This window comes from Winogradskyella sp., from assembly GCF_965656915.1.
Taxonomy (GTDB): Bacteria; Bacteroidota; Bacteroidia; order Flavobacteriales; family Flavobacteriaceae; genus Winogradskyella.
Genome location: NZ_CBFHMI010000015.1, coordinates 1 through 53,684, shown reverse-complemented (window position 1 = coordinate 53,684; position 53,684 = coordinate 1). Strand labels below are relative to the sequence as shown.

Genomic DNA, 53,684 nt, shown 5'->3' with positions numbered 1-53,684 from the left:
ATGCTGCGCGTTGAAATGGGATTTTCTTTTCTTCGGCAGTATCTATAATTAAATCTCTTAATTTTTGCTGAACAGCAGGCGCGTAAGCTACAACAGGTCCTTTACCGATCTCAGCATAGCCTTGCTTTTTCTGGTCAATCATTGGTGTTGTCGTATCGTGTGTTACATCAGTGACAATCGCCACATTAGGCTGTATAGTTTCCGTTATCATTTGCGCACCTCTAAGACCAATTTCTTCCTGTACAGAGTTGGTGACATATAATCCAAAAGGTAGTTTCTTTTTATTCTCATGTAGTAAACGTGCAACTTCTACAATCATAAAACCTCCTATTCTATTGTCTAAGGCACGACAAACAAACTTATCGCCATTTAAAATATGAAACTCATCAGGATATGTAATCACACAACCGACATGCACTCCCATTTTTTCGACTTCTTTTTTGTCTTTTGCGCCGATGTCGATACAAATATTATCAGGTTTTGGAGCTTCTTCTTTGGACTTGTTTCTGGTATGTATTGCAGGCCATCCAAACACACCTTTTATAATACCCTTTTTGGTATGAATATTAACCACTTTACTAGGTGCTATCTGATGGTCGCTTCCACCATTTCTTACCACATAGAGTAAACCATTATCCGAAATATAGTTGACATACCATGAGATTTCATCAGCATGCCCTTCAATGACCACTTTATATTTTGCTTTAGGATTTATAACAGCTACTGCAGTACCGTAGGTATCTGTTATAAACTCATCGACGTATGGCTTAAGGTAATCCATCCATAATTTTTGCCCATCCCACTCATAACCTGTAGGAGATGCATTATTTAAATATTTTTCTAAAAAGTCCATTGACTTTTTCGTTAATAACTGCTTTTTTGCCATGTGTAAAATTTTTTCTTTAAAAATAATAATATTAATACGATTTTGAGGTTAGAGGTTGTATTAATTCTTAATTTTGAATTCAATCAGAATTGCAACACTTTGGAACGATTTTGGTGACACTCATAATCATGAAATACTTTGTACTTTTATTGTTTTTCTTTTCGGTGTCTTTAGCGGCACAGGTAGATCCTGTAAAGCAAGATTCTACACAAGTGGAGTATATCATTATTGAAGGTGACTCTATACCTAGAACAGCCATAGATCTAGATGAGGTTTATGTCCTTCCAAATTTAGAGTTTGAGGATAAAGCTGCAAGAATTCGATATATCATATTGAGGCGAAAAACACTAAAAGTATACCCTTATGCTAAACTAGCTGCAGAGCGATTAGAGACGCTTCAAAAACGGCTTAATGAATTAGAGCGTAAACGTGATAAAAAACGTTATGCTAAAATCATACAGAAATATATTGAAAATGAGTTTTCTGCCGAATTAAAGAAGTTAACTAAAACCGAAGGACAAATATTAGTTAAGCTAATACATCGTCAGACCGGAAAAACAACGTTTCAACTTATTAAAGAATTACGCAGTGGTTGGCGTGCATTTTGGTTTAATAATACAGCCAGCTTATTTGATATTTCTTTAAAGAAAGAATTTAATCCTTTAGTGGAAGAAGAAGATTATCTTATTGAAGACATTTTACAACGTGCATTTCACAACGAACAATTAGAGCGACAAAACCCAGCGTTTGATATTGACTTTTACACCTGTGTTAATAAGTGGGCCAAACCGAGTAAAAAATCTAAAGCCAAGTCTAAACAATAAATGCGTACCGAAACAAAACTAGAAGAACAACTCAATGCATGGTCTCATGGTATTGGCGCAGCATTAGGTATTGCTGCACTCTTATTGTTGATTAGTTATGTAGATGACACAAAACCATTTAGTTTGTTTGGTGTTATTGTTTATGGCATTTCTATAATTGTTTTGTTTTTGGCCTCAACATTCTATCATGCTGTAAAAGGGGAGAGGCGTAAGCATTATTTTAGAATCGTAGACCATGTGAGTATTTATTTACTCATAGCTGGTACCTATACACCAGTACTCTTAATTTCATTAACTGATAGTTTAGGTTGGACATTGTTTTGGGTGGTATGGGGAATCGCTGGTTTTGGTGTTATTCTTAAACTCTTTTTTACAGGACGCTTTGAAGTGTTTTCAACCTTATTATACTTAGTGATGGGTTGGCTAATAATCTTTGATTTTTCGAATCTGTCTGATTCTATTGGACCAAAAGGTGTGCTTTGGTTATTTGCTGGTGGATTGTCTTATACTGTTGGTATTATTTTTTATGCTATTCAACGGATTCCTTATAATCATGTGATTTGGCACTTATTTGTTTTAGGTGGCGCTATTTGTCATTTCTTTATGATCTTTTTACATGTGATATAATCTAGTTGTTAAGGTTTTATTTTCTAGAATTCTTATTTCCTTTTTACAAACACCATACAATGTTGCCAAGGTAAATTGCTAATATTCTCATCTAACTCAAAACCAACGGCTTTCATTTCTTTTATAGCTTGTGCTTCGGTCATTTTATGTACTTTTTTAATTGGTACTGTTTTATCTTCACCTCGATATTCAATTAAATATATTTTTCCATTTTTTCTTAATGACTTTTTAATAGATAGCATCATCTCATAAGGAAAACCAAACTCGTGGTACACATCTACCATAAGAACTTTATCTACAGAATTGTTAGGAAGATTAATACTTTTTTCGCTACCAAGTACAGTTTCAATATTATTATTTACCTCAAATGAAGGATGAGTGATTATCGCGGCTAACATTTCTTTTTGAATATCTACAGCATATACTTTACCTTCTTTAGCTAATGGAGCTATTTTGTAAACATGGTAACCAGATCCTGCACCAATATCTGCAATAACATCCGTAGAATTTATAGACATATTCGAAATAAGTTTTGATGTGTTTTCCTCTTTTTCTCTCTCAGGACGCTCTAACCATTCAATACCTTGAAATCCCATAACATAAGCTATCTCTCTACCCAAATACCATTTTCCAGTTCCATTCGGATCGCCTTTTTTATATGTATAATGATCTTGTTTTTTATGCTCTTTTACCGCACACCTTGATAAAGGAGATATAAGCAGTGTCAGTAGTACTATTTTTAGATATAATCTCATAATTAAAATTCTAATTCTTCATAAATAACTTCGTTAGAGATATCTTCAACATTGCCTTTATAAGATTTACCTCTTAGCTTGCTAACGGTATGAAAATCTAATTTATCTTCAGGAAATGATGTAATTAATTGTTGAATACGCATTTTATCCTTGTCATTTTCTATTGGATTTAACCATGATTCTTTTGAACTTTCGGAAAGGATTAAAGGCATTCTTGGTCCTTGAAGCTTAGGATTATTATGGACTTTTTTTAATAAAGCATTACCTTCTGTAGTCACTATAGAAAAGGTGTTGAGTTTTCCACCTGTTTCAGGGTTTGTCCATTCACTGTAAAGGCCTGCTAAAGCCAATGGTTCATTGTCTTTTCTATAGATATAAAATGGATACGAGTTATTGTTAAAATGATGATGTTCATAAAACCCATCGACGTAGATAATACATCTATGATGTTCAGCAGCATCTCTAAACGATGGTTTTTCAAAAATGGATTCTCCACGGGCGTTAAGAGTGTTGTTCCAAAACTTTTTTATTTGTATTTCATCTTTAACCCAATGTGGTACAAGTCCCCAAGTCGCCACTTCTGGATATTCTGGTTGTCGGTCGGTGTAAATTAATAATTCCGGATGGCTAAAACCAGATGCGTGGTGTAATGGTAAATCTGTAAAGGGAATCAATTTTTCTCTAATTTCATCGATAGCTCCTAAGTCACCTTTGTGTTTAGCACGTTTTAATTGTGCTTCTAAACTGGCTTTAATATCGTAACACATAATTATTTAGTACATGGTATTATTGTGAGCAGAAATATCTGGTATTTGTTGCATGGCATCCCAATGCTCAACAATTTTACCGTGAGTATCAAATCTAAAAAAATCCATGGTAATATACTCATCATTACCTGGCCAGATTTGATGTGTGTAATGCCACTAAATCTCCTTCTGCAATACATCGTACAAATTCAATAGTTTTATCCTCATACTCAGAGTGCATACGTTCAAAATAATCAATAAATGCTTGCTTACCATCACCTACTAATGGATTATGCTGAATGTAATCTTCGCCAACAAAGCGTTTAACAGCATCTTTGGGATTACCTTCATAAGCCATTTTATATAATTCTACCGCATGATTTTTATTAGCTTCTAAGTCCATTACTAAAGGTTTTCTTATTTTAAAGATACTAATAACTTCATTTATTTAAGCAAAAATAATTTATACTTAATATGATAAACTATCTTTGCGCCAAAATTAAAATACTTAATGCCTAAGTCTTATACAGAAGCCCACGAACTCACACTTTATAAAACAGAAATGCAAAATTATGGCTACAAAATTGTAGATGCTATAGTTGAACATTTTGAAACACAAGATTCTAAAAAACCTGTGGTAACAGCAACTCGTAAAGAGATGGATAACTTGTTTTTAGAAAATGTGCCAGAAAAGGGTACAGATGCTCATAAAGTTTTAGATTTTGTTATTGACAAAGTACTTTCCGAAAGTAATATTGTTTCACATCCAAAATCGTATTCTTTTGTACCTGGTCCAAGCAATTTTATCAGTGTTATGGCAGACACTTTAGCTACTGGGTTTAATATATTTTCTGGTGGTTGGGCAGCGTCACCAGCAGCTACAGAGTTAGAGATTGTAACCATTAATTGGCTACTTAAATTGTTTAAGTTTCCAAATAAAAAAGGTGGTGGTATTTTTACTAGTGGTGGTTCAATGGCTAATCTTACGGCTTTGGTGACCGCAAGGCGCCAAAAATGTGGTGATGACTTTTCTAAAGCAATTGTGTATATGTCTAATCAGACTCATTCGTCTAATATTAAAGCTCTAAAAACGATTGGGTTTAAAAAAGAACAAGTGCGATTAATTCCAGTAGATTCTGACTATAAGATATCTATTAATAAATTAAAAAACGCCATTGCAAAAGATCGTATAGAAGATCTTAAACCTTTCTGTATAATAGCTAATGCAGGAACAACCAATACAGGTAGTGTAGATCAATTAGATGATATTGCAAAGTTGTGTAAAGCAGAAGATATCTGGTTTCATGTCGATGGTGCTTATGGTGGAGCAGCAATATTATCAGAAAGTGGTGCAAAACTTCTAAAAGGCATTCAGAAAGCAGACTCTTTAACTATAGATCCTCATAAATGGTTTTTTCAACCTTATGAAATGGGATGTTTGTTAGTGAGAAATCATAAATGGTTAAGTTCTACATTTAGTGAGAAGCCAGAGTATTTAAGAGATATTGAAGGTAATACTTCTGAAATTAATTTCTATGACCATGGTATTCAGCTTACACGTCGTTTTAGAGCTTTAAAATTTTATATGTCTATTAAGTCATTTGGACTAAAGGCGTTTAGAGATGCTATTACTTACAATATAGAATTAGCAGAACGTGTGGAAGATGTATTAAGAAAAAGTAAAGATTGGGAAATTGTATCACATGCCACATTAGCAGTCATTAACTTTAGGTACAACCCGATTCATCAAGACTATTCTGAAAAACAATTAGATCAACTTAATCAAGAGATTTCTAAGCGTGTTATGGCGACTAAAGAAGCGTTGTTAGTTACAACAGTATTGCAAGGTCAGGTTGTTTTAAGAATGTGTTTAATTAACCCTAGAACCAGTTTGGCAGATGTTAAAGAAACTTTAGATATGTGCTTACAATTTGCTGAAGATATTACAAAAACAAAGGATTTAACTTTATAGCGACACAGATAAGTGTTTTAAAACACTGAAGCTTTTATATTGTAATTTTAATGACATCTTTATACTCTTCAAAGAAAGCTTCAAATAACATCATATTGGTATTGAAGAATTCCATAACATCTCGCCAGGTGTTTTTGTTATGGATTGACACCTTTTTTTCTAAAGGCAAGTATATACGAGAGATTTCCTTGCCATTCTCTAAGTAGTATTCTTCCTCGTAAATTGCGTCAGGTAAGTAATCATTTTGTAAAATACTTTTTAAAGCGACTAACTTTTCCCAGCAATTGATACGATTTTCGAGATCGTCCTCTATATCTAAAGCTATTAATGCCAACTTGGTGTCAAAATGGAATTTAAAGGCTAAACCTTTTATTTTTGTATTATACAAGAGCCATTTTCTGGGAAATGATTTCCCGAAACTAGTCCAGAATTCTTGTCTTAATAAGCGGCTTTCTTCTTTAGAGAACATTGGTTAGTTAGGTAATTCAGTAACTAATGTAGTAATTACAGACTAAATATAAAATCTAACAGAATTTTGTTTAGTAAACTAGGACCAAAAATTAACTAAATAAGCTGATAGCAAAAGTTCTATTACAAATAAAAGTTCCAGCTTATAATAAGGTTTAAAGAGATGGTTTTGGTAGAATCAAAAATGGTATTGCTATTTTTATTTAGTTTTCTTAATCCAAAATTATTCCTTAATTCAAATGATAGATAATTGATTTCATCGAGATCAAGATTGTAGCCAATACCCATTACCAAGCCAAAGTCCAACTTGTTAAATTCATCGTTGAAATTTAAATCGCTTTCTTCTCCGTCGTCAATATTTTTAATATTTAAAAGGTAACTTAGATATGGTCCACCATTAATATAAAAGTTATGACGATTATCTATATAATAATTGAGTGTAATCGGTACTGTTATAAACTCGAATCTTGTTTGAAATTTTAATTCATCCTTTTGAGCTGGATTTTCACCTATTGGTGTTACAATTATAGTTCCACCTGGACCGACAGTAGTATTATCTTCATAAAAATAATTTGTAGATTTTCGGTCGTAGTTCAAATCTGCAGCGATAAATAGATTACTTTTTATTTGATAATCTACAGAAAAACCAATTAAAAAGTCAAATCCATAATCGTAATTATCAAAAAAATCATTTCCTCTAAAATTTGAATAGGTTAAACCCGAATTTATACCGACTGATATTTTTTCTTGACTAAATAACGAGGCACTAATTAAGATAATTACTAAAGTTAGTTTTTTTGTAATCACTATATATTAATTTCTACTGACTATATGATATACGCTATGAGAATTCCCAAACAAATAGCAATAAGCTTAGATAAATTGAATTTATGACCTTCGCCAGATTCAAAAAGAATTGTCGTAGATATATGCAAAAATATACCAATGGCTATGGCACTTACCACATCTACATAATCGGCAGCAATTGCCACCTTATTAGAAATTAAAGTACCTAAAGGTGTCATAGCAGCAAAAACCACTAAAAACCCAATGATTTGAAACTTACTGTATTTAGATTGTAATAAAAACACCGTAATTAGAGCAGCAATAGGTATTTTGTGAATAAACACTCCATACACCATATCGTTATGCTGGTGAATAGGAAATCCTTCAATTAAACTATGAATACATAAACTTAAAAAGAGTAACCATGGAAATTGAGCATTATGTTTATGAATGTGTACATGGCCATGCTCAGCACCCTTAGAAAAGAATTCTAAAATGATCTGAAGTAAGATGCCACACATAATGTAAAGTCCGGTTTGCTTGGCTTCCAGATGTTCGTAGACTTCTGGTAAGAGATCAAAAAGTGTTAGTGCTAATAAAAAAGCACCACTAAATGAAAGTAATAATTTGGTGCCCAGAGATTTTTGCTACTTGGTTAAAAAGGCAATAGCAATACCAATTATGATAGCATATACAGGAAAAAGGTACTTGTTCATCCTTATACTTATTTAAATATCATTATCATACGTTCTGACGTTTGTGTATGATATTTTCGTAATTTATAATCGCCAAAAACATCTAGTAAATGTACTCCTGCTTTTTCAAATAAGTCTAAAAAGTCTTCTAAGGTGAATGCTTTTACACGCTCCTGATATTTATAAAGCTCTCCATCGGCATCAAAACTTATGTCTTTTACAATGTAACCATCTTTAACACGTCGCTTTTGATGAAAGTCTAAGCCTTCAATGGATTTTACATTTTCAGTAACTAAATTATCAATAACGTAATTGGTGTTCATAAAATCAATGACACCAAAACCAAATTCATTTAATTCTGCCTTTATTGATTTTATAGTATTAAGATTACAGGATTCATCTTCAAAATACCCAAAACTCGTAAATAGATTAAACACCGCGTCAAATTGTTCAGGATAGGGTTTACTCATATCATGAACTCTAAATTTTAAAGTGTCATTTTCAAATTGTTTGGCATGACCTATACTTTGTTCCGATAAATCGACTCCAGTAACATTATAACCCAATGTATTGAGGTATAAAGAGTGTCTGCCTTTGCCACAAGCTAAGTCTAATATTTTACCACCTTGAGGGATGTTGAGGTAATTGGTTAAATTATCCATAAACACTTGAGCTTCTGAATAATCCCTATCTTTATATAATATGTGGTAATATGGTGTATCAAACCACGATGTGTACCACTGCTTCGTTGATTTAGTCATAATGATTAATGTCGTACAAAAATAGTGTAAATTTGCAACCTATTCGACGTAGCACATGGACAATAATTTCACAATGGTAGCCAAAACCTTATTTGGCTTTGAAGATATTTTAGCAAAAGAACTCACACAACTTGGTGCCATGAATGTGGAGAAAGGTGTGCGAAATGTAAGCTTCGTTGGTGATAAAGGTTTTATGTACAAAGCCAATCTAGGTTTACGAACAGCTATAAAAATCCTAAAACCTATACATTCTTTTAGAGTAACTAGAGAGGATGATTTGTACAGGAATGTTAAGAAAATGAAGTGGGAAGAGTATTTAAAACCAACAGGTTCTCTTGCTATTGATGCCACTGTGCATAATAGTATATTTACGCATTCTCAATATACTGCTCTTAAGACCAAAGATGCTATTGTAGACCGATTTAGAGATCAAGATGGTACACGACCTGATGTAGATTTACGTTTTCCGGATTTAAAAATTAATGTGCATATAGATCGTCAGCGATGTACAATTTCATTAGATGCTTCTGGTGAATCCTTACATAGAAGAGGTTACAAAACTGCTACTAATATTGCGCCAATTAACGAAGTGCTTGCTGCTGGTTTAATTTTAATGAGTGGTTGGGATGGACAAACGGATTTTATGGACCCAATGTGTGGTAGTGGAACGATGTTGGCAGAAGCGGCGATGATTGCCTGTAATATTCCACCAAATTTAATGCGAAAGGAATTTGCTTTTGAGCGCTGGGAAGATTGGGATGTAGATTTGTTTGAAAAAATTGAAGAGTCCCTATTAAAAAAGACACGGGATTTTCATTACAAAATTATAGGCTATGATAAATCGCCTTCAGCTGTTAGAAAAGCTATTGAAAACATTAAAAATGCGCATCTGGAAGAGTTTATTAATATTCAGCACGAAGATTTTTTTAAAACTCAAAAAGCAGGAACAGAAAAATTACATATGGTATTTAATCCACCGTATGGTGAGCGTCTAGAAAACCTTAATGTTGAAGAATTTTATGGAAATATAGGTACCACATTAAAGCATGGTTACCCGAACACTGATGCATGGCTTATTACTTCAAATCTTGAAGCGTTAAAATTCATAGGACTACGGCCATCTCGAAAAATTAAAGTTTTTAATGCAAAGCTTGAAGCACGTTTAGTCAAATACGAAATGTATGAAGGTAGCCGAAAGGCCAAGAAAAATTAGAATCTAAACTTGAATAAAAGCCCTATTGTATTTAGGGTTGTAATAGCTTGTTCATCTTCAAAAGAAGCGTCATTTTTAGTATCTAATTTATTAAAGTCTGATTGTGTTGCTATATTAATACCCATAGACCAATCCTCTGATATTTCGTACTCAAAAGTAAAACTACTTTGAAGGCCAAAACTCCAACCTCCAAAAACATCTTTCTCTAGACTATTCAGATATCTAAATTCTTCATTGACTATGGTCTGACCGTAAAAGCCGATTAAGGCATAAATATTAAACTTATCACCAAAATTTTTGTTAGCTCTTAATAATAACGGAATTTTAATAAGATCGCGTTCATGATAAAAGTTACCATTGGTATTAAACCCGTTACCGCTAAGTTGAAGATAACCAACTCCTGTTGCTATACCTAGATTTTCCTTAAGATTATAAGTGAACAGTAACTCACCTATATTAGCATTAAGGTCGTAGTTAGGTTGATTTTCATTTTCTACTTTTCCGTATCCAATACCTGTGGTGATACTTATATTGTACTTTTCGAAGGCTTTATCCTCTTCCTCTTGAGCGCTACTATTTGTTATTATAAAAATTGAGAATAAGACACTGAATAAAACTGAGGATTTCATAGAAGTTTTGTTCCAAAAATAATTGAGAATTGAAAAATTTAAAAAACTATTAATGAAAAATTAACATATTAAGTGTAGGATGTATCGCGCTCTAATTTTACAAACTATTAAATAGTGCACATTAATAGCATTAAGAAAAATTGAAAGTTTAATATACTTCATAAGGCCTACCTGGTTCCGTGCAAAATTTGCACAGTCAGTAAAAAACTAGTGTAAAAATTCCCTAGAGCTGTTCTTTAGCTTCATCTGGATTTTTAGCAACATATGTTTTAGGATATGTCTCAAATAAGTCGTTAACTAATCCCTGAATATAAGGCTGTAATTTCTTGTTAGGCTTATTGAGATCACAGATAATTGAAGCGTGCCATAAGACCTTATTTGTATTAAAATCTGCAACATAAACCACTAAAGTCTCCTCCTCATAGGTTTCGGTATGAATGGTGCAACTTTCCCAATATTCTAATTCTTCTGAGTGTTCGCAGTGTTCAAATTCAGCTGTTTCTTCACTAATAAGAAGTCTGAACCCTGCTTGTAATTGTGGATCAAAGACATTTGTTCTATGGTTGGTATTTTCCATCTCTACTGCGACGGCATCACCTAGTAATCTTCGAATTTCTTCATTATCTAAATTAGGATGTTTAGAATGTTCCACGAAAAAATCATCGACACACAGCACATAAGTATCGTAGTCGTTGAAGTTAACATCTAAATTATAGTCGTACACCACTTCGCTAGAAGATGCACAACTAAAAACTACTAGTAAAACAAAGGCAGATAATACTTTATAAACTTTCATAACTCTAGGATTTTCTTAGATACTAAAGTTCTGAAATACTACTTAGAAATTCTATGACAAATGTCAAGTTTGAGAAAATGAGGTAAATTTTATCTGTTCAATTCAAGGTCTTCTAGCTGAAGATTGTAGTCATACTGCAAATCTTCATGCAATACACTAATTTTTTTCTTAATAGATATAATTTGGCGCTGATATAAATTACTTAAGGTCGTATTTCTATGAATTGAAGGTTTTAGCTCGTTCAATCGTTCACAAAAATAGAGTAGGAGTTCAACTTCAGTAGTTTTTTTTAAAGAATAGCGACTGTAAATTCTAATTTGTCTAAGGATTTTACGAATCGTTTTTTTTATGTAAAAGTAGCTATCGGAATTTATGCCTTCAAATAACTCGTCTAGAGTAGTTTTTACACTGGCTATGTAACCATCTTCATCATGAGCTTCAAAAAGAAGATAGGTGAGGAGTGCTTTATTTTCTTTTTTGAATTTGCCTAGTCTTAAGGTTAAGGCCAATAATTCTTCTTTAGATAGGTGCTGTAGCTCCTTTTTAATAGTGACTATAGATTCGATCTTCATGTCACAAATTTAAGGCTTTTAAAACAGTTTTTTTATAAGTCTGACCAATAGGAATTGTATGACAATCTACTGTTATTTGATTACCAGAAAGCTGATTCATTCTATTAAGATTAATGCTAAAAGACTTGTGTGTTCTTAAAAAGTAATCGGGTAAACTTTCTATAAACTTTGAAAAAGTACTATGCGTTGTAATGATTTTCTCTTCTGTATGAACTCTAACATAGTCACCAAATGCTTCAACATATTGAATGTCATTAAAAATCACTTTATGTAGAGCTTTGTTTTCCTTTAAGATTATAAAAGCATCATTGTCTACCGATTGATCTAAGTTAGTCAGTACTTTATTGATCGCTGTGAGAAAACGTTCGTACGCAATAGGCTTTAACAAATAATCGATAGCACTAACTTCAAAACCTTCTACTGCAAATTGTGGATATGCCGTTGTAAAAATAACCTGTGGAGGATTTTTGAGGGATTTGTAGAAGTCTAAACCCGATTGTTTGGGCATATTAATATCTAAAAACAAAAGGTCTACATTGCCTTTCAATTGAAGGTATTTAAATGCTTCTGCAGTATTATTACAGGTAGCTTTTAAATTTAAGATATCTGTCTCTGCTATAAAATGTTGTAGCACGCGTTGTGACGATAATTCATCGTCTACAATTACACATGTTATAGTCGTTTTAGGATTCATTATTGATTAATAGCTTCACGGTAAATGTGTCGTTTTTAATTTCTGTCGCAAACTCATGCTGTTTTGGGTAAACCAAATTTAAATTATTTCTTAGATTTTCTAAACCTACACCAGAGTACTTTTCGTCTAAGGTGTTTTTAGTGTCTAAATTTGCGTTTTTGATAGTGAATTGAAACTGATGTTCTTTTTGATTTAATCTAATCTTTATCGGCTGATTAGCCTCACCAGAAATAACACCATGCTTATAACTATTTTCTAATAAAGGCAGTAAAAGCATTGGGTAGATTTCATAATTTTCGTTTTCAATATCAATTTTTATTTCTGTAGCTATATATGTTTCTATTCTATGATTTTGAAACGCAATATAATTTTTAAGAAGTGTGATTTCGTCTTTTAGTAATACACGTTGCGTGTCTGAATCGTAAATAATATATCGTAAAATATCTGAAAGTTGAACAATGGCTTTGGTTGTATCTTTCTTTTTTTCTAGAGCTAAGGCATAAATCACATTAAGTGAATTAAAAAGAAAATGAGGATTTATTTGTGAACGTAATGCAGATAATTGTGTCTCAATCTGTTGGTTTTTAAGGAGCAATAGTTTGTTTTGATTAGTGTTAAAATGAAACCAGTCTTCTGTTAATTTTAGAAGCGTACTGACAATCAAGAAAATTATAAAGACAAGAAGAATGTTAGTCTGAGATACATACGAAATAAAAAAGTAATTAGGGAATGCAACATCTAAAACAGGTTGCAAAAACCAGGAACTTAAGAATGCAAATACAATGAGGTTGGTTAAAAATGTAAAGACATAAATAAGATATTTTTCTTGTTTTAAAAACTTAGGAATTAATACATAGAAATTAATTAAAACAGGTACAGCTAATGCGGTTAGAAATATTACAGTGTAGGCATAATCTACAAGGATTGGTGATTGTCCTTTTGAGAAAATGAACAGTAAAATTATAAATGCTAAAGACCACAGCCCACTATTAAAAAGTAGTGGTCTGTGGTAATTAGAATTTTTTATAACTGAATTTAGACTAAGTTTTTGCATCTGTTTTAGCTAATTTTAATTGGTCTGATGATTTCCATTTGTCTTCAATATTAGTTTTTAAATATTTCTTTAAAAATGCATAAAGTTCTTCGGATGAAGCCGTTAATAATAAGGTTTCTTCCGGCCCTATACTTTCGTGCTTAATTCGCATTTTTTTCTCATTTAGAATATCTTGTATACGCTCTTCACTTAACCATGAAAATACAACATCTGCTTTTGAATTTACATCTATTTTTGCGACGGAATGTGTTTTTAAAAGGTGTTCTGCTGCTAAGCTGTTAATTTCCTCATCCTCAATCTCTATGGGTATAAAGTCTAAGAAATATTGATTATCTACCTTAAACGGCATTGCAATAAAACCAGCTTCTTTTTCTTTTTTAATATATTGAATATAATACCCTTCTTTATAGGTTTCGTAGGCGAGCATATCTTCTTCAGAGGGTTTCATACCTTCCTTACGATCTTGATCAAATTTTGCTTTTAAAGATTCTATTGTCCATTCCCCTTTTTTATTATCTGTCCAGCTACCAATTAAGTTTTCATTAAAACTAAGACTGCTTTTAATATAGAAGGGTTGAAGTGATTTTACTATGCAAGAGCTAAACAGTAAAGCACTTAATACTATAATAATTCCGCTTTTCTTCATAATGCGTTGTTTTTAAAAGTTGAAGCTAATCTCTACAAACTTATGAGCTATTACAACAAATTTCGACAAACAAAATGCAACTCATGTCAAACAATTAAGCGCACAAAAAAAGAAGGCATTCTAGCCTTCTTTTTTAAGTTTTATTGAATAAGGAATTAACTTTTACAGTATTCGTCGACGATGAGTTTTAAATTGTCTAAATTAGATAAATCGAATTCACCATTACTAATATCTTCAGATAGGCTTTTACAAGACGAAATATATTTTGCAAGTTTAGGCGAGATTTTATCATTACTCCTACTATCTATCATAAACCCTTCTTTTTTATCTGAGAACTTTAAAACAAAAGTACCTTCTTCACCTGGTTTAGATAAAACCATATGGCCATTGTTTTCATAAATAATTTCATAGAAATAGGAATTGTCAAAACCAAAGTTAGAGGCATTTGAGAGCTTTTTGAGAGCATTTCCTTTTGTTTTCATTCCCATAAAACACTTCTCAACTCCATCATCCATAGCACAGAACTTAACCTTATTTTTAGCAGCGAACTTTTTTGTGCGAGGTCTGTTTTTTTCATTCATGTAATTTACACTAACGAACTTTCCAAATTTATCAATAGAATTCATTTCTGCATAATCACTCTGTTGTTTTGCAGGATTTATATCTAGTTTTTCAAAAATCGCAAAAACAGTGCCTTCATACGTTTTACCATCTTCATCTGTTACTGCGCCATCAACACCATAAAGATTTATACTATTTTCCTTGGCTACTTTAACTCGTTCTTTGTGCAAACGCGCTTTGTAGGCTTTAGCTTCGTGTTGTAATTGGTAGCCTCTACCTAATAATTCTTCTACAAAAATTTGCGCTAAGGCTCTATCAAAACGACCAGACATCATAGTGCGAGATCCATAGTCGAATTTAAATGCTTCATCTGTATAGGTTTTGGCATCAACATCAGTACATGTTGAACATCCTTTTGCAGTACCAACAGTAATACCGTCTAAATCTATAACTGTATAGGTATTTTCTCCATAAGTAACTCTACCGGCAATTTTAGTACCTCTAGAACCACCAAATAAAATCGTACCATCGTCCTTCACAAATGGGTTATAGCGACCCACTGTTTTTTGACGCTCGGCTTCATCAGCTTTTGCAGATACTACTGCCTTGGTGTATTTATCGCTTAATTTTTCTCGTTCAACACTAAAAAAAGCATCAACTTTAGACATATCAATTCCATCTGAGGTTATAAGCTCGTACTTGGCACTTAATAGTTTAATGATGAGTTTAGAAACACTGAATGAGGTCATTAATACTTCATAAGGAACTTCAGTAACTCTGCTATCTGCAGATGTTAATTCTAACCATTGAAAGCCTTCTAAATTATTTGCTGACATACCTTTAAAAACAACATCAAATGCTTTTTCGTCACTAAGTGTAGAGAATTTATAATTATCTCTAAGGGCGTCGTTTAGTTTTGCAACTTCTTTACCATCAAAGGTTACAATTCCTTTTTTTACTTTGATTTTTTGTCCAAAACTTAGCAGAGGAAGAGTTATTAAAAAGGCAAGGATTAATTTTTTCATTTTGTTTAATTATTGATTTTAGAAAGATTTATTCATTAATTATTTTAATTCATAAATCGGCTGACGAAAATACAATAATTAGGTCAAATAATTAATTCACAATTTAATTTCCTTTAAGTAGATTAATACTTACAGTTGCTAGTTCGCTATCAGGGAATTTCGCAAAGTGATTGTCATCTGGTAGTAATCCGATTTTTTCAGCGGCAGCTCTAAAAACATCAACTTCTAATATATATTGATCGCTGTAGCCATGTGTAGCATCGTAAGCTGTAGCCGCAGTTTTACCTAAGTTCTTCGCGGTTAACGCCGGATTTATGGTGTGTAATTCTATAATCAATAATCCAAATTTTTCGACAAAAGGTTTCCATTTTTCAAGATGCGCCATAAGTGACGCTTCAACATTGTTATTAGACAATCGTTCACCTTTATAAGCATAGGCACCAGATGAATTGCTAATTATAGAGTGCTCTTTTTCTGGAGCCACCCAAATACGGTTGTGGTCTAAAAATGTTCTTACATTGAGTAGTTCATATAGCTCAATATTATAATCCTCTTTTAGGTCTTGAGCAAGTAGATCTGGTCTTCCAATATCGCCCCAAATCACTTTAGCCCAAATATCTGCTTTTATAAGATTGGCTCTGGTCACTTTGAGTGCCGCTTTATTAAAGTCAGCACCTACTAAAAACAAGGGATAATCGTCTAACAATGTACCTCTAAGCGTTTGTTGCTCAATGACATTGAATATATATTCTATAAAGGCACCATTACCACAACCCATGTCTAAAATACCTTTAGGTTGCTCTTCTATAGGTTTGTTGAATAAGTCAATAATCACCTTGTCTATCACCTTAAAATACGTGGCATGTGCGCCACCGCTTCCCCAAACATTCATTTCTCTATGAACATGTTTTTCAGTTTCATCTGGTGATTCTGTTTTTAAAATTAATGGGTTACCAAACAGCAATTCATCTAATTGTAAAAACGTCGGAATGTAAGATACTGTTACTCCATAAGCACTGGCGCGTTTTGCAAAAAATAAACCTCTATCTGTAAACTGATAGGTATTTTTCTTTTTATTAAACCAGCCTAAGTGTGATAGAAAATCTAAAATCTTTTTGAAGCTTTCAGGATCTCTATGATATTCTTCTGCAGTAAATGATGCTTCCATAAAGTACTTATGAAATAGGCCATTAACTCCCAGCAATACAATAATTGGACCCGCTATAACACCTTCAATATGCTTTAAAACTTGATAATTTATAGAGGTTTCATTAGAAACATCGATGCCATAGTTAGATTCAAAATTTTTAAAAATACGTTCTAATACTATAAAAGCATCTGCACTTATTATCTTATCTGAAGCAAAATGATCTGAGTATTTTAATAGATTAAACGCATCTTCATACAAATGCACCAAGCTGAATGCTTCTTTACTTTTGCTGTTTATAGAAAATTCTACGGTGTTTTTTTGAGTATTTAAAGTTTGGTCTAACCAGCCTTGAGAAGAGAGTACTCTTAATGCAATATTTAAGTAGCCTTCGTTGGCATTAAATTCCTTTGTTACAGTTTTTAATTGTACTTTCTTTGATCTTAACAGATAATCTAAAACACCTTTTTTGTGCAACGCATAAGCGGTTGTTGCTGTCGCAATTCCGTCTAAATGTCTAAATATAGAACTCCTTAGTTTAGACTTGTCTGATTTTGAAAGCATAACGTATTGATTGGTTAGTAAATAAATATAAAAAAACCATTATCTAAATAATGGTTTTAGAGTTAAAAAGTCAATTATACTAGTTAAAGAGGTTTATCACTTTTAAAAGATTTATTTAAACGATTTCATCTAATCTTCCATAATATATTTTAGAGGTTTATGACGAATACGTTCTATGTCTTTGACTTCGTAAGGAATTTGTTTTAGTATGTACTCAATCGCTCTAATTCTCGCACTGGTTTTTCTGTTGGCTTTTATCACTTTCCATGGTGCTGCCTTTTGCGTATTTGCGAACATGACTTCCTTATACTTAGTGTATTCGTCCCATAAGGATAAAGCACGTCTATCGACGTCACTATATTTCCATTTTTTTATAGGAGAACTAACAATGTCTTTAAATCGTCGTTCTTGTTCTTTTTTAGTGATTGAGAAATAGAGCTTCAGTAAGTGTATTCCCGAATCTTGAATCATTTTTTCAAACTCATTAACCTGACCCATAAATACCTCATATTCTTTTTTAGTACAAAAGTCATTAACCGGCTCTACAACGGCGCGATTATACCAGCTTCTATCAAAGAAAACTATTTCTCCATTATTGGGTAATCTATTAATATAGCGTTGAAAATACCATTGACCCATTTCAGTTTCGTTGGGCTTTGGTAAAGCTACAACACGAATGGCACGAGGTGGTAAATGCTGTATAATACGTCTTATGGCTCCGCCTTTACCTGCAGCATCTCGACCTTCAAAAAGTATGACGACTTTTTTATTGTTCTTTGCAACCCACTGCTGTAAAATGAGCATTTCTTCCTGTAATTTTTCTAAACGCTTTTCGTATTTCACATTTTTAAGCGCTTTTGGTATATCTAATCGCTCTTGTCTTAATAATGCAGCAAGTCCCTTCTTTGAATTTATAATTTTCATATCTTTTTCTGTCATAGTATACTTGTTACATTATTGGTCTAATTGAATGGTGTTTCTAAAATAGCGCTGCACAATATTCGGGTCTGGTAGGAGAGCCTTGCAACTTCTACCTTTATTTTCGTAATCAAACAGACTAAGAACATATTTGATACTCTCTAATCGTGCACGTTTTTTATCATTAGATTTAATAACCACCCAAGGCGAGAATGAATTATGGGTTCTGGAAAACATCTGATTTTTATAAACTGTAAATTTATCCCACAGTTCTTGTCCCTTTTCGTCTACAGGACTAAACTTCCATTTTTTAAGAGGATTATTTAAGCGTTTTTCAAAACGGCGTTGTTGTTCTTCTTTAGATACTGAAAACCAAAATTTAATGAGTGTGGTACCAGATTCATAGAGCATATTTTCAAATTCAGGAACCTGAATCATAAACCGATTATATTGTTGTTTATTACAGAAACCCATTACTGGTTCTACAACAGCTCTGTTGTACCAACTTCTATCAAAAAATACAATCTCCCCTGCATTTGGTAGTTCTTTGATATAACGATTAAAGTACCATTGGTTTTTCTCCATTTCGGTAGGTTTATTTAAGGCTACAATGCGCATAGCTCTCGGATTGAGATGTTCTTTAAAACGCTTAATAGTACCACCTTTTCCTGAAGCATCGCGTCCTTCAAAAATGATAGCGATTTTTTTGTTTTCTTTCTGAACCCAGCGCTGTAAATCCACAAGTTCCGCCTGCAAGGGCAATAGTTCTTGTTCATAGTCATATTTTTCTAAAGCAGATTGAAAAATTGGGTTTGTAGTTTTGTGTTGTTGTAAATAGTTAATTAAATCCGATTTTCGATTGAAGGATTTTAAGATGTCTTCTGTAATCATAAAATAATTCTAAGTTTAACTACCAAATTAATTATATCTCAAGAAACTTTTCATGATATAAGTCATAATACAAAATAAAAAAGCCCTCTCTTAATAAAGAAGGCTTTAAAGAAGGCTTTAATCAAATGCTATTAATCGACTACTAGCGTAATTTTGGAAAATCTGTTGGGTTGAATTCGTGCATTACACTATATACGGCTTCAAAAACGTCTTCTACAGATGGTTTTGAGAAATAATCTCCATCCGATCCATAGGCTGGTCTATGTGGTTGAGCAGCCAAGGTTTTCGGCTGACTGTCTAAATGCCCATAGGCATTTTGAATATTTATTAACTGGTCTAATATATAGGCAGAGGCACCACCTTTTACATCTTCATCAATAACCATCACTCTGTTGGTTTTGGCTATACTTTTTACGATATCATGATTTAAATCAAATGGTAATAACGATTGTACGTCAATAATTTCTGCATCAATACCTACTTCTAATAATTCTTTCGCCGCCTGCTCAACAAGTCGTAGAGTAGAACCATAGGATACCAAAGTAATATCATCACCTTCTTTTAAGGTTTCAACAACACCGATTGGAGTTTTAAATTCACCAATGTTGTTAGGCATCTTTTCTTTTAGTCGATACCCATTTAAACATTCTACGATAAGGGCTGGTTCGTCACTTTCAAGTAGGGTATTGTAGAATCCAGCAGCCTTGGTCATATCTCTTGGAACTAAGACATGAATACCTCTTAATAAGTTTAATATTCCACCCATTTGAGAACCAGAGTGCCAAATACCTTCTAAACGATGACCACGTGTTCTTACAATTAAAGGAGCTTTTTGACGACCTTTTGTTCTGTACTGTACAGTAGCTAGGTCATCACTCATTATTTGTAAGGCGTATAATAGATAATCTAAATACTGAATTTCAGCAATAGGGCGTAACCCTCGCATGGCCATTCCGATACCTTGGCCTAAAATGGTCGCTTCTCGTATACCAGTATCTGATACACGTAACTCTCCGAATTTTTCCTGAAGTCCTTCTAGGCCTTGGTTGACATCACCAATATGACCTGCATCTTCTCCAAATATCAAAGCTTCTGGATAGTTGCTAAAGATAGCGTCAAAATTATCTCTTAAAATGATTCTTCCATCTACATCTATTGCATCGTCACTATAGGTTGGTAAGACTTTGGTTTGATTTATTGCTTTTGAGTTAGATTCACTATATAAGTGTGAACTGTACTTTGGCTGTACGTCTTCAATATAACTATTGATCCACTGTTGTAATTGTGTTTTTTCAGCTGAATCCTCTGAAATAAGATAACGCAAAGCTTTACGTGCAGCGGCTAAAACATCTTTACGTAAAGGCTCATCAATAGCTATTAAATCATTCTTTAGTTTAGTAATAAACACACCATTAGAACTTGTGTTTGCAGCATTTTGTAATAATGCTACAACCTCTTTTTGTTCTGCTTTTATTGGATTAATGTAAGCTGCCCATGCCGCTTTTTTACCGTCTCTAACTTCTTTTTTAATCGATTTTTCAAGTTGTGTTAATTCTTCATCAGTGGCAATATTGTTAATGACCATCCATTGACGCATTTGGGCATTACAATCATATTCTACTTCCCATGCCAAACGCTCAGCATCCTTATATCGCTCGTGTGATCCTGAAGTAGAATGTCCTTGTGGTTGTGTTAATTGTTGCACATGAATCATTACTGGAACATGTTCCTTTCGTGATAATTGTGCAGCACGTTGATAAGTGTCAATTAGTTCAGGGTAATTCCAGCCATTAACTCTAAATATTTCATAGCCGTCAGCATTCTCATCGCGTTGAAACCCTTTAAGAATTTCTGATATATTTTCTTTTGTTGTTTGGTGTTTTGCATGAACAGAAATACCATACTCATCGTCCCAAATACTTACCACCATTGGTACCTGTAAGACACCTGCGGCATTTATAGTTTCAAAAAATAAACCTTCACTTGTACTTGCATTTCCAATCGTACCCCAAGCTATCTCATTACCTTTTTTAGAAAACTTAGTGGTATCAATACCATCAACTTGTCTATAAATTTTTGAAGCCTGGGCTAAACCTAAAAGTCTAGGCATTTGTCCTGCAGTAGGTGAGATGTCTGCACTCGAGTTTTTTTGCTCAGTCAAATTTTTCCATTGACCTTGGTCATCTAAACTATGGGTCGCAAAATGACCGCCCATTTGTCTACCAGCAGACATTGGTTCTTCTTTTAAATCGGTGTTGGCGTAAAGTCCTGCGAAGAATTGTTCTATAGTGAGTTCGCCGATAGCCATCATAAATGTTTGATCGCGGTAATATCCAGATCTAAAATCTCCATCTTCAAACGATTTTGCCCAGGCAATCTGAGGCACTTCCTTACCACCACCAAAAATACCAAATTTAGCCTTTCCTGTTAGCACCTCTCTACGACCAAGAACACTACACTCGCGACTCGTAACAGCAATCTTATAGTCGTTTAAAACCTCTGTTTTGAAATCTTCAAATGTTATCTCTGTTTTGGTCTTGGAGTTTGTCTTCATGAATAGCTAAATTTACCAAGCAAAAGTAGTAAATTCCATCAAGATTTGCAATAGCCAGACTTGTTATAAATTTGAATTATTCTTAAAAAAATTAGCTTAAAACGAAGAAATTATTAAAAATTGCTAAAAAATTAACACCTAAGTAAGAATGTGTTAATACCATTTACGTCTAAATAGGCCTAAAAGAACCTGTGGGTCTACTGTAAACATAAAGCGAATTCTTTGGTCATAATTTGGTTGTCCAATTTCCCATCCTAAGTTTGAATAAATCGGGAAATATATCTCAAAATAATCTTCGACTAGATTTAATCGAATACCAGAATCATAAACCAGTTTTGCTGTATCAAATTTATTCTTAACCACGCCTAAATCACCATAAGCTTGAATGTATCTCCAAATTGATGTACTGAAGTTTGCAGTTGTCATCCATTGATTAGCAAATGGTGTTTCTAATTTAGATTTAAAACCACCTTCTGCCATAATGATTTGTTGACTAAATAAACCTGCTGCTTCAGAACGTCCTAAGTAATTAAGGTCAAATAAATAATCGGTTGGTCGATCTAGTGCAAAACTAAAATAATCTGACGATGGATTAGTGTTGTTGTCTAAGAAGAATCCTGCAAAAAATCTAAAATTGATGTTTCTATTACTTTTTGTCAATTTTCTGGTTTCGTAATTAAATGAAAGCTTACTAAACTTATCGGCTAGCTGAAAATCGACATTAAAATTGGAGTAACTTATTATGCCTGGATTAGAATGTGTATATATTAAGTTGAGTACTCCATAATCAGGCTCATCTATTTCAATGATGGCATTTTCACCAATATCTCTACTAATGCTGACATAGCGAGCTGAAATAACATCAATAGCATCTGCTCTAAAATCTTTATCGTTTCTAAATGAAAATGAAATCGAAGGATTTATGTTAGTAGAGAAGGCGTCTTCCGCAAACGATCGGTAACCAGCAGAAATACCATAAGTGATATTAAATAAGTTCTGGTTTTCAAGATTATGTGTATAAAAAATTGATGTAGATCCGGTTAATGATCTCGATTTCGTTGCATATTGTGGTGAAAAGCGATAATTGAGACGTTTTCTAAGAATAGTTTTGTTATACATTTTGACACCTAAGGTAAGACCATCGTAAATATTCCTGAATTCAGCCAATGGCATAAAGAATATTTGATTATAATTTGGATCTTCTACATCTTTAAATAAGCGGAATTGTAATGGTTTGTTATTTAAAAATGTACCATCTACCGCTTTATAGTTATCACGCTGATTGAATTCTGGAATAACATTATAATAATCTAAAGCAAACTTATCAGTGCTGTCTTTTGGGATAGTCACTGTTTTTTCACCTTTCACATGTTCAACCCAAAGTTGACCAGCTACAGTATCATTTTGTAATTTAAAAAGTGATACAGGCATGCTATTATCACGTTTATTTTTAATCGTAATACGTAAGGAATCTTCCATAGATTCTACACTTGATATTTTAAAATCTATTTTTTTACGCGTGCCAACATAATCAGTAAAAAACCAGTTGATGTCTTTATTAGTGCTAGATTTAATAAAGCGTTCAAAATCTGAAACTGATACTTCTTTCAGCGTATTGGTTTTTAAGAATTCTGTAATGACATTGCGTAATTCAATGTCATCTGCAAAAGCATCTAAATATTTTAATCCGACACCAGCCTTATATTTTCCAGCGATATTAGCATTGAATTTAATTAGAGAGTCTTTAGATGTATTTATAGGTTGATCTCTGTTTTTACGAGCTACTTCCATGGAATAGAGAAAGTATTGGAAATTAAAATCTAGATCTGCCGCATGAAATGCACGTATGCCCCAAATATTAGCTAAGGTACCTAGTAGCTTCATATCTGGATAATATTCATCAACGTATTTTATTAAAAAATAAATCTGAAGCCCTTCGCTTAACCAGTGTTCTTTTCTGGGATTTAATAGAAGTACATTGTCAATATATTTTTTTAAAGCTGTTTTTAATAGCTTTAATTCGTATTGAAATTCGTTTGGAAACGGTCTAAGAAAACGAGGTAATTGATTTAATCCATACAATGGATCTTTATTGTAATCTAACTTGCTAACTAAAAGCTGGTTATGCGGATAGTCACCTAAATTAGTGGTTAAAAAGCGTGTGATTTTATCAGTTAGTATAGCTTTATTTGTAGGTTCTAAGCCTTTTTCATCGATATTAGAGATAACAATAAAGTCATCAGTCTTTACAAAACTATATCTGGGAAATCTATTGAGGGATAAAAAAGTATCAACACGATTCTTTCCTTCTAATACAGTTGTTTGCGTTGTGTTATTATTACTGGGCTCTAAGACAACCAAGTCTAGTTCAGAGGTCACTCTATAATTAATAGGGTGCGAAATACTTAGGTTGATATCTGCTTTGGGTATATAGAGATCGTCTAAATTTTTGTTACTGTAATAATGCCATTTACCATCATATACTGTAGGAGTGAGGTACCAATATTTAAGATTAAAGTTCTCATTTTTTGTAAATCCGTAATCGGTAAATGTAGCATCTGATAAAACCAAGATATACTCTAGTGTAATGTTATAGCTGTCTTGTGGAAGTAAAGCTTGATTTAGTTTAACCTCTACAACATCCGGGTGAAGCTCTAAATTAGAGTAGGCTAAAGAAGTCGCATTCTCATCTTTCATGGATGTGATAGTAGTATAACCACGCTGTTCACTTTTAGCTAAATGAAACTTAGTGCTAAATTCCTCTTCAAAGCGTTTTGCTAATGGAGTAGATTTGGTAGAGTAGGCATTATTCCAATCGTTTAAATAAATTGTGGTTAAAGTATCTTCAGTTGTATTCTTATAAATAATAGTTTGAGAAATACTAATAGACTTGGTGTCAACATCTACAACAGCATTGATATCTATTTTGTTTTGTGCAGAAATTTGCACACTAAAACAAATAAGCAAAATAAATATGTAACTGTCTTTGATCAATGCGAAATGATAAATTTAATGGGATTTAAATTTGAATTTGGAGCCGCTAAAATGTATAAACCATTTTGAAGATCAGACAGGTCATATTCTTGTCTTGTATTTGTGTTTGTTCGTAAGGTTTTAACGCGTTTACCTGTCATATCAAACACATATAATTGTTCATTTAATAATTCAAATGAGTTGATATAAATAAATATATTATAATCTATTATGTTTTTTTCTAAACTTAAAGCATCAACAAGAGAAACGTCTTTGGTGCTTAATAATGTAGCATCAGTTTCTAAAGATAAGGTTACAGGTAAATGATCACTAAAATTATGTAATGCATCTCTAATTTCGAATGAAAACTGCGAGTTAATAGTACCGCAATCTGAAGAATTGATACGTCGGTTATAACAGGAGGCTAAACCGTTATTACCATACACTTGATAAGAATCGGGCACATAAGTCACATCTGATGTGTCTAGCATATTCTCAGAAGTGAGGATAAAGTCAAAACGATCGTCAAAACCTCCGGTAGATCCTCCTAATCCATTTTGAGTTCGGGTAGATTGTGTAAATACATCGACAAAATTCACATTGTTATTCCAGCTACCAACACGATTTGGTGGATCAGCAAAAACGATATTATTTGTACCATCTAATAATTCCTGAAATGCGGATTCCGAAGCCGTGTACAAATTAAGATCTCCTCCTAACAATATATTGGTCTCCTCAGGTAAGGTGTTTAAATAGGCATCCAATTCTTGTACCATCTCAAAACGACGCTGTGCATTCTCAACACCACTAGAGGCTTTTAAATGACAAATTACAACATAGATATCGATGGGATTGGTATCTTGGTCTATGGTATTCAATCGTATTCTGTAAATATTAAAATCCCTTAAGTCTGTTGGGACAATAAGTTCTTCTTCTATAGTAAACTTAGTGCTGTCGTAATACAATAAATTTTGAAGATCGTTTTGGTCACTACCAGAATCATCTGAGGTATTAGACACATAGGTCGCCATTTCAAAATTGATATTTATAGCGCTACGTGTTATATTTAAAACATTATCTGCACCTGTGCTGTTATTAAGTTCGCATACCAAGAATAAATCAGGTTGATAATTAGAAAGAATAAGTTCTAAATCATCTTCGCGATTAGGGACGGCGTCTTCTAGCGGGTAGTTGAGTAGATTATAAAACATGACTTTAAAGGTCTCTTGTCCAGAAACATTTAAAATACTTAGTAAACTAACCGCAAAAAAACCGATTAATGTCTTTTTCATAGCAATGTAAAAAGGTTTTTTAGAAATTCGGGCTTAAATCATATTCCTTGTAGAAATCATTTAATATATGTATAACTTCATCAGATGTGTCTACTAGATGCATCAGGTCTAAATCCTTAGGACTTATATTTCCAGCCTCTAGTAGTGTCGTTTTAACCCAATCAAATAAGCCTCCCCAAAATTCTTTTCCTACTAATATAATTGGAAATGTCTCGATTTTATGTGTTTGGATCAGCGTCATGGCTTCAAATAATTCATCTAAGGTACCAAAGCCACCTGGCATAACTACAAAGCCTTGTGAGTACTTTACAAACATCACCTTACGTACAAAGAAATAATCAAAGTCTAAACTCTTATCACTATCAATGTAAGGATTATCGTGTTGTTCAAAAGGTAATTCTATATTGAGACCAACAGAAGTTCCACCAGCTATATGTGCTCCTTTATTACCAGCTTCCATAATACCTGGACCACCTCCTGTAATAACACCATAACCGTGTTCTACAATTTTCTCAGCAACATCAACAGCGAGTTGGTAGTATTTATGATCTGGTTTTGTTCTGGCTGAACCAAATATAGAGACGCAAGGGCCTATTTTGCTCAGCTTTTCATAACCACCAACAAATTCACCCATGATTTTAAAAATCGCCCAGGAGTCGTTAGTTTTTATTTCATTCCAGCCTTTATGTTTATTCTCTTTCCTCATGTATTTTAATATCTATATCTGTGTTTTAGAATTGCAAACCTGCTAATTTAACAGTTTCGCAAAACATCACCAATTGAAAATTGACAATATATTGTTAATTCAATTCTTTTCTCAAAAATTGGGCTGTATAACTTTTCTGGTCTTTAATGATTTGTTCTGGTGTACCTTTGGCGACCACGTCACCGCCACCTTTGCCACCTTCGTAGCCAATGTCTATGATATAATCAACGGTTTTTATTACATCTAAATTGTGTTCAATAATTAAAACCGTATTCCCTTTGTCAACCAATTTATTGAGGACTTTCATTAAAACACGAATATCTTCAAAATGTAAGCCAGTCGTAGGTTCATCTAAGATGTAAAACGTATTACCTGTGTCACGCTTACTTAATTCCGTGGCCAGTTTAATACGTTGGGCTTCACCACCAGAAAGTGTGGTACTTTGTTGTCCTAGAGTAATATAGCCTAAGCCGACATCTTTTATAGTTTTTAATTTTCGATAAATTTTAGGGATATGTTCAAAGAAGTCTACAGCTTCTTCTATCGTCATATTTAAAACATCACTAATCGATTTTCCTTTATAACGAATCTCCAAGGTTTCACGGTTAAAACGTTTGCCCTGACAGGTTTCACATTCAACATAAACATCTGGTAGAAAGTTCATTTCTATAACACGTAAACCACCACCTTGGCAAGTTTCACAGCGACCACCTGCTACGTTAAAGCTGAAACGACCGGGTTTGTAGCCACGAATCATAGCTTCAGGTATCTTAGCAAACAACTTTCGGATTTCATCAAAGGTTTTGGTGTAAGTTGCCGGATTACTTCGTGGTGTTCTACCAATTGGTGATTGATTAATGTCAATGACCTTATCGATATGTTCTAAGCCTTTAATACTTTTATAAGGCATGGGTTTTTTAACTCCATTGAAGTAATGCGCATTGAGAATAGGGTAGAGTGTTTCATTGATTAAGGTCGATTTACCACTGCCTGATACGCCAGTAACACCAATCATTTTCCCTAGTGGGAATTCAACATTAATGTTTTTTAGGTTATTTCCGGTACAGCCTTTAAGCACCATCTTCTTGCCATTGCCTTTACGGCGTTGTTTTGGGACTTCAATTTCTTTTTCGCCATTTAAATAAGCAGCTGTTAAGGTATGATACTTTAATAATTCATCGGGAGTACCTTCACTAATGATTTCACCACCATGCTTCCCTGCGAAAGGGCCAATATCAATTACATGATCGGCACGTTCTATCATATCCTTATCGTGCTCAACTACAATGACTGAATTACCAACATCTCGAAGTGATTCCAGAGAATTTATAAGCTTTTCATTATCACGTTGATGCAGTCCAATACTAGGTTCATCCAAGATGTAAAGTACACCTACCAATTGTGAACCAATCTGAGTGGCTAATCGAATACGCTGTGCTTCACCACCAGAGAGGGATTTAGAACTTCGGTTTAAGGATAAATAGGTGAGACCTACATCGAGCAAAAACTGTACCCGATTCCTGATTTCTTTTATGACTTCTGCAGATATTTGCTGTTGCTTGTCACTTAAGCGGTCCGTTAAGTCTTCCAGCCAAAAACCAAGTTCAACAATATCCATCTTTACGAGATCTGATATGCTTTTGCCATCGACTTTAAAATAAAGTGATTCTTTGCGCAAACGAGAGCCTTCGCATACCGAACATTCAACTTTGTCCATATACGACTTCGCCCAACGTACCAAAGATGTAGAATTAGACTTATACTGATTCTCAATAAAATTAGCGACACCTTCAAAGTCAATTTTATAATCGCGTTTTACGCCAAGTAGTTTGCTCTCCACAGAAAAGCTGTCTTTTCCTCCGTAGAGAATCACCTGCTTGGCTTCTTCAGGAATGTCTTTCCAGGCATCGTTCAATGAGAACTCAAAGCGCTGGGCTATAGTGTTAAACTGTTTAAAGATCCAGCTTTTCTTTTCTGGTCCATGTGGTGCTAATGCACCATTTTTAATTGATAAACTATCGTCTGGCACTAATTTTTCTTCATTAACTACATACAGTTCTCCAATACCATTACAGTTTTGGCAGGCACCTTTTGGTGAATTGAATGAAAAGTTATTCGGTTCAGGGTTAGGATAGGATACTCCTGAGGAAGGACACATGAGGTTTCGGCTAAAATAACGTGGTTCGTTAGTCTCCTGGTCAATGACCATCAACACATCATCACCATGATACATGGCGGTGTTAATCGACTCCATAAGGCGCTTCTCATTATCTTGACTCTCATCGATCTTTAAGCGATCGATTACTATTTCTATGTCGTGGGTTTTGTAACGGTCTAGCTTCATACCTTTTTCAAGATCCACAATTTCGCCGTCCGTGCGTACTTTTACAAAGCCTTGTTTCGCAATTTGATCAAATAATTCACGGTAATGACCTTTACGCGAGCGAATGACTGGAGACAGAATATTGATGCGTTTACCCTTATACGATTCTAAAATTAAATCTTTGATCTGCTCGTCACTATAGCTCACCATTTTATCACCAGTTTCGTAACTGTAGGCATCTGCAGCTCTGGCGAATAGTAATCGTAAAAAGTCATAGATTTCAGTAATGGTACCAACGGTAGAACGTGGCGACTTGCTCGTTGTTTTTTGCTCAATAGCAATCACTGGTGAGAGACCGTCAATTTTATCGACATCAGGTCGTTCTAGACTTCCTAAAAATTGACGTGCGTATGCCGAAAAAGTTTCGATGTAGCGACGCTGACCTTCGGCATAAATGGTATCGAAAGCTAGGGATGATTTTCCACTACCAGACAAGCCTGTAATGACGACCAGTTTCTCTCTGGGAATGCTTACATCAATGTTTTTAAGGTTGTGAACACGTGCTCCTTGTACTTCAATAGAATCGTCGAATTGGCTCATAAATGGGTTTAGTCCTTCTGTGTTTTTTAGCAAAAGTGCAAAGTTACAATTTTAGATGTTAAATTGGAGTGAAGGTTTGGTCTGTTAGTTTTGTTTATTCATTTTTTTTGACCAAAAAACGAATCAAAGAAGTCAAGACTGCCAATTATTTAGCTAAACATTTTGTTTGCTTCGGCGCAAAAATGGTGGGTATTGCTGTTGTGATTATTTGAGCTTCCCAATTAACGGCGACAATGATAAGATTGTTTTTGTATTTCATCGATTTTTGCTAATTCCTGCACTTCACTGCAGGTTTTACTCTAAATAATCGAATGTTGGGTTTCCGTCGTTGTCGGAATTTCAAGTTTAGATAGGGGTTTTAACTATTTTTGAATACCGTTTATAGTCATAAGGCTTAACCTGTCGAAAAATAGGGGCTTAGTTTTTTAAAACGCGCAGATTTTCCCTAAATTCAAAATTTTTAAGTCATTAGCTATTATAACTTATGGGAAACGTAACATCAAGGTGTTGTTCTATGCCGTTGGTCTGGTTACTGGAATTACCAGTGCATTATTTGCTTCAGATCTCTTTCGGAAGTCAACAGCAGACCTTTCAGCATTTAGTGCTTTTGCAGAAGTTCTGCCACCGTCAGCCACAATCTCTGGCTCCACAACAGTCTGTCTCAATGAAAGTCCACAACCACAAATCACTTTTACCGGCTCAGGAGGAGATACACTCTACGAGTTTACTTATACTTTAAATGGAGGCGCTAATCAAACCATAAGTACCACAGGCAACAATAGCTAAAGGCTAAAGGCTAAAACGACAATCCCTTAACATCTCCCATATCGATATCTAACACGAGTAACTTATGGGTTTTTGGTAGAAGCACTCCGCTCTCAGTAATCACCCATTGGTTCCAGGTAGCTTCTAAACCACCTATTGGTAATATATCTACCCACATTTGGAAGCTTTTTGGTTTACCTGTATCGTCTAAATGCCAGAGATATGAATCGCCAGGTGTTGTTCCGCCAGACGTATAAGTTACTAACAAGGCGTCTTTACCATCTTCGGTTTTTACTAAACGACGTTCTGTACCAGGATCAAATACCTTGTATGGCGCTACCAGCCAAAAGGAATCATTATTAAAGTAAGCTTCTGCTTTATTAATGTAATCTTGCTTCTCTTTTCCGTTGTACGCTTCTTGTCCTGCAAACACTTTAGACTGGTCGTTATTATTTAAATCTAATAAAACGGTCATATTATCCCATGAGACTTCGCAGGTTTGGTCTGTTTTGTACCATTTGTAGTGATGTCCACCTTTGAAGGTCCATTCTAAATAGTCAGTATTCAAATAAGCTTCTTCGTTTAAAGTACGAAGCATTTGTATGGCTAATTGATCGGCTTTTGGTCCTTGTTGGCCTTCGGGAAGGTCTTCATCGTATTTAAGATATAAAAACCCAAAGAAAAGAAGAGTAGGAAGGGTGAGGAAGATAATGACTCCACCTATGATTTTTAGGATGCGTTTGGTTTTGTTCTTTTTTGCCAAAATAAAATGTGTTTAAAGTAAAGATAATTTTTCTTTAGTGGCTTTTGCCAAAATTTCTGCTGCTTCAGGAAAATTTCTAAACCACAGCTCAGGTTCTATAATCTCTAATTCTGCCAAAGCGATGCGTCCTTGATTATCATTAAAAATATCGACTCTGGCGTATAAAGGCATTTCATCACAGGCATTGACGCATTGTACAGCAAATGAAATTTCTTCCTCTGTTGGTGTGTAGTCATGCACCGATCCACCAAAATCGTCTTGTACTCTAAAATCTCCTGCTTTAGCTTTTTTAAGAATAGCGTGTGTAAACTGTCCATTGCATACCATCATAGAAACTTCCCCTTTAGAGACTATATTATGCTGAAAAGGTTGCAGCATCATGGCTTCTTGTGCAATTAATTCTTTGAATAGAACTTCGTGCTGTGCTATATTATCTGCATTGAGTTTATAGGTATGTCTTGCTGCACCAGAGATACAGGGTTTCAGAACAGTGTCTTTCCATTCTGTTTCCGCATGTAATGCTTCTAAAGTTCTGGTATCTCCAGTTTCAACAAACTTTGTTTCAGCAATATGAATGCCTTTGTTTTGTAGGTCTAGTAGATAATGCTTGTCTAAATTCCAACGAATTAAAGTTTCAGAATTTATCAATGTCGTAAGCTTAGACACTTTATTTAACCATTCGGAGAACTTTTTAAAATCATCGAAATAATCCCACGTGGTTCTAAACATCACTGCTTTTGTGGTAGACCAATCAAAATTTGGATCGCTCCATGCTAATCGAATCACATTTAAACCTAATTTCCCCAATGCGTTTGCGACTAAGGCATCTTCTGTAATTACGTTTTTTACATAGTTATCAATTGTACTAGGGTAGGCTTGTTTTTTATCTGTTAGAATGACGACGTCATATTTTGTCATAACTCAATTATTAGAAATGTTTAAGTGCTTCATATATGCAAGCATAGGCAAAGCATTTGTTTTATTTCTATGTGCTTCAAATTGTGCAGTCAAATGCTTTATAAATCCCATGAATACTCTTAAAATAGTAACGCTTTATTAAAAGTAAGACACTCTAATATTAATGAGATTGCCGCGCTTTGCTCGCAATGACTTTTACATTATTGTTTTTGAATGATTAATTATCACTTTTATAGCCTTGTGGACGTTTCCAACGAACAGGAGCTTTTGGTTCTGGTTGTAGTTGAAACTCATTACCTTTCAACAGTTTTAAAGCTTCTTGTACCGCACGTTCCAATTGTGGGTCATTGCCTTGTGATGTTTCTTTAGGATGTTGAATCACTTCAATATCTGGTGCAACACCATCTCCTTCAACAGCCCACTCACCATTCACATCATAAAAGCCACCTCGTGGTGCGACCATACGTCCACCATCGATGAATCTAGGAGTATCCCAAGTCCCTACTAATCCTCCCCAAGTTCTGGTGCCGATTAGAGGTCCTAAGTTTTTCATCTTAAACATATATGGTAACAAATCTCCACCAGAACCTGCACGCTCGTTAATTAGCATCACTTTTGGGCCCCAAATTCCAGCCATAGGCGTCGTCCACGGTCTATTGTCACCAGCTTTACTGTTGAAGTACCCAAAGAGTTCACGAGACATAATGTCTATCATATAATCTGCAGCAGAACCACCACCATTATTACGTTCGTCTATAATTACCCCTTTTTTGTCTTGTTGTGAAAAGTAATAGCGATTAAATGACGTGAAGCCACCACCACCAGTATTTGGCACATAGACATACGCTAATTTACCATTAGATAATTCGTCAACCTTTCTTCGGTTGCCCTCAACCCAATCGATACTTCTTAGACCACGTTCACTTCCGACTGGCTTTACCAATACCGATCTGGCATCTGTCATTGAAGGTTTTGAGTTCACTGTAATATTAATTTCTCTTCCTGCCGTTTGCTCTAACAACCTATATGGATTTGAGTTTGCATTTAATGTCTGTCCATTGATAGCAAGAATATAATCACCTTCATTGATATCTATACCAGGTTGTGCTAATGGCGCTGTAATATTTGGATTCCAACGTTCGCCATTATAGATTTTAGAAATTTTAAAATTGCCATTCTCTAATTTAAAATCACAGCCTAACAGGCCAACTGGTACACGATCTACATCTGGAAAATCGCCACCAGATACATAAGAATGCCCTACGGCAACCTCACCACTCATAATATCTACTACGTAATTAAGATCTGTTCTATGTCTCACGTGGTCTATCCATGGTGCATACCATTTATAGACATCGTCCCAAGGCGCTCCATGAACGTTATCTACATATAAAAAATCACGCATATATCTCCAACCTTCTTTAAAGATTTGATGCGCTTCCGCTTTTGGATCTAGCTTTGTTTTGATATTAATCTTTAGATTGTCCTTGCCTGGTTTAGGTGGAGTCGCAGCACTGGTTAGGACCCAACTTCCTTTTTGAAATAATAAAATTGAATTTCTATCCTCAGATGCTACCATTTGCGATACACCATCCGCATAATCGGTGGCTTTTTCTTTTTCTACATCATAGCTATGTACTTTTAAGCCTTGTGCATTTGGAATGGCTTCTGCGATAAACACCTTGTGCTTAGGACCTTTTAAAAGTGCTACGTAGTTTCTGGCAGGTAAGTCTAAAGCAATGGCTCTATCGTAAATACCATCCTTATCGATAGTGACTGTTACACCATTGGCTTTCTTTTCACCATTATTCTTATCGTCTTTTTTATTTCCATTGTCTTCGTCAGTGTCTTTTTTCACCTCTGCCATGTCGTTCTTTGGTAAATTAGGTGCTTTGTCTTTTGCACTTAAAACCACAGCGTATAAGTTACGCGTTAAGTTAGCACCGGGATCATAATTACTCATATCTAACCAACCAGAAGTCAATCCATAGTTTGTACTTGCCAGAGTATATAAGTATTTACCGTTTGCATCCCAAACAGGAGTTATAGCGTCTGCAATAGGATCTGTTAATTGTATGGTTTCTTTAGAATCTATATTGTAAGCAAATATGGCTTTAAAATGACTGTCTTGTTGTTTTGCAAATGCAATCCATTTGCTATCTGGTGACCATACCGGATTCATTGAGCGATTAGGATGTGCATAGCGATCTGTAGCTACAATTTTGGTCTTTTTAGTTTCTAAGTTGATGATCCAGATATTGTAATGCGTGTCGGTATATGCTATGTATTTACCATCTGGTGACCAATCTGGTTGAAAATAAAAGGTTGGATCTGGAAGTTTAATGGCTTCTGCATTTTGGCCATCCTGATCAGCTAACATCAATTGGTATTCTCCACTTTGATCTGAGAACCATGCAATTTTGTCTCCTTTTGGAGACCATATAGGGTTGCGGTCAGCCACACCAGGTGAATTTGTAATGTTCATCCAAGTCCCATTTTCCTTAGGCACTGTAAAAATCTCACCGCGATGTTCAAACACGGCTCGTTTACCTTTTGGTGAAACGTTTGGATTTGATAAATTAAATGCTGAAACATTATCCCATTTGGTGCGGTAAAAATTAAGATCTGCTTTAACGTCTATATTTAATTGTTTGGATGTACCAGAATTTGGATTGTACACATGTAGATATCCTCCTTGTTCATAAACCAGTTTGTCATCACTCGCATCTAAACTTTTAACGTCGAATTTTTTATGAAAGGTCACTTGTTTTTCCTCTTTAGTTGAAGGGTTGAAAGACCAGATATTCATGGTATAATCACGTTCAGACATAAAATATACAAGTCCATTCAACCAAACCGGATCTAAATGGCGTTCTTGCGTTGGTTGAGATGTTCTTATTAATTCTTTAGTAGCCATATCAACCACCCATATTGGCATCGCCTGACCACCTCGATAGTTTCTCCATTCTGCGTCCCATCCTGTAATTGGAGTGTAAGCCAAATGCTTTCCATCTGGTGATAGTTCACCGTAGGCAGCTCTCGGAATATCTAAAGCTTCTGGTAAGCCACCATCTGTACCTACTGTAAAGAATTTATTAGTCACGGTAGGTTGTGCTTCTCTACCAGAACGAAATAATACTTTTCCATCTGGTGTCCAACCTTGAACAAAATCACCACCAGGATGGTAGGTGAGCCGTTTAGGTTCTCCACCTTCAGCAGGTATCACAAAGACGTCTATATTTCCGTCATATTGTGCTGTAAATGCAATCATTTTACCGTCATTAGAAAAATGTGGACTGGATTCGTAACCTTCATCACTGGTGAGTCTAATGGCTGTACCACCATTCGTCGTAGACCTCCATAAATCGTTTGCATATACAAAAACGATATTATCTCCATGTAATGTAGGTTGTCGTAATAATTGTGTGCCTTGGGAAAAGCTGTTTAATGTAAATAGAAGAGTTAGAGAAGCAATAAAATTCTTCATTTTTTGATTGGTTTTAAGTTGTAAGTTTTATTCTGACTTTTGGTGATTATAAATATACAATTTAGAGTTTGTCAATGTTGTAAAACAATGTTAAAACGTGATTGCCTGGTTATAAGTTTTCTATGTTGATTTCTTTAATTAAGAAACGAACAAAAAAATCAAGACTTGAATGCAGCTAATTCTTAGATTAAAATCCAACGGCAGTGTCATCACCACGTTTATCGGCACCACCTTCAAGCGTGCCGTCTTCTAGTACTAAAATGCCGTCAACTTTAACTATGACAGGTGTTTTGGTGAGATTAATAGTGCAACCTAAATCTTGAAGTTGTTTTAGAAGTTTATTATCAAAACTATTCGGCTCCATACGAATTTCGTCAGGTAGCCATTGATTATGAAAACGTGGAGCATTTACAGCTTCTTGCATGGTTAATCCAAATTCGTGTACGTTTACTATGGTTTGTAATACAGACGTAATAATTGTTGAACCACCTGGCGTTCCAACAGACATATAAAATTCCCCATCTTTCTCTACAATACTTGGTGTCATAGAGCTTAACATACGTTTTTCTGGTGCTATGCTATTGGCTTCAGCACCAATAAGTCCATAATAATTGGGTACACCAGGTTTACTGCTAAAATCGTCCATTTCATTATTTAAGAAAAACCCTAATTCATCAACATATAATTTAGAACCATAACCACCATTGACGGTTGTTGTTACCGCAATGGCATTACCAAACTGATCTACGATGGAGTAGTGGGTTGTTTCGTCACTTTCATAGCCGACAATTTCTCCATGTGAAATTGAATCTACTGGAGTCGGTTGTTTAAATGAAAAATCTTTCATTCGGTTTTGGAGATACACATCACTTGTAAGTGTTTCGACAGGAATATCAACAAAGTTTGGATCACCGAGATAATGACTTCTATCAGCATAAGCACGTTTTTCTGCTTCAACGATTACTTGAATAGCTTTGAGTGAATTATGCCCATAATCCTGAAGATCAAAAGGTTCTATCATTGTCATAATTTGATTTAGACAAATTCCACCAGACGATGGTGGTGACATCGATGTGATACTTAGATTGTCATAATGAAACGTAATAGGGTCTCGCCATTTAGATTGATATTTGGCCAGATCTTCAAGCGTAATAAAGCTACCTTTAGATTGTAAATAGTTCACCAATATTTTAGCGGTTTCACCTTTGTAGAATTCGTCCACATCATTATCTGCGAAACGTTGAAGTGTATGTGCTAATTTATCATTACTGATATTATCACCTGCATTTAGCTTACTGTTGTAAATTATTTTCTTCCCATTTACAGCCGTTAAGATACTATCAAACTCTACAAATCGTTTAGCTTGCATTTCTGTGATCACATAACCTCTGTCAGCAAGATTTATGACAGGTTTTAAAATGGTTTTGACGTCTAGTTTTCCAAAGCGTTCCTGTGCTTTAAAAATTACTGCAATAGTGCCAGGAATTCCAACTGCCATAGCACTAACGGTACTGTTATTTCTTATGATTTGACCGTCTTCATCTAAATACATGTCTTTACTTGCAGCCAATGGTGCCTTTTCCCTTTAGTCTAAAGCACCTTTTGTGCCACCTGGTAAACGGTAGATTAAAAAGCCGCCACCACCTAGATTTCCGGCATAAGGGTAGCACACGGCAAGTGCCATTTCGGTAGCCATCATGGCATCAAATGCATTGCCTCCTTGTTTTAAAATTTCTGCACCAATTTTGGAAGCCTCTTTTCTTGCACTAACCACCATAGCGTTTTCAGTAACTAAGCCTCTGTTTTCTACTTTATGTGTAGTTGTATTAATTTTCTTTTTACAACTTGTTAAAACAATAAAAAACAAACTAATTGCTATAATGATGTTTCTCATAAATGTAATTGATTTTCTAATTCTAATCTTTTGGTAGCGCTAAACGCGATTAATTCAGCAAAGAAATTGGTAAATTCTTGTTCAAATTCTTGGTAATGTTCTTTTAACTCTTTTGTAGCTTTGTTCATTATTGAAATTCCTTTGGTACGTCTGTTCATTCCATTTAATACCAATTGAATACCATATACGGTAGCATAGCTTAAAAGCCAGTTACCTTGAATCATAATGGGTGTCATGGTTTTATATCGTGGTGGTAAAATATCAATATGATTATTTAAATTGTTATAAAAATTATCTACATAAATCGCTAAAGGTACATCTGAATAGCTATTCCAATTCTTTGCCAAAAAATGATCGTAAAAAATATCTACAATGACACCACTGTAATGGCCATAGGGCTTGTGCAGTCGTTTTGTACTTTGTCTAAATACTGGATGCGCATCAGTAAACGTATCAATTTCTCTGTGTAAGCGAATACCAATCTGTACATCTCTAGAATAGTTCTTGTATTTATTACCTCTAACACCATCAGCCATAAAGTTTCCGATGGTTACCCATGGGTTATCTCCAGACAAGTAAATGTGGGCAAGAAAATTCATATGCCGAATTTACAAATTCATAATAACAAAATCGTGGTTTAGTTTTTAAACAGTTTCTAAGATATTATATTTGTTCAAAATCAAAATTTCATGACTTTAATAAAATCGATTTCTGGAATACGAGGTACCATTGGAGGACCTGTTGAAGAGAATTTAACACCTATTGATGCTGTAAAATTTGCAGCTGCCTATGGTACTTGGCTTAAGCAACAGCGTAATAAGGACAATTACAGTGTTGTTGTTGGAAGAGATGCGCGTATTTCTGGTGAAATGATTCAGAATTTAGTTATGCATACTTTAGTCGGTCTTGGTATCCATGTCATTGATGTTGGATTATCTACGACTCCAACCGTTGAGGTTGCTGTACCCATGGAACATGCCGATGGAGGCATCATTTTAACAGCAAGTCATAATCCTAAACAGTGGAACGCTTTAAAACTGTTAAATGCTAAGGGTGAATTTTTAAATGGTGCAGAAGGACAAAAGATTTTAGAGTTTGCAGCATCTAATACCATGGTATTTGCTGAAGTCGATGATTTAGGTAAAATCACAAAGAATGAAGCTTATATCGATTTACACATCGATGAAGTATTAGACTTACCCTTAGTTAACAAAAAGGCCGTTGAGGATGCTAACTTTAAAGTGGTTGTAGATGGTGTTAATTCTACAGGAGGTATCGCCATTCCGTTATTATTAGAACGCTTAGGAGTTCACGCGGTGAAATTATATTGTGATCCGACAGGTCATTTTCCTCATAATCCTGAGCCTTTAAAAGAGCATTTAGGTGATTTAGCGGCAGCAGTAGTTAAAGAACGTGCTGACTTTGGAATTGTGGTAGATCCTGATGTAGATCGCTTGGCTTTTATGGATGAAAAAGGGGATATGTTTGGGGAAGAATATACACTTGTAGCATGTGCAGATTATGTATTGGGTAAAACTCCTGGAAATACCGTAAGTAATATGAGTTCTACACGTGCCTTACGAGATGTTACTGAAAAGCATGGTGGCATGTATGAGGCCAGTGCAGTAGGTGAGGTCAATGTGGTGGAGTTAATGAAGAAAAATAATGTGGTTATTGGTGGAGAAGGCAATGGTGGAATTATATATCCAGAATTGCATTATGGTCGTGATGCTTTAGTAGGTGTGGCCTTATTTTTAAGTCTTTTAGCCGAAAAGAAAATGACAGTTAGTGAGTTAAGAGCCACCTATCCTAATTATTATATGAGCAAGAAGAAAATTCAATTAACTCCTGGATTAGATGTTGACAGTATCCTAAAGACTATGGAAGCAAATTATAGTGATGAAAAATTAACCACTATTGATGGTGTTAAGATAGATTTTAAAGATAGTTGGGTGCATTTGCGCAAAAGCAATACCGAGCCCATTATTAGAATATATACAGAAGCGCCTACACAAGATACGGCTGATGCACTTACAGACCGCTTTATAGCAGAGATAAAAGCTGTGGCTAATATTTAGTATATTTGATAACAAGAAAACGTATAGATTAAGCAATGATTCCTGATACTATAAAAACCCCTATTTCTGATTTAGAAACCTATTTTAATCAATTTAGGAAACACATTATTGGTCAGGATCAGACATTTGTATCTCCGTATGGAGAACAAAAAATAATTTATACAGATTGGACAGCATCAGGACGCTTATACCGACCTATTGAAGAAAAACTTTGTAATGAGTTTGGTCCTTTTGTGGCAAATACTCACACTGAGACTACGGTTTCTGGTACTGCAATGACCAAAGCGTACCACAAAGCGAAGCATATTATTAAGTCGCATGTTAATGCCAGCGAAGATGATGTTTTAATTGTTTCAGGAAATGGTATGACAGGCGTTGTGAATAAGTTTCAACGTATTCTTGGATTGAAAATTCCTGAAAATTTAAAGAAGTTTACAGAGATTCCAGATGAAATTAAACCTGTTGTTTTTATATCTCATATGGAACACCATTCTAATCAAACTTCATGGTTGGAAACTATGGCTAAGGTTGAAATTGTTCCACCAGATGACAATGGTTTATTCAGTTTAAAAAATCTTGAGAAACTCTTACATCAGTATAAAAATCACACTATAAAAATTGCCTCAGTTATTGGTGGCTCAAATGTTACAGGAATACAAACACCATATCATGATATTGCCAAATTAATGCATCAACATGGTGGTGTTTGTTTTGTGGATTTTGCCTGCTCTGCTCCATATGTTGAGGTCAATATGCATCCTGAAGAAAAAGACGCTTATTTAGATGCTATTTTTTTTTCACCTCATAAGTTCTTAGGTGGACCTGGTTCATCAGGTGTATTAGTATTTAATAAAAAACTATACAAAAATATGGTGCCGGATTGTCCTGGTGGAGGTACGGTGAGTTGGACAAATCCTTGGGGAGAACATAAGTATATCGATAATATTGAAGATAGAGAAGATGGTGGTACACCAGGATTTCTTCAAACAATCAAGACAGCACTTTCCATAAACCTTAAAGAACAAATGGGCATTGATAATATGTTAAAACGTGAGCATGAAATCATTGACATTATTTTTAAACGACTAGAACCAATATCTAATATTACTATTCTTGCTGGTCAACATAAAGACAGACTAGGTGTCATTTCATTTTACATTGATAATTTGCACTATAATTTGGGCGTAAAATTACTTAATGATAAATTTGGTATACAGACCAGAGGCGGTTGCAGTTGTGCAGGAACTTACGGTCATTTCTTGTTGCACGTCGATCAGAAAACATCGCACGAATTAACCAGTGAAATTTCTATTGGGGATCTTGTAAGAAAACCCGGTTGGATTCGTATGTCTATTCATCCTACAACTACAGATGCTGAAATAGAATATGTTTGTGATAGTATTATTGCTTTAGCTAAACAGCACCGAGAATGGTCAAAGGATTATGAGTATGCCAAATGCAATAATGAATTTATTCATAAATCACTGGTAGAAAAAGAGAGTGATTCAAGTCATATCGAGGATTGGTTTAGCTTAGATTAAGCTATTTTTTATTGAAATTCTTCTGGAATTTCATTCATATGTTTCCAACGCTTGTGTGTCCATAAATAATATTCAGGTTTTTCGTAGATCTGCTTTTCTATATACTCAATAAATTTATCTGTTATTTCATTTTCCTTGCAGTCTAGAGGATTCATGATAACTCGATCAATCGTAGCTTCATAGTAGCCGCGTTTTATCTTATCAATTCTAAAAAACATTACTGGTACATCAAGGCGTTTAGCTATCATTTCTGGTCCTGTGATTACTGGTGCTTTTATACCCATAAATTCTCTCCAGTAGTGAGCCTTATGTTTCTTTGGAGACTGATCTGCTGCAAAGCCAGCAACGAATAATTCACCTTCAGACTTTAATTTTGTTAAGGTAGAAATGGTTTGCTTGGTTGTTATGAGATAAGCATTATATCTCGCTCGCATACGTTTTACAAGGTTGTCAAAGTACTTATTTCTTAGGCGCTTATAAATTGCGTAACCTTTATGCTTAATATGGCATTGTATGACAACGGACCATTCCCAATTGGCATAATGTGAACACATTAATAGTACACTTTTGTTTTGCGCTTCAAGTGCTTTAATTTCCTCTATATTTTTATAAACAAAGCGTTTTTTAATCTCGCTTTCTTTTATGGTTAAAGATTTAATAGCTTCTAATACTAAATCGCATAAATGATGATAAAATTTTCTTGTAATAGTAGCAATTTCTTTATCGGATTTTTCTGGAAATACTAATTTCAGATTTTCTTTAACTGTAGCAGTTCTGTAACCAAATATTTTATACAAAAAGAGATATAAGACATCAGACAAAGCATATAGTAATCTAAATGGTAAAATAGACACTAACCAAAGTATAGGGTAAACAATTATATAGGCAATAAGATGCATTAAAATATGTTATCTGTAAAGCGCAAATATATGTTATATTTGATTCATAAGTTTAGAGTTTATGTACAATTTAGGATTAGTAACCATAGTAATAATAGCTGCCAATGTCATTACTTCTTTAAAAGGATTTGATGATCGCTTATTTTTTGAAAAATATAAGTTTAACGTTGGGAGTATAAGACGTGGTGAGCAAATACGAATGTTTAGCTCTGGATTTTTACATGTTGACACCACGCATCTCTTATTTAATATGTTAACGCTTTACTTCTTTGCAGATACGGTTATTTTAGAATTAGGGCAATTCAATTTTATTATTATTTATATTGCCAGTTTAATCTTTGGTAATTTACTATCGCTTTATTTTCACAAAGAAGAATTTTGGTATAGTGCCGTTGGCGCGAGTGGCGCAGTAACAGGAGTGCTGTATGCTGCTATATTATTACGACCAGAAATGAATTTGTATATGTTTTTTGTACCTGTACCAATTCCTGGTTATGTATTTGGTATAGGCTATTTATTGTATTCTATTTATGGTATGAAGAATAGAATAGGAAATATAGGTCACGATGCGCATTTTGGTGGCGCCATTGGTGGCTATATTGTTACCTTACTGTTAAAGCCAAGTCTTTTTAAAACAGATTTAGGACATATTGGTCTGTTAGCTATACCAATTATTATACTCTTTGTTCTCTATAAAACAGGTAAACTACATTAAAAAAAGCCAACTTTATTAGTTGACTTTTTATTTACATTAAATTATCAGAATTATTTTTCCAGCAGTTCTTTTACTTTGAGTTCCAGAGCGCGTCCTCTTAAGTTTTTAGCTGCTATTTTTCCTTCTTCATCCAAGATGTATGTTGCAGGTATAGATGTGATATTATATAAACGCGCTACAGGATCATTAAAATACTGTAAGTGAGACACATGATTCCATGTTAAATTGTCTTTTTCTATAGCATCTAACCAAGCCTTTTTAGGGTCTTGCTGTCGCGACGTACCATCTAAGGACACTCCTACGATTTCTAAACCATCATTATGATACTGATTATATATTCTTACCACATTTGGGTTTTCTCGTCTACATGGTCCACACCAAGCAGCCCAGAAATCAACAATCGTTACTTTACCTTTAAGTTCTTCTAAACTCACAATAGTACCATCTGGTTTAGGAGCTTCAAAATTAGGAGCTACTTTCCCTATTTCTAAATACGCTGTCTTTTCATATTCTGTTAATAAGCTATCTAACTTCTTTTTGACTTCTTTTCCTTTTGCACTTTCCTTTAATCGTGGAGTTAAATTATCGTAAGCCTCAATAAATGCTTTGATATCAATTTTTGGCTTATTGGTTTCTAAACCAATTAAATTTAAACTAAAGTAGCTGTCATTGTGCTCCTTGATAAATTTTGTAGGATATGCTAAATATTTTTGACCACTTATTTCCAATAGATTTTTAAGTGAATCTTTTTGTGCAATATCCTCTGCCATATTTAATTGTCTGTAGGCCGCTACTAATTCTCTGCTTTCATCCTGAAACACTTTCATGCCGTTTTGGTAAGCTACCAAATCACTATGGGTTTTAGAGCCTTCTACTTTAGACTCTAGCATCAGATCTTTATTAACCTCAATATCAATTTCACTATTTTCAAGCATAAATAAAAGATCACCTTCAACATTATTAACTGATAAATAGCGCACTTGAGGATAATCTACTTTACCTGTCATTGTAAATTTTTCGTCAAAAACTATAGCCGTGTCATTGACAATCTCTCTTCCTCTTTCGTCAAGACTTTTCATGTATACTCGTATACCATTATAAACACCTTTGGCAGAACCATTGATTACGTAATCTGTTCTGTTTTCTTGTTTACAACTAAAAAGTAAAAGTCCGATAGTTGTTAAAGTCAGTAGTCGTTTCATAAGTCTTCTTTATTAATAATAGCTGTTAATATTTAAATTCTATACTAATATAGCCTTGCAAATATAAGCACTATGGTTAAAATTCTTTAATTTGGATTGTGAATTAAATCTTAAATTAGTCCTTCACGAAATATGAGCTTTCATATATTTTGCAATACTTTTGCATTAAAGACTTAAAGTATGCATAACGATACTATTGTAGCATTAGCAACACCTTCTGGAAGTGGAGCCATAGCCGTAATTAGATTGTCTGGTAAAGAGGCGATTGCAATTGCAGACAAGCATTTTAGTTCTGTTACTAAAAATAAAAGGTTAACCGAACAAAATACACATACCATACACTTAGGTCATATTGTAGAAGATAACCGAGCTATAGATGAAGTTTTAGTATCAGTTTTTAAAAATCCTAATTCTTATACAGGTGAGGACGTTGTTGAAATTTCTTGTCATGGATCGTCTTACATTCAGCAGGAAATTATTCAATTATTTCTACGTAATGGTTGTAGAATGGCGTCTGCAGGTGAGTTCACCTTACGTGCGTTTTTAAATGGAAAGTTAGATTTGAGTCAGGCTGAAGCTGTTGCCGATTTAATTTCTAGTGATAATGAAGCGTCACATCAAATTGCTATGCAACAAATGCGTGGAGGTTTTTCTTCTGAAATTGCTAGGCTGAGAGAGGAACTTTTAAATTTTGCTTCACTCATAGAATTAGAGTTAGATTTTGCAGAAGAAGATGTTGAGTTTGCTGATAGAACAGAGTTTAAAAACCTTATTGAACGCATCTTATTTGTATTAAAACGATTGATTGATTCTTTTGCTGTAGGTAATGTGATTAAAAACGGCATTCCTGTGGCAATTGTTGGCGAACCTAATGTTGGTAAGTCTACATTATTGAATGCTTTATTGAACGAAGATAGAGCTATAGTTTCTGAAATAGCCGGAACTACAAGAGATACAATTGAAGATGAAATTAGTATTGGTGGTATAGGCTTTCGTTTTATTGATACAGCTGGAATTAGAGAAACCAAAGATGTTGTTGAAAGTATAGGCATAAAAAAGACCTTTGAAAAGATTGAGCAATCGCAAGTCACTATTTACTTGTTTGATGCTGAGAAAAATAGTAATGATCTAGAAGCCGTTAGAATCGAAATAGAAAAAATACGAAATAGGTATCCTCAGAAACCACTATTGGTCATAGCTAATAAAATAGATACTTTATCAGAAACTCAATTGGCGGAAATCAATACCACAATTGCTGATGTCTTGTTATTATCTGCAAAAACAGGATTTGGTGTAGAACAATTGACCAATTCTCTATTGAATCTCATCAATACTGGTGCTCTTCGTAATAATGGAACCATTGTTACTAATACACGCCATTATGATGCCTTGTTAAAAGCATTTGAAGAGATTCAAAAAGTACAGCATGGCTTAGAAACTGGTTTGTCAGGGGATTTACTAGCTATTGATATTCGACAAGCCTTATGCCATTTTGGTGAAATTACTGGAGAAATCACCAACGATGATCTACTTGCGAATATTTTTGCAAATATTGCATCGGAAAGTAATTTTAATTAAAAGAAAATGCGGAATACAGCATTAGTTGTTAGACCTAACGAGAATCTTGAAAACCTGTTTACCACGTCATTTTCATTAATCCTGTAATAATTATTAATAGCATTCTCTCTATTTGAGATATTCCAAATTGAAGCACCAATTTCTGACCTAAAGGTGTTGCTTATTTTAAACTTATAAAGTGCAGATGCATCTATTCTCAAGTAATCTAATAATCGTTCACTATTGGCTGTATCAAAATTGATATTATCATCAATGATTTCATTACCAGAAAGCGGAATTGAAGTAGGTTTACCTGTTCTGTAATTGATGCCTGCCGAAATATTCCAAGACGAATTACTGTACGTTGTGCCTAAAGCAACAGAATGTGAAATATCAAAATTACTAGGAAACTCAATTTCATTAAGGTTTTCAAATGTGTAGGTATTATTTATGTATGAATAACTCAGCCAACTACTAAAATTCCCATAATTTTTTCTACCTAACAGCTCAAAACCATAGGCATCGTAATTCCCTTTTTCTTTTGCAAATTCGTATTTGGTTGTGAAACTTTGACTTTGCGTAGTAATTCCAGCTACTGTTTTGTAGTAAGCCTTAATATCTAATAACCAACCTTTATTTTTATATGTTATACCAACAGAAGCTTGTTTACTTTGCAAAACAGGAATACTGTCGTTATCCGTTAATTGCCAGCGTCTCTTTTCAATACCTAAAAAGTCATTCTGAAAATTAACAATTTGTGAAGTACTTTGATGTTTAAACTCACCTAAAGCTTCAACATTAATATGTTTCCCAATAGAGGTTCTAATACTCAATCTTGGTTCTATAATTAGCTTTTCAAAGCGAGTCAAGTAATTTGACCTAACACCACCTCTTACTGAAAAAGTATTATCAGGACTTTTATACCAAGCCTGTCCAAAAGCTCCATGCTCTCTTAGTATTTCTTCGTCACGTCTAACAAATCGAGGTAAATCAATATCGTTTAGATTAATGACTTCGGTTTCTGTAAACTGATACCCAAGATTAAATCGCCAATGATCTTCTTCAATTGAATTATTAAGTTGAATACTTGTTTCAGATACGTTGTTTTCTTGTAATTGTAACTGATTATTTAAAACATCTGCATTTAAGGCTTCGAGTTTATACTCATTATTATAAATATTTATTGAGGAAGATAATTTCTCGTTCCATTGACGTTTGTACTTAAGGCCCACTGCAAGTGTATTTTGCGATACATTACTACGTCTGGTTCTTTGTATACCATTGATATCAGCCGCTTCATTAAAGCCTAATTCGTTATTTATTAGAATAAAATTTAGTCTAATTAAATCATTTTCTGATGGCTGATATAACCATCGCAAAGACGCATCGTAAAAATTAAATTCCTGATTAGAATTTGTAACATTGGCGACATTATTTTCAGCTTCGGTGTCTTGTGTTACTCTGTCAAAATATACATCATAGGTTGGTGTTCTTACTAAATCATCTAAAGACTTTCTCGATGCAACTTGTAGTGAGGACTTATTGCCAATAGGAATGTTAGAAAATAATTCAGCATTTAAAAAGTTAACACCAAAAATACCGTTGAAATTAGAATCTATTTTTTTCTCTGTTTTCATATGAATAGTCCCAGAGACACCATCGGTTAATGCTACGTCTGATCCATTGTTAATAACACTTGCTTTTTGTGTCATAAGCGGATTAAAGCTAGAAATAAGGCCGAAAAAATGTCCTGTTTGATACATTTTAATATCGTCCCATAATATCAAATTCTGATCATGAGAACCTCCTCTTATGTTAATGTTAGAAACGGTTTCGTCAACACTTAAAATACTTGGTAATGCTTGTGCGGTTTGTAACACATCAGATTCAATAAGACCCGGTAAAAGACTAAAACGGTCGTAGTCTATTGAAGTGGTCCAATCTTGTCTTTTGTCTATACCTCTAACCAAATACGATTCTATTAGGACTGGAGCAATAACTTCTTGATGTATTAACATTGTAATTGTTACGCAGTCTTTTGTATCGAAATATTTTGCCTGTCGCTCAATGGTTTTAAAACCTATGTATCTTATAGTTAATTCTTCACTTTTAGATTTCAGATCAATTTCAAAATATCCATTTTTATCACTTAAAGCATAAGCAGATGTGCTTGTAATAGTAGCATCCTTGAGTGGTTGTTCAGATTCTGAATCTATAATATAGCCGCACAATTGAATTACTTCTGAAATGGTGTAAACCAGGTCACTGACCTTTTCAAAAACTAAATTGGTTTGATCTTCGAGGTTTTTAATTTTTGCAGAAAGGCTTAAGTTTTCTGAAACAGGAACCACTTTGATACCATCTAAAAGACTACTCTCATAGTTAAAAGCCACTGCATGGGCTTTGGTGATTTGTTCTAGAGCTACAGTAATAGGTACTTTCTGTTCTGAACTTTGTCCTAGCGTTTTAAACATAGAACAGCAAAATAGTATAAGAAATATGTAAATTCTAGTTCTGTGCATTCCTTATAACGACCTCGTTAGTGTTTAATATAGTATAGGTCAAATTAAGGGGTTTTGTAATAGATTTTAGGGCATTTATAAGTTGGTTATGTTCAAAAGCTCCAGTGAAGTTTAAGTTTAAATCAGATGGATATTCAACTTTAATATTGTATTGTTTTTCAAGTTCTTCAATCACCACTTTAAAGGAAACATCTTCAAAAACACTCATGTTTTTAAGCCAATATGGTTCTGCTATTGCAATCGCGGATTTTAAACCTTTTCCTGACGCCAAAACAAACTCGGTACCGGCAGGCAGTTTAACTTTATTATTATTATAGCTAACTTGTACCAAACCTTCATAACAAGAGACTTTAAAAATACTATCTCGCGATAAAACGTTGAACTCAGTTCCTAGGACACTTACTTTACCAAATGTTGTATTGACATTGAATTGATTACCTTTTTCTACATCAAAAAAAGCTTCACCTTTAAGATCTAAAGATCTATTGTCATTCCAATTAGAACTATTGTATTCAACTTGTGATAATTCGTTAAGGTTAACTATGGAGTTGTCTGGTAGCGTTATAGTTTCGTTTTGAGCAAATTCGGTCTTAAACGTATTTATTTGTTCTTTGTTAGTTAGGGTAAACAAAGCAAACCCGAATATTAGAATAGCTGCGGCACTAGAAACAATTTTGATCCAATTTATTGACTTCCTTTTTTGTGAAACTAATTTCTTGTCCAAAACTTCAAAAGAGGCTACTTTGGCATTTACATCACCTTTGAATCGTTGAGCTTCCTCTATAATTTCTTTATATAAATTATTGTCTTCCAACGTATTGAAAGCCTTTGACTCTGACTCAGACAGGTCGTTATTTAGCCATTTCGTAATTAATTGTTCTTTGTCCATAACTTGCTGTTATATATTTAGAACAACTTAATCCTTAATTGTCCCAAAACTATTTTCAATTTAATTCTTCAAGTTCATTTTTAAGTTTATTGAAAGCTGCATAAATCCTGTGTTCAGCGACTTTTTTTGTAATACCCAAAATTTCTGCAACCTCTTTATGTGTTTTACCATCCACCTTGTTTAATAAAAAAGCAGTGCGTTCTTCTTCCTTTAATTGTGAAAGTACATTCTGAAATCGTTTTAGAAACTCTTTTTTGCGTAAAACAAATTCTGGAGACTCATTGGTATAGTCTTTTGGTTTTACTTGATGGTATTTTAAAACTACTTTTTGATGCTTTACTTCATTAAGCATCATATTATTTGCTGTGGTGTACAAATATGATTTTGCAGCTTCTGGTTTTATTTTTGCACAGTTTTCCCACAACTTAATAAAGGCTTCCTGTACCTTATCAGAAGGATTTAAAAGCTCACCATATTTATAAAACAAAATGTTACCTAACGATTGTGCATACTTCTCATAAAGCCTTGAGAAGCGAATTTTATCACATATATTTTGATGTAATGATTTTGGCAAAAATCTTTTTTTAAATTTTAGAAAATAAAGATAAATAAAAAAAAATCTATTTTTTCTTGGGATTATTCTTTAATAAGTTGTTTTAAGAATAAAGAGGCCTTTTTAAATGCCAATTAACAATTTTAAATATTATAAAATTTAATTTATTATGAAAACATTAAAACCAATTTTACTACTATTTATTGCTGTCTTGTTAACCATGACATCATGTAGAACAGAAGACGATGTGTCTATTGATCCACCAGTAGAGGAAACAATCGAAGCCAACTCAACAGTAGCAATTTTAATGCGTAGTGTCGCTATCAATGATGGTTCTAGCGATAATATTATAGATAATGCGAGTTGTTTGAGTATACAATTCCCTTTTACAGTAACTGTTAACGGTATAACACTTCAAATAGATGAAGAAGATGACCTAGATGACATTGAAGATATTTTTGATGAATTTGATGATGATGAGGATGATATTATAATTTCTTATCCAATAACTATTGAATTCTCAGACTTTACAACATTAGAAATAAATTCGGAAGATGAATTGGAGGACTTTGCCGAAGATTGTTTTGAAGATAATTTTGACGATGACGACATAGAATGTATAGACTTTCAATATCCTATTACAGCTTCAGTGTTTGATGAGAGTAATGATTTAATTGATACCATCACTATTAATGATGATAATGATATGTACGATTTCATTGATGATTTAGACGATTATGAAGCTGTTACCATTAACTTTCCAATCACCGTAATACTTGCAGACGGAACAACACAGGTTATAAACAGCATTCAAGAACTGGCAGTGGCCATTGAAGATGCAGATGATACTTGTGATGAAGATGATGATAATGATTTTGACGATGATGACTGTGATAATTGTACGGAAAGTCAAGTAGCGGATTTTTTAACAGGCTGTTCTGATTGGTATATAGATGAGCTTGAACGTAACGATCAAGATCTAGAAGATAATTATACAGGCTACTTATTCAGTTTTAGTGCTGACAATAGCGTATCGGTTGCCTGGGATAACCAAACAGAAAATGGAACATGGAGTGCTTCAGGCAGTGGTAACGATATCACTTTTGTGATTGATATTCCTGGATTCGAAGATGTTAATGATACGTGGTTTGTCCATGAAATTGAAGAAGAAGGTAATGAAAAGGAAATAACACTTCGTATAGGTGACGACGATGAGTTAGAATTTAAAAACGATAACTGTAATTAAACAAATAATCAAAACAACTAATTATGAAAAAAGTATTCAATTTAGGATTTATCTTAATGCTAAGCATTACACTAATGTCATCGATGTGTTCTAGTGACGATGATGATGGAAGTCCGAACGATTACAGTCAGCAAATTGCACAGATTGAAGATACTGCCGAATCTGGCACATGGCGTATCACAAATTTTAATGATTCAGGTGATAACGAAACATCAGATTTCAACGGCTATAACTTTACGTTCAATTCTGATGGATCTCTTGTTGCAACCAATGGTTCAAATACAATGACAGGAACTTGGTCAATAACAGATGATAGTAGTAGTGATGATAGCAATGATGACGATGATATTGATTTTAATATTTTCTTTCCTGTGCCAGACACTAATGATTTTGAAGATTTAAATGATGATTGGGATGTTGTAACTACAACATCAACTAGAATTGAACTCATTGATATCAGCGGTGGAAATGGTGGTACAGACATGCTTACATTTGAGAAAAACTAGGTAACATTAATTTTCGATGGATTGTCTTTAAATTTATCTAAGATTTATTGACTAATAGCAGACCAACCATAACTATTTATGGTTGGTTTTTTTATTCTATTGAATACAAATGCATTTAGAAAAAGAGTAGTATTTTTAGAACGTAACAAATGTTACTCGTATAAACAAACACATCAATTAGCTTTGAAATCAAACTAATCAATCTTTTATGGATATAAATCAGATATTCGGATATATTGGCGCCTTAGTTATTGGAGTTGTTTTAGGGCTCATTGGCGGTGGAGGTTCAATATTAACGGTTCCTATTTTGGTTTATTTACTTTTTATAAATCCAGTAACCGCAACAGCATATTCATTATTTGTAGTTGGTGTCTCGTCTTTGGTTGGTGCGATTAGAAATATTCAAAAGGGCTTAGTAGATTTTAGAACGGCTATAGTTTTTGCAATACCAGCTTTTATTGCTGTATACATTGCTAGAAAATATTTGGTGCCAGCTATTCCAGAAACCATTTTTACAATGGGTGATTTTTCTGTAACTAAGAACATTGCTATAATGTTGTTTTTTGCTTTAGTGATGTTAGTCGCTTCAATATCCATGATAAGAAATAAACGAGCAGACTCGGATGAAGAAACCGAGATTTCGTATAATTATCCATTAATTATTATTGAAGGTCTATTAGTAGGACTTATCACTGGTATAGTAGGAGCTGGTGGTGGTTTTCTTATAATACCTGCATTGGTCTTATTGGCTAAGCTTCCTATGAAAAAAGCGGTAGCGACTTCACTTTTAATTATAGCTATAAAATCATTAATTGGGTTTATTGGTGATGTTGAAAATCTAGAAATCGATTGGTCATTCTTATTGATTTTTACCTCAATTTCTGTAGTTGGTATTTTCTTGGGTATTTACTTGTCTAATTTTATAGAAGGGAAGAAGCTGAAAAAGGGTTTTGGGTGGTTCGTTTTATTAATGGGTATTTATATCATTTACAAGGAGTTATCTATGTAACCTTTGTTACACCAAAAAAGTAAAATCATAGTTATTTTAGTAAAGATTCGTTTAACATTAACCAAACAACACATGAAAATAGAACAAATTTATACAGGATGTTTAGCACATGCCGCTTACTACCTTGAAAGTAATGGTGAAGCCGCCATATTTGACCCACTTCGAGAAGTTCAGCCCTATATTAATAGAGCAAAATTAGATGATGCAAAAATCAAATATATTTTTGAAACGCATTTTCATGCCGATTTTGTTTCAGGACATTTAGATCTTAAGGAAAAAACTGGAGCAAGTATTGTATTTGGTCCAACAGCCAAACCAAATTATGATGCTATAGTTGCAGAAGACAATCAGATATTTGAAGTTGGTAATTACAAAGTTAAAGTACTTCATACACCTGGTCATACCATGGAAAGTACCACATATTTATTAATTGATGAAAATGGTAAAGAGCATGGTATTGTTACCGGAGATACCTTATTTATCGGAGATGTTGGAAGACCAGACTTGGCACAAAAAGTTGTCGCGGAATTCACTCAAGATAAGTTAGCTGCTCATTTATATGACTCTTTACGAAACAAAATAATGCCATTAAGTGATGATTTAATTGTATATCCAAATCATGGTGCAGGTTCAGCTTGTGGGAAGAATATGAGTAAAGAAACAACCGATACCTTAGGCAACCAGAAGAAAACAAATTATGCACTGCGTGCAGATATGACTAAAGAAGAATTTATTGAGGAATTGCTAGACGGTTTAACAGAGCCACCTGGATATTTTCCTCAGAATGTGATGATGAATATCAAAGGGTACGAAAGCTTTGATAAAGTTATGACCAAATCTAAGAATCCATTATCACCAAAAGCATTTGAAGCTGCCGCTAATGAAACGGAAGCCATTGTTTTAGATGTACGCAAACAAGAAGAATTTGCTAATGGTCATATACCAAGATCTATCTTTATTGGTATTGATGGCAATTTTGCACCTTGGGTAGGAGCTTTAATTGTAGATGTAACACAACCCATCTTGCTAGTGGTTCCAAATGGTAGAGAAGAAGAAGTTGTAACACGATTGTCTAGAGTTGGTTTTGACAATGTAATTGGTTATTTAGAGGGAAGTTTTGATACATGGAAAAAAGCAGAAATGGACTATGATACTATAACATCAATAAGTGCTGAGGAATTTGCTAAGCTATATGAAGATAATAAAGATCAGGTTTTTGATGTAAGAAGAGAAGGTGAATTTAAGGCAGAACATGTTAATCTTGCAAAACATACACCATTAGATTATATCAACGATCATTTAAGTGAATTCCCAGAAGATAAAACTTTTTACGTGCATTGCGCAGGTGGTTATCGCTCTATTATTGCCGCTTCTATTTTAAAAAGTAGAGGTATCCATAATTTAGTTGATGTCGCAGGTGGTTATGGTGCAATAAAGAAAACAGACATTCCTAAAACGGATT

At 34.1% G+C, this 53,684-nt stretch carries 44 protein-coding genes and 2 pseudogenes; 13 read left to right on the top strand and 33 right to left on the bottom strand.

Annotation, left to right across the window (positions count from 1 at the left end; all coding sequences use genetic code 11):
* The coding region (locus ACTG3Y_RS06325; RefSeq protein ID WP_439152081.1) for a M42 family peptidase at positions 1 to 886 on the bottom strand (886 nt) is incomplete at its 3' end.
* Between the two features lie 128 nt (positions 887 to 1,014).
* Here ACTG3Y_RS06325 and ACTG3Y_RS06320 point away from each other — a divergent pair.
* Both ACTG3Y_RS06320 and trhA read left to right on the top strand, forming a co-directional pair.
* The gene (locus tag ACTG3Y_RS06320) at positions 1,015 to 1,710 is read left to right on the top strand and encodes a DUF4294 domain-containing protein (protein WP_439152080.1); all 696 of its coding nucleotides are present in this window, start codon (positions 1,015 to 1,017) and stop codon (positions 1,708 to 1,710) included.
* On the top strand, positions 1,711 to 2,337 hold the full coding sequence (trhA, locus tag ACTG3Y_RS06315; protein ID WP_439152079.1) for a PAQR family membrane homeostasis protein TrhA: 627 nt from the start codon (positions 1,711 to 1,713) through the stop codon (positions 2,335 to 2,337).
* A 32-nt stretch (positions 2,338 to 2,369) separates the two neighbouring features.
* Here trhA and ACTG3Y_RS06310 read toward each other — a convergent pair whose 3' ends face one another.
* The 3 genes from ACTG3Y_RS06310 to ACTG3Y_RS06300 all read right to left on the bottom strand — a co-directional run bounded on the left by ACTG3Y_RS06310 (position 2,370) and on the right by ACTG3Y_RS06300 (position 4,241).
* The gene (locus ACTG3Y_RS06310) at positions 2,370 to 3,092 is read right to left on the bottom strand and encodes a class I SAM-dependent methyltransferase (protein WP_439152078.1); all 723 of its coding nucleotides are present in this window, start codon (positions 3,090 to 3,092) and stop codon (positions 2,370 to 2,372) included.
* Between the two features lie 2 nt (positions 3,093 to 3,094).
* Positions 3,095 to 3,859, bottom strand: a complete 765-nt coding sequence (locus tag ACTG3Y_RS06305) for an SOS response-associated peptidase (RefSeq protein WP_439152077.1) — start codon at positions 3,857 to 3,859, stop codon at positions 3,095 to 3,097.
* Between the two features lie 124 nt (positions 3,860 to 3,983).
* Positions 3,984 to 4,241 carry a nuclear transport factor 2 family protein gene (locus tag ACTG3Y_RS06300; protein ID WP_439152076.1) on the bottom strand — a complete coding sequence of 86 codons (258 nt, stop codon included), beginning with the start codon at positions 4,239 to 4,241 and terminating at the stop codon, positions 3,984 to 3,986.
* A 108-nt stretch (positions 4,242 to 4,349) separates the two neighbouring features.
* On the opposite strand from ACTG3Y_RS06300, the gene ACTG3Y_RS06295 reads away from it, so the two are divergent.
* Entirely contained in the window at positions 4,350 to 5,810 is a 1,461-nt protein-coding gene (locus tag ACTG3Y_RS06295) for a pyridoxal phosphate-dependent decarboxylase family protein (RefSeq protein WP_439152075.1), read from the top strand.
* A gap of 34 nt (positions 5,811 to 5,844) precedes the next feature.
* Here ACTG3Y_RS06295 and ACTG3Y_RS06290 read toward each other — a convergent pair whose 3' ends face one another.
* From ACTG3Y_RS06290 to ACTG3Y_RS06275, 4 genes are all read right to left on the bottom strand, one after another.
* Entirely contained in the window at positions 5,845 to 6,279 is a 435-nt protein-coding gene (locus ACTG3Y_RS06290; RefSeq protein WP_439152074.1) for a DUF4268 domain-containing protein, read from the bottom strand.
* A gap of 122 nt (positions 6,280 to 6,401) precedes the next feature.
* A complete protein-coding gene (locus tag ACTG3Y_RS06285; protein WP_439152073.1) occupies positions 6,402 to 7,085 on the bottom strand; it encodes a porin family protein in 684 nt (227 codons plus the stop codon).
* A gap of 20 nt (positions 7,086 to 7,105) precedes the next feature.
* Complete coding sequence (locus ACTG3Y_RS06280; protein ID WP_439152072.1) at positions 7,106 to 7,585, bottom strand: ZIP family metal transporter; 480 nt, start codon at positions 7,583 to 7,585, stop codon at positions 7,106 to 7,108.
* A gap of 203 nt (positions 7,586 to 7,788) precedes the next feature.
* Positions 7,789 to 8,520, bottom strand: coding sequence for an SAM-dependent methyltransferase (locus tag ACTG3Y_RS06275; protein WP_439152071.1), 732 nt, complete (start codon positions 8,518 to 8,520; stop codon positions 7,789 to 7,791).
* 55 nt (positions 8,521 to 8,575) lie between these two features.
* Here ACTG3Y_RS06275 and ACTG3Y_RS06270 point away from each other — a divergent pair, with 55 nt between their 5' ends.
* Positions 8,576 to 9,733 (top strand): THUMP domain-containing class I SAM-dependent RNA methyltransferase, encoded by a 1,158-nt coding sequence (locus ACTG3Y_RS06270; protein ID WP_439152070.1) that lies wholly within the window; start codon positions 8,576 to 8,578, stop codon positions 9,731 to 9,733.
* On the opposite strand, the gene ACTG3Y_RS06265 is transcribed toward ACTG3Y_RS06270, so the two are convergent.
* The 15 genes from ACTG3Y_RS06265 to uvrA all read right to left on the bottom strand — a co-directional run bounded on the left by ACTG3Y_RS06265 (position 9,730) and on the right by uvrA (position 29,678).
* Positions 9,730 to 10,362 carry an outer membrane beta-barrel protein gene (locus ACTG3Y_RS06265; RefSeq protein WP_439152069.1) on the bottom strand — a complete coding sequence of 211 codons (633 nt, stop codon included), beginning with the start codon at positions 10,360 to 10,362 and terminating at the stop codon, positions 9,730 to 9,732. The two genes, ACTG3Y_RS06270 and ACTG3Y_RS06265, sit on opposite strands and share 4 nt — an antisense overlap.
* 223 nt (positions 10,363 to 10,585) lie before the next feature.
* Positions 10,586 to 11,158 (bottom strand): DUF4136 domain-containing protein, encoded by a 573-nt coding sequence (locus ACTG3Y_RS06260; RefSeq protein WP_439152068.1) that lies wholly within the window; start codon positions 11,156 to 11,158, stop codon positions 10,586 to 10,588.
* Positions 11,159 to 11,247: 89 nt separating this feature from the next.
* Complete coding sequence (locus ACTG3Y_RS06255) at positions 11,248 to 11,730, bottom strand: hypothetical protein (protein ID WP_439152067.1); 483 nt, start codon at positions 11,728 to 11,730, stop codon at positions 11,248 to 11,250.
* Position 11,731: 1 nt separating this feature from the next.
* Positions 11,732 to 12,424: a LytR/AlgR family response regulator transcription factor gene (locus tag ACTG3Y_RS06250; protein ID WP_439152066.1), complete on the bottom strand. Its 693-nt coding sequence runs from the start codon at positions 12,422 to 12,424 to the stop codon at positions 11,732 to 11,734.
* On the bottom strand, positions 12,414 to 13,478 hold the full coding sequence (locus ACTG3Y_RS06245) for a sensor histidine kinase (RefSeq protein ID WP_439152065.1): 1,065 nt from the start codon (positions 13,476 to 13,478) through the stop codon (positions 12,414 to 12,416). The genes ACTG3Y_RS06250 and ACTG3Y_RS06245 overlap by 11 nt, the downstream gene beginning before the upstream one ends.
* On the bottom strand, positions 13,465 to 14,124 hold the full coding sequence (locus ACTG3Y_RS06240) for a hypothetical protein (protein WP_439152064.1): 660 nt from the start codon (positions 14,122 to 14,124) through the stop codon (positions 13,465 to 13,467). Before ACTG3Y_RS06240 ends, ACTG3Y_RS06245 begins: the two co-directional genes overlap by 14 nt.
* A gap of 155 nt (positions 14,125 to 14,279) precedes the next feature.
* On the bottom strand, positions 14,280 to 15,710 hold the full coding sequence (locus ACTG3Y_RS06235; RefSeq protein WP_439152063.1) for a hypothetical protein: 1,431 nt from the start codon (positions 15,708 to 15,710) through the stop codon (positions 14,280 to 14,282).
* 103 nt (positions 15,711 to 15,813) lie between these two features.
* Positions 15,814 to 17,421, bottom strand: coding sequence for a class I SAM-dependent methyltransferase (locus ACTG3Y_RS06230; protein ID WP_439152062.1), 1,608 nt, complete (start codon positions 17,419 to 17,421; stop codon positions 15,814 to 15,816).
* A 129-nt stretch (positions 17,422 to 17,550) separates the two neighbouring features.
* Complete coding sequence (ppk2, locus tag ACTG3Y_RS06225) at positions 17,551 to 18,360, bottom strand: polyphosphate kinase 2 (RefSeq protein WP_439152061.1); 810 nt, start codon at positions 18,358 to 18,360, stop codon at positions 17,551 to 17,553.
* Positions 18,361 to 18,375: 15 nt separating this feature from the next.
* Complete coding sequence (gene ppk2 / locus ACTG3Y_RS06220; RefSeq protein ID WP_439152060.1) at positions 18,376 to 19,230, bottom strand: polyphosphate kinase 2; 855 nt, start codon at positions 19,228 to 19,230, stop codon at positions 18,376 to 18,378.
* Positions 19,231 to 19,372: 142 nt separating this feature from the next.
* Positions 19,373 to 21,784 carry an alpha-ketoacid dehydrogenase subunit alpha/beta gene (locus tag ACTG3Y_RS06215; protein ID WP_439152059.1) on the bottom strand — a complete coding sequence of 804 codons (2,412 nt, stop codon included), beginning with the start codon at positions 21,782 to 21,784 and terminating at the stop codon, positions 19,373 to 19,375.
* 153 nt (positions 21,785 to 21,937) lie between these two features.
* Positions 21,938 to 24,733: a metalloprotease gene (locus ACTG3Y_RS06210; RefSeq protein WP_439152058.1), complete on the bottom strand. Its 2,796-nt coding sequence runs from the start codon at positions 24,731 to 24,733 to the stop codon at positions 21,938 to 21,940.
* 41 nt (positions 24,734 to 24,774) lie between these two features.
* Positions 24,775 to 26,049, bottom strand: coding sequence for a T9SS type A sorting domain-containing protein (locus ACTG3Y_RS06205; RefSeq protein ID WP_439152057.1), 1,275 nt, complete (start codon positions 26,047 to 26,049; stop codon positions 24,775 to 24,777).
* 19 nt (positions 26,050 to 26,068) lie between these two features.
* The gene (locus tag ACTG3Y_RS06200) at positions 26,069 to 26,755 is read right to left on the bottom strand and encodes a TIGR00730 family Rossman fold protein (RefSeq protein ID WP_439152056.1); all 687 of its coding nucleotides are present in this window, start codon (positions 26,753 to 26,755) and stop codon (positions 26,069 to 26,071) included.
* Positions 26,756 to 26,849: 94 nt separating this feature from the next.
* Positions 26,850 to 29,678, bottom strand: coding sequence for an excinuclease ABC subunit UvrA (gene uvrA / locus ACTG3Y_RS06195; RefSeq protein ID WP_439152055.1), 2,829 nt, complete (start codon positions 29,676 to 29,678; stop codon positions 26,850 to 26,852).
* Between the two features lie 504 nt (positions 29,679 to 30,182).
* On the opposite strand from uvrA, the gene ACTG3Y_RS06190 reads away from it, so the two are divergent.
* On the top strand, positions 30,183 to 30,464 hold the full coding sequence (locus ACTG3Y_RS06190) for a hypothetical protein (protein WP_439152054.1): 282 nt from the start codon (positions 30,183 to 30,185) through the stop codon (positions 30,462 to 30,464).
* A gap of 10 nt (positions 30,465 to 30,474) precedes the next feature.
* On the opposite strand, the gene ACTG3Y_RS06185 is transcribed toward ACTG3Y_RS06190, so the two are convergent.
* The 5 genes and pseudogenes from ACTG3Y_RS06185 to ACTG3Y_RS06165 all read right to left on the bottom strand — a co-directional run bounded on the left by ACTG3Y_RS06185 (position 30,475) and on the right by ACTG3Y_RS06165 (position 38,104).
* Positions 30,475 to 31,206, bottom strand: a complete 732-nt coding sequence (locus tag ACTG3Y_RS06185; RefSeq protein WP_439152053.1) for a hypothetical protein — start codon at positions 31,204 to 31,206, stop codon at positions 30,475 to 30,477.
* A 12-nt stretch (positions 31,207 to 31,218) separates the two neighbouring features.
* Positions 31,219 to 32,124 carry an ATP-grasp domain-containing protein gene (locus ACTG3Y_RS06180; protein WP_439152052.1) on the bottom strand — a complete coding sequence of 302 codons (906 nt, stop codon included), beginning with the start codon at positions 32,122 to 32,124 and terminating at the stop codon, positions 31,219 to 31,221.
* A gap of 217 nt (positions 32,125 to 32,341) precedes the next feature.
* The gene (locus tag ACTG3Y_RS06175; protein ID WP_439152051.1) at positions 32,342 to 35,611 is read right to left on the bottom strand and encodes a S41 family peptidase; all 3,270 of its coding nucleotides are present in this window, start codon (positions 35,609 to 35,611) and stop codon (positions 32,342 to 32,344) included.
* Positions 35,612 to 35,798: 187 nt separating this feature from the next.
* A pseudogene (ggt, locus tag ACTG3Y_RS06170) lies at positions 35,799 to 37,505 on the bottom strand (gamma-glutamyltransferase).
* Positions 37,502 to 38,104, bottom strand: a complete 603-nt coding sequence (locus ACTG3Y_RS06165) for an ACP phosphodiesterase (protein ID WP_439152050.1) — start codon at positions 38,102 to 38,104, stop codon at positions 37,502 to 37,504. Before ACTG3Y_RS06165 ends, ggt begins: the two are co-directional and overlap by 4 nt.
* A 90-nt stretch (positions 38,105 to 38,194) precedes the next feature.
* On the opposite strand from ACTG3Y_RS06165, the gene glmM reads away from it, so the two are divergent.
* Both glmM and ACTG3Y_RS06155 read left to right on the top strand, forming a co-directional pair.
* Entirely contained in the window at positions 38,195 to 39,583 is a 1,389-nt protein-coding gene (gene glmM / locus ACTG3Y_RS06160; protein ID WP_439152049.1) for a phosphoglucosamine mutase, read from the top strand.
* 35 nt (positions 39,584 to 39,618) lie between these two features.
* Entirely contained in the window at positions 39,619 to 41,124 is a 1,506-nt protein-coding gene (locus tag ACTG3Y_RS06155; protein ID WP_439152048.1) for an aminotransferase class V-fold PLP-dependent enzyme, read from the top strand.
* Between the two features lie 8 nt (positions 41,125 to 41,132).
* Here ACTG3Y_RS06155 and ACTG3Y_RS06150 read toward each other — a convergent pair whose 3' ends face one another.
* Positions 41,133 to 42,023: a lysophospholipid acyltransferase family protein gene (locus tag ACTG3Y_RS06150; RefSeq protein ID WP_439152047.1), complete on the bottom strand. Its 891-nt coding sequence runs from the start codon at positions 42,021 to 42,023 to the stop codon at positions 41,133 to 41,135.
* A gap of 61 nt (positions 42,024 to 42,084) precedes the next feature.
* Between ACTG3Y_RS06150 and ACTG3Y_RS06145 the strand changes: the two genes are divergently transcribed.
* Positions 42,085 to 42,738, top strand: a complete 654-nt coding sequence (locus ACTG3Y_RS06145) for a rhomboid family intramembrane serine protease (RefSeq protein ID WP_439152046.1) — start codon at positions 42,085 to 42,087, stop codon at positions 42,736 to 42,738.
* 50 nt (positions 42,739 to 42,788) lie between these two features.
* Here the strand turns inward: ACTG3Y_RS06145 and ACTG3Y_RS06140 are convergent, their stop codons facing one another.
* Positions 42,789 to 43,940, bottom strand: a complete 1,152-nt coding sequence (locus ACTG3Y_RS06140) for a redoxin domain-containing protein (protein WP_439152045.1) — start codon at positions 43,938 to 43,940, stop codon at positions 42,789 to 42,791.
* 180 nt (positions 43,941 to 44,120) lie between these two features.
* Between ACTG3Y_RS06140 and mnmE the strand changes: the two are divergent.
* A pseudogene (gene mnmE, locus ACTG3Y_RS06135) lies at positions 44,121 to 45,508 on the top strand (tRNA uridine-5-carboxymethylaminomethyl(34) synthesis GTPase MnmE).
* Positions 45,509 to 45,514: 6 nt separating this feature from the next.
* Here the strand turns inward: mnmE and ACTG3Y_RS06130 are convergent.
* Genes ACTG3Y_RS06130 through ACTG3Y_RS06120 form a run of 3 tightly spaced genes read right to left on the bottom strand, consistent with a single transcriptional unit; the run spans position 45,515 to position 49,482 of the window.
* Positions 45,515 to 47,971 (bottom strand): TonB-dependent receptor, encoded by a 2,457-nt coding sequence (locus tag ACTG3Y_RS06130; RefSeq protein WP_439152044.1) that lies wholly within the window; start codon positions 47,969 to 47,971, stop codon positions 45,515 to 45,517.
* A gap of 34 nt (positions 47,972 to 48,005) precedes the next feature.
* Positions 48,006 to 48,908 carry a FecR family protein gene (locus ACTG3Y_RS06125; protein ID WP_439152043.1) on the bottom strand — a complete coding sequence of 301 codons (903 nt, stop codon included), beginning with the start codon at positions 48,906 to 48,908 and terminating at the stop codon, positions 48,006 to 48,008.
* Positions 48,909 to 48,963: 55 nt separating this feature from the next.
* Positions 48,964 to 49,482: an RNA polymerase sigma factor gene (locus tag ACTG3Y_RS06120; protein ID WP_439152042.1), complete on the bottom strand. Its 519-nt coding sequence runs from the start codon at positions 49,480 to 49,482 to the stop codon at positions 48,964 to 48,966.
* A 148-nt stretch (positions 49,483 to 49,630) separates the two neighbouring features.
* On the opposite strand from ACTG3Y_RS06120, the gene ACTG3Y_RS06115 reads away from it, so the two are divergent.
* The 4 genes from ACTG3Y_RS06115 to ACTG3Y_RS06100 form a co-directional block, all read left to right on the top strand.
* Positions 49,631 to 50,707 carry a hypothetical protein gene (locus tag ACTG3Y_RS06115; RefSeq protein WP_439152041.1) on the top strand — a complete coding sequence of 359 codons (1,077 nt, stop codon included), beginning with the start codon at positions 49,631 to 49,633 and terminating at the stop codon, positions 50,705 to 50,707.
* A 23-nt stretch (positions 50,708 to 50,730) separates the two neighbouring features.
* On the top strand, positions 50,731 to 51,213 hold the full coding sequence (locus ACTG3Y_RS06110; RefSeq protein WP_439152040.1) for a hypothetical protein: 483 nt from the start codon (positions 50,731 to 50,733) through the stop codon (positions 51,211 to 51,213).
* A gap of 208 nt (positions 51,214 to 51,421) precedes the next feature.
* Positions 51,422 to 52,222: a sulfite exporter TauE/SafE family protein gene (locus tag ACTG3Y_RS06105; protein ID WP_439152039.1), complete on the top strand. Its 801-nt coding sequence runs from the start codon at positions 51,422 to 51,424 to the stop codon at positions 52,220 to 52,222.
* Between the two features lie 72 nt (positions 52,223 to 52,294).
* The coding region (locus ACTG3Y_RS06100) for an MBL fold metallo-hydrolase (RefSeq protein ID WP_439152038.1) at positions 52,295 to 53,684 on the top strand (1,390 nt) is incomplete at its 3' end.

Bases quoted from the DNA above. Each gene is read 5' to 3' on its own strand.
- ACTG3Y_RS06265 (WP_439152069.1), bottom strand. From the start codon at position 10,362: ATGAAATCCTCAGTTTTATTCAGTGTCTTATTCTCAATTTTTATAATA.
- ppk2 (WP_439152060.1), bottom strand. From the start codon at position 19,230: ATGATTACAGAAGACATCTTAAAATCCTTCAATCGAAAATCGGATTTA.
- ACTG3Y_RS06165 (WP_439152050.1), bottom strand. From the start codon at position 38,104: ATGAATTTTCTTGCCCACATTTACTTGTCTGGAGATAACCCATGGGTA.
- ACTG3Y_RS06125 (WP_439152043.1), bottom strand. From the start codon at position 48,908: ATGGACAAAGAACAATTAATTACGAAATGGCTAAATAACGACCTGTCT.
- ACTG3Y_RS06115 (WP_439152041.1), top strand. From the start codon at position 49,631: ATGAAAACATTAAAACCAATTTTACTACTATTTATTGCTGTCTTGTTA.
- ACTG3Y_RS06200 (WP_439152056.1), bottom strand. From the start codon at position 26,755: ATGAGGAAAGAGAATAAACATAAAGGCTGGAATGAAATAAAAACTAAC.
- ACTG3Y_RS06280 (WP_439152072.1), bottom strand. From the start codon at position 7,585: ATGTGTGGCATCTTACTTCAGATCATTTTAGAATTCTTTTCTAAGGGT.
- glmM (WP_439152049.1), top strand. From the start codon at position 38,195: ATGACTTTAATAAAATCGATTTCTGGAATACGAGGTACCATTGGAGGA.
- ACTG3Y_RS06205 (WP_439152057.1), bottom strand. From the start codon at position 26,049: ATGAAAAAGACATTAATCGGTTTTTTTGCGGTTAGTTTACTAAGTATT.
- ACTG3Y_RS06305 (WP_439152077.1), bottom strand. From the start codon at position 3,859: ATGTGTTACGATATTAAAGCCAGTTTAGAAGCACAATTAAAACGTGCT.
- ACTG3Y_RS06130 (WP_439152044.1), bottom strand. From the start codon at position 47,971: ATGTTTAAAACGCTAGGACAAAGTTCAGAACAGAAAGTACCTATTACT.
- ACTG3Y_RS06255 (WP_439152067.1), bottom strand. From the start codon at position 11,730: ATGAAGATCGAATCTATAGTCACTATTAAAAAGGAGCTACAGCACCTA.
- ACTG3Y_RS06310 (WP_439152078.1), bottom strand. From the start codon at position 3,092: ATGAGATTATATCTAAAAATAGTACTACTGACACTGCTTATATCTCCT.
- ACTG3Y_RS06215 (WP_439152059.1), bottom strand. From the start codon at position 21,784: ATGAAGACAAACTCCAAGACCAAAACAGAGATAACATTTGAAGATTTC.
- ACTG3Y_RS06245 (WP_439152065.1), bottom strand. From the start codon at position 13,478: ATGCAAAAACTTAGTCTAAATTCAGTTATAAAAAATTCTAATTACCAC.
- ACTG3Y_RS06175 (WP_439152051.1), bottom strand. From the start codon at position 35,611: ATGAAGAATTTTATTGCTTCTCTAACTCTTCTATTTACATTAAACAGC.
- ACTG3Y_RS06110 (WP_439152040.1), top strand. From the start codon at position 50,731: ATGAAAAAAGTATTCAATTTAGGATTTATCTTAATGCTAAGCATTACA.
- ACTG3Y_RS06150 (WP_439152047.1), bottom strand. From the start codon at position 42,023: ATGCATCTTATTGCCTATATAATTGTTTACCCTATACTTTGGTTAGTG.
- ACTG3Y_RS06235 (WP_439152063.1), bottom strand. From the start codon at position 15,710: ATGAAAAAATTAATCCTTGCCTTTTTAATAACTCTTCCTCTGCTAAGT.
- ACTG3Y_RS06250 (WP_439152066.1), bottom strand. From the start codon at position 12,424: ATGAATCCTAAAACGACTATAACATGTGTAATTGTAGACGATGAATTA.
- trhA (WP_439152079.1), top strand. From the start codon at position 1,711: ATGCGTACCGAAACAAAACTAGAAGAACAACTCAATGCATGGTCTCAT.
- ACTG3Y_RS06275 (WP_439152071.1), bottom strand. From the start codon at position 8,520: ATGACTAAATCAACGAAGCAGTGGTACACATCGTGGTTTGATACACCA.
- ACTG3Y_RS06290 (WP_439152074.1), bottom strand. From the start codon at position 6,279: ATGTTCTCTAAAGAAGAAAGCCGCTTATTAAGACAAGAATTCTGGACT.
- ACTG3Y_RS06105 (WP_439152039.1), top strand. From the start codon at position 51,422: ATGGATATAAATCAGATATTCGGATATATTGGCGCCTTAGTTATTGGA.
- ACTG3Y_RS06270 (WP_439152070.1), top strand. From the start codon at position 8,576: ATGGACAATAATTTCACAATGGTAGCCAAAACCTTATTTGGCTTTGAA.
- ACTG3Y_RS06180 (WP_439152052.1), bottom strand. From the start codon at position 32,124: ATGACAAAATATGACGTCGTCATTCTAACAGATAAAAAACAAGCCTAC.
- ACTG3Y_RS06260 (WP_439152068.1), bottom strand. From the start codon at position 11,158: ATGAAAGTTTATAAAGTATTATCTGCCTTTGTTTTACTAGTAGTTTTT.
- ACTG3Y_RS06155 (WP_439152048.1), top strand. From the start codon at position 39,619: ATGATTCCTGATACTATAAAAACCCCTATTTCTGATTTAGAAACCTAT.
- ACTG3Y_RS06240 (WP_439152064.1), bottom strand. From the start codon at position 14,124: ATGAAGAAAAGCGGAATTATTATAGTATTAAGTGCTTTACTGTTTAGC.
- ACTG3Y_RS06320 (WP_439152080.1), top strand. From the start codon at position 1,015: ATGAAATACTTTGTACTTTTATTGTTTTTCTTTTCGGTGTCTTTAGCG.
- ACTG3Y_RS06300 (WP_439152076.1), bottom strand. From the start codon at position 4,241: ATGGACTTAGAAGCTAATAAAAATCATGCGGTAGAATTATATAAAATG.
- ppk2 (WP_439152061.1), bottom strand. From the start codon at position 18,360: ATGACAGAAAAAGATATGAAAATTATAAATTCAAAGAAGGGACTTGCT.
- ACTG3Y_RS06295 (WP_439152075.1), top strand. From the start codon at position 4,350: ATGCCTAAGTCTTATACAGAAGCCCACGAACTCACACTTTATAAAACA.
- uvrA (WP_439152055.1), bottom strand. From the start codon at position 29,678: ATGAGCCAATTCGACGATTCTATTGAAGTACAAGGAGCACGTGTTCAC.
- ACTG3Y_RS06230 (WP_439152062.1), bottom strand. From the start codon at position 17,421: ATGCTTTCAAAATCAGACAAGTCTAAACTAAGGAGTTCTATATTTAGA.
- ACTG3Y_RS06145 (WP_439152046.1), top strand. From the start codon at position 42,085: ATGTACAATTTAGGATTAGTAACCATAGTAATAATAGCTGCCAATGTC.
- ACTG3Y_RS06140 (WP_439152045.1), bottom strand. From the start codon at position 43,940: ATGAAACGACTACTGACTTTAACAACTATCGGACTTTTACTTTTTAGT.